The sequence below is a fragment of the Nocardia sp. NRRL WC-3656 genome (assembly GCF_000720265.1).
Classification (GTDB): Bacteria; Actinomycetota; Actinomycetes; order Mycobacteriales; family Mycobacteriaceae; genus Nocardia; species Nocardia nova.
Window position 1 is genome coordinate 1 of sequence record NZ_JOJF01000030.1, and the last position, 55904, is coordinate 55904.

55 protein-coding genes and 1 pseudogene (1 of these 56 running past the window's edge) are annotated in these 55904 nt (G+C 67.3%); 23 read left to right on the forward strand and 33 right to left on the reverse strand.

The annotated features are described in order from the left end of the window. Positions 1 to 94: 94 nt before the first annotated feature. The 5 genes from IG65_RS38060 to IG65_RS0128295 form a co-directional block, all read right to left on the reverse strand. Positions 95 to 235, reverse strand: a complete 141-nt coding sequence (locus tag IG65_RS38060; RefSeq protein ID WP_156055821.1) for a hypothetical protein — start codon at positions 233 to 235, stop codon at positions 95 to 97. Between the two features lie 18 nt (positions 236 to 253). Continuing rightward, positions 254 to 799: a DUF5994 family protein gene (locus IG65_RS0128280; protein ID WP_051757054.1), complete on the reverse strand. Its 546-nt coding sequence runs from the start codon at positions 797 to 799 to the stop codon at positions 254 to 256. A gap of 516 nt (positions 800 to 1315) precedes the next feature. Next, positions 1316 to 1519: a cold-shock protein gene (locus IG65_RS0128285; RefSeq protein WP_030517997.1), complete on the reverse strand. Its 204-nt coding sequence runs from the start codon at positions 1517 to 1519 to the stop codon at positions 1316 to 1318. Between the two features lie 219 nt (positions 1520 to 1738). After that, the gene (locus tag IG65_RS0128290) at positions 1739 to 1963 is read right to left on the reverse strand and encodes a hypothetical protein (protein WP_030517998.1); all 225 of its coding nucleotides are present in this window, start codon (positions 1961 to 1963) and stop codon (positions 1739 to 1741) included. Beyond that, on the reverse strand, positions 1960 to 2325 hold the full coding sequence (locus IG65_RS0128295) for a MerR family transcriptional regulator (protein ID WP_030517999.1): 366 nt from the start codon (positions 2323 to 2325) through the stop codon (positions 1960 to 1962). Before IG65_RS0128295 ends, IG65_RS0128290 begins: the two co-directional genes overlap by 4 nt. Positions 2326 to 3602: 1277 nt before the next feature. On the opposite strand from IG65_RS0128295, the gene IG65_RS0128305 reads away from it, so the two are divergent. Further along, positions 3603 to 5780, forward strand: coding sequence for an acyltransferase (locus tag IG65_RS0128305; protein WP_030518000.1), 2178 nt, complete (start codon positions 3603 to 3605; stop codon positions 5778 to 5780). Positions 5781 to 5822: 42 nt separating this feature from the next. Here IG65_RS0128305 and IG65_RS0128310 read toward each other — a convergent pair whose 3' ends face one another. Together IG65_RS0128310 and IG65_RS0128315 are read right to left on the reverse strand one after the other, a co-directional pair. Next, positions 5823 to 6746: a PHB depolymerase family esterase gene (locus IG65_RS0128310; protein ID WP_051757057.1), complete on the reverse strand. Its 924-nt coding sequence runs from the start codon at positions 6744 to 6746 to the stop codon at positions 5823 to 5825. Positions 6747 to 7159: 413 nt separating this feature from the next. Next, positions 7160 to 7759, reverse strand: a complete 600-nt coding sequence (locus tag IG65_RS0128315; protein ID WP_231509482.1) for a TetR/AcrR family transcriptional regulator — start codon at positions 7757 to 7759, stop codon at positions 7160 to 7162. 6 nt (positions 7760 to 7765) lie between these two features. On the opposite strand from IG65_RS0128315, the gene IG65_RS39380 reads away from it, so the two are divergent. Further along, entirely contained in the window at positions 7766 to 8254 is a 489-nt protein-coding gene (locus IG65_RS39380; RefSeq protein WP_231509484.1) for an SRPBCC family protein, read from the forward strand. 396 nt (positions 8255 to 8650) lie between these two features. Here the strand turns inward: IG65_RS39380 and IG65_RS0128330 are convergent, their stop codons facing one another. Next, positions 8651 to 9175 carry a hypothetical protein gene (locus IG65_RS0128330; protein ID WP_051757061.1) on the reverse strand — a complete coding sequence of 175 codons (525 nt, stop codon included), beginning with the start codon at positions 9173 to 9175 and terminating at the stop codon, positions 8651 to 8653. A 507-nt stretch (positions 9176 to 9682) separates the two neighbouring features. Then, positions 9683 to 10363, reverse strand: coding sequence for a TetR/AcrR family transcriptional regulator (locus IG65_RS0128335; protein WP_051757064.1), 681 nt, complete (start codon positions 10361 to 10363; stop codon positions 9683 to 9685). Positions 10364 to 10444: 81 nt separating this feature from the next. Between IG65_RS0128335 and IG65_RS0128340 the strand changes: the two genes are divergently transcribed. Both IG65_RS0128340 and IG65_RS0128345 read left to right on the forward strand, forming a co-directional pair. Further along, positions 10445 to 11854 carry an amidase gene (locus tag IG65_RS0128340; RefSeq protein WP_030518006.1) on the forward strand — a complete coding sequence of 470 codons (1410 nt, stop codon included), beginning with the start codon at positions 10445 to 10447 and terminating at the stop codon, positions 11852 to 11854. A gap of 30 nt (positions 11855 to 11884) precedes the next feature. Beyond that, complete coding sequence (locus IG65_RS0128345; protein WP_156055824.1) at positions 11885 to 12835, forward strand: nucleoside hydrolase; 951 nt, start codon at positions 11885 to 11887, stop codon at positions 12833 to 12835. A gap of 120 nt (positions 12836 to 12955) precedes the next feature. Here the strand turns inward: IG65_RS0128345 and IG65_RS0128350 are convergent, their stop codons facing one another. Further along, positions 12956 to 13885 (reverse strand): AraC family transcriptional regulator, encoded by a 930-nt coding sequence (locus tag IG65_RS0128350; RefSeq protein WP_030518008.1) that lies wholly within the window; start codon positions 13883 to 13885, stop codon positions 12956 to 12958. 101 nt (positions 13886 to 13986) lie between these two features. Between IG65_RS0128350 and IG65_RS0128355 the strand changes: the two genes are divergently transcribed. The 4 genes from IG65_RS0128355 to IG65_RS0128370 all read left to right on the forward strand — a co-directional run bounded on the left by IG65_RS0128355 (position 13987) and on the right by IG65_RS0128370 (position 18762). Next, positions 13987 to 14901 (forward strand): MBL fold metallo-hydrolase, encoded by a 915-nt coding sequence (locus tag IG65_RS0128355; protein WP_030518009.1) that lies wholly within the window; start codon positions 13987 to 13989, stop codon positions 14899 to 14901. 235 nt (positions 14902 to 15136) lie between these two features. After that, complete coding sequence (locus tag IG65_RS0128360; RefSeq protein WP_030518010.1) at positions 15137 to 16084, forward strand: DUF1214 domain-containing protein; 948 nt, start codon at positions 15137 to 15139, stop codon at positions 16082 to 16084. Positions 16085 to 16251: 167 nt separating this feature from the next. Then, positions 16252 to 17340 carry a terpene synthase family protein gene (locus tag IG65_RS0128365; RefSeq protein WP_081879835.1) on the forward strand — a complete coding sequence of 363 codons (1089 nt, stop codon included), beginning with the start codon at positions 16252 to 16254 and terminating at the stop codon, positions 17338 to 17340. Between the two features lie 135 nt (positions 17341 to 17475). Next, on the forward strand, positions 17476 to 18762 hold the full coding sequence (locus IG65_RS0128370; RefSeq protein ID WP_030518012.1) for a sensor domain-containing diguanylate cyclase: 1287 nt from the start codon (positions 17476 to 17478) through the stop codon (positions 18760 to 18762). A gap of 22 nt (positions 18763 to 18784) precedes the next feature. Here IG65_RS0128370 and IG65_RS0128375 read toward each other — a convergent pair whose 3' ends face one another. After that, complete coding sequence (locus IG65_RS0128375) at positions 18785 to 19330, reverse strand: dihydrofolate reductase family protein (RefSeq protein ID WP_197039954.1); 546 nt, start codon at positions 19328 to 19330, stop codon at positions 18785 to 18787. Positions 19331 to 19404: 74 nt separating this feature from the next. Beyond that, a complete protein-coding gene (locus IG65_RS0128380) occupies positions 19405 to 20646 on the reverse strand; it encodes a cytochrome P450 (RefSeq protein ID WP_030518014.1) in 1242 nt (413 codons plus the stop codon). Positions 20647 to 21212: 566 nt separating this feature from the next. On the opposite strand from IG65_RS0128380, the gene IG65_RS0128385 reads away from it, so the two are divergent. Then, positions 21213 to 21980, forward strand: coding sequence for an alpha/beta fold hydrolase (locus IG65_RS0128385; RefSeq protein ID WP_227462826.1), 768 nt, complete (start codon positions 21213 to 21215; stop codon positions 21978 to 21980). An 82-nt stretch (positions 21981 to 22062) separates the two neighbouring features. Further along, a complete protein-coding gene (locus IG65_RS0128390; RefSeq protein WP_030518016.1) occupies positions 22063 to 22725 on the forward strand; it encodes a TetR/AcrR family transcriptional regulator in 663 nt (220 codons plus the stop codon). Positions 22726 to 22749: 24 nt separating this feature from the next. Here the strand turns inward: IG65_RS0128390 and IG65_RS0128395 are convergent, their stop codons facing one another. The 4 genes from IG65_RS0128395 to IG65_RS0128410 all read right to left on the reverse strand — a co-directional run bounded on the left by IG65_RS0128395 (position 22750) and on the right by IG65_RS0128410 (position 28328). Continuing rightward, positions 22750 to 24273: a bifunctional 3-(3-hydroxy-phenyl)propionate/3-hydroxycinnamic acid hydroxylase gene (locus tag IG65_RS0128395; protein WP_030518017.1), complete on the reverse strand. Its 1524-nt coding sequence runs from the start codon at positions 24271 to 24273 to the stop codon at positions 22750 to 22752. 73 nt (positions 24274 to 24346) lie between these two features. Beyond that, positions 24347 to 26263 (reverse strand): acyl-CoA synthetase, encoded by a 1917-nt coding sequence (locus tag IG65_RS0128400; protein WP_030518018.1) that lies wholly within the window; start codon positions 26261 to 26263, stop codon positions 24347 to 24349. Continuing rightward, positions 26260 to 27198, reverse strand: coding sequence for a fumarylacetoacetate hydrolase family protein (locus IG65_RS0128405; protein WP_030518019.1), 939 nt, complete (start codon positions 27196 to 27198; stop codon positions 26260 to 26262). Before IG65_RS0128405 ends, IG65_RS0128400 begins: the two co-directional genes overlap by 4 nt. Continuing rightward, positions 27195 to 28328 carry a VOC family protein gene (locus IG65_RS0128410; RefSeq protein ID WP_030518020.1) on the reverse strand — a complete coding sequence of 378 codons (1134 nt, stop codon included), beginning with the start codon at positions 28326 to 28328 and terminating at the stop codon, positions 27195 to 27197. Before IG65_RS0128410 ends, IG65_RS0128405 begins: the two co-directional genes overlap by 4 nt. A 135-nt stretch (positions 28329 to 28463) precedes the next feature. Between IG65_RS0128410 and IG65_RS0128415 the strand changes: the two genes are divergently transcribed. Continuing rightward, positions 28464 to 29135 (forward strand): TetR/AcrR family transcriptional regulator, encoded by a 672-nt coding sequence (locus IG65_RS0128415; protein ID WP_030518021.1) that lies wholly within the window; start codon positions 28464 to 28466, stop codon positions 29133 to 29135. A gap of 59 nt (positions 29136 to 29194) precedes the next feature. Here IG65_RS0128415 and IG65_RS0128420 read toward each other — a convergent pair whose 3' ends face one another. The 3 genes from IG65_RS0128420 to IG65_RS0128430 are packed head-to-tail and all read right to left on the reverse strand — an operon-like array spanning position 29195 to position 32387. Further along, complete coding sequence (locus IG65_RS0128420) at positions 29195 to 30505, reverse strand: bifunctional 3-(3-hydroxy-phenyl)propionate/3-hydroxycinnamic acid hydroxylase (RefSeq protein WP_081879828.1); 1311 nt, start codon at positions 30503 to 30505, stop codon at positions 29195 to 29197. Next, positions 30502 to 31530, reverse strand: coding sequence for a VOC family protein (locus IG65_RS0128425; RefSeq protein ID WP_030518023.1), 1029 nt, complete (start codon positions 31528 to 31530; stop codon positions 30502 to 30504). The genes IG65_RS0128420 and IG65_RS0128425 overlap by 4 nt, the downstream gene beginning before the upstream one ends. Then, positions 31527 to 32387: an alpha/beta fold hydrolase gene (locus IG65_RS0128430; RefSeq protein ID WP_036525976.1), complete on the reverse strand. Its 861-nt coding sequence runs from the start codon at positions 32385 to 32387 to the stop codon at positions 31527 to 31529. The genes IG65_RS0128425 and IG65_RS0128430 overlap by 4 nt, the downstream gene beginning before the upstream one ends. 154 nt (positions 32388 to 32541) lie before the next feature. Between IG65_RS0128430 and IG65_RS0128435 the strand changes: the two genes are divergently transcribed. Continuing rightward, the gene (locus tag IG65_RS0128435) at positions 32542 to 33408 is read left to right on the forward strand and encodes an alpha/beta fold hydrolase (RefSeq protein WP_051757067.1); all 867 of its coding nucleotides are present in this window, start codon (positions 32542 to 32544) and stop codon (positions 33406 to 33408) included. Positions 33409 to 33448: 40 nt separating this feature from the next. Here IG65_RS0128435 and IG65_RS0128440 read toward each other — a convergent pair whose 3' ends face one another. Then, entirely contained in the window at positions 33449 to 34084 is a 636-nt protein-coding gene (locus IG65_RS0128440) for a TetR/AcrR family transcriptional regulator (RefSeq protein WP_030518026.1), read from the reverse strand. Between the two features lie 107 nt (positions 34085 to 34191). On the opposite strand from IG65_RS0128440, the gene IG65_RS0128445 reads away from it, so the two are divergent. Continuing rightward, positions 34192 to 34974: an IclR family transcriptional regulator gene (locus IG65_RS0128445; protein WP_030518027.1), complete on the forward strand. Its 783-nt coding sequence runs from the start codon at positions 34192 to 34194 to the stop codon at positions 34972 to 34974. 124 nt (positions 34975 to 35098) lie between these two features. Here IG65_RS0128445 and IG65_RS0128450 read toward each other — a convergent pair whose 3' ends face one another. The 4 genes from IG65_RS0128450 to IG65_RS0128465 are packed head-to-tail and all read right to left on the reverse strand — an operon-like array spanning position 35099 to position 38650. Next, positions 35099 to 35329 (reverse strand): hypothetical protein, encoded by a 231-nt coding sequence (locus IG65_RS0128450; protein ID WP_051757086.1) that lies wholly within the window; start codon positions 35327 to 35329, stop codon positions 35099 to 35101. Positions 35330 to 35361: 32 nt separating this feature from the next. Next, the gene (locus IG65_RS0128455; RefSeq protein ID WP_030518029.1) at positions 35362 to 36498 is read right to left on the reverse strand and encodes a Rieske 2Fe-2S domain-containing protein; all 1137 of its coding nucleotides are present in this window, start codon (positions 36496 to 36498) and stop codon (positions 35362 to 35364) included. Positions 36499 to 36511: 13 nt separating this feature from the next. Next, a complete protein-coding gene (locus IG65_RS0128460; protein WP_030518030.1) occupies positions 36512 to 37417 on the reverse strand; it encodes a VOC family protein in 906 nt (301 codons plus the stop codon). 48 nt (positions 37418 to 37465) lie between these two features. Further along, positions 37466 to 38650: an acyl-CoA dehydrogenase family protein gene (locus tag IG65_RS0128465; protein WP_030518031.1), complete on the reverse strand. Its 1185-nt coding sequence runs from the start codon at positions 38648 to 38650 to the stop codon at positions 37466 to 37468. A gap of 126 nt (positions 38651 to 38776) precedes the next feature. On the opposite strand from IG65_RS0128465, the pseudogene IG65_RS35225 reads away from it, so the two are divergent. After that, positions 38777 to 39551, forward strand: a pseudogene (locus IG65_RS35225) (TIGR03857 family LLM class F420-dependent oxidoreductase). Between the two features lie 25 nt (positions 39552 to 39576). Here the strand turns inward: IG65_RS35225 and IG65_RS0128475 are convergent. From IG65_RS0128475 to IG65_RS36205, 6 genes are all read right to left on the reverse strand, one after another. Next, positions 39577 to 39810 (reverse strand): methyltransferase domain-containing protein, encoded by a 234-nt coding sequence (locus tag IG65_RS0128475; protein ID WP_197039955.1) that lies wholly within the window; start codon positions 39808 to 39810, stop codon positions 39577 to 39579. A 46-nt stretch (positions 39811 to 39856) separates the two neighbouring features. Next, a complete protein-coding gene (locus tag IG65_RS0128480; protein WP_030518033.1) occupies positions 39857 to 40591 on the reverse strand; it encodes an SDR family oxidoreductase in 735 nt (244 codons plus the stop codon). A 235-nt stretch (positions 40592 to 40826) separates the two neighbouring features. Next, a complete protein-coding gene (locus tag IG65_RS0128485) occupies positions 40827 to 41453 on the reverse strand; it encodes a TetR/AcrR family transcriptional regulator (protein WP_030518034.1) in 627 nt (208 codons plus the stop codon). After that, positions 41450 to 41836, reverse strand: coding sequence for a hypothetical protein (locus IG65_RS0128490; protein WP_030518035.1), 387 nt, complete (start codon positions 41834 to 41836; stop codon positions 41450 to 41452). The genes IG65_RS0128485 and IG65_RS0128490 overlap by 4 nt, the downstream gene beginning before the upstream one ends. A gap of 47 nt (positions 41837 to 41883) precedes the next feature. After that, the gene (locus IG65_RS0128495; protein WP_030518036.1) at positions 41884 to 42804 is read right to left on the reverse strand and encodes an NADP-dependent oxidoreductase; all 921 of its coding nucleotides are present in this window, start codon (positions 42802 to 42804) and stop codon (positions 41884 to 41886) included. Between the two features lie 280 nt (positions 42805 to 43084). Continuing rightward, positions 43085 to 43816, reverse strand: a complete 732-nt coding sequence (locus tag IG65_RS36205) for a hypothetical protein (RefSeq protein WP_051757069.1) — start codon at positions 43814 to 43816, stop codon at positions 43085 to 43087. Between the two features lie 525 nt (positions 43817 to 44341). On the opposite strand from IG65_RS36205, the gene IG65_RS38685 reads away from it, so the two are divergent. Together IG65_RS38685 and IG65_RS0128520 are read left to right on the forward strand one after the other, a co-directional pair. Further along, positions 44342 to 44509 carry a hypothetical protein gene (locus IG65_RS38685; RefSeq protein ID WP_197039956.1) on the forward strand — a complete coding sequence of 56 codons (168 nt, stop codon included), beginning with the start codon at positions 44342 to 44344 and terminating at the stop codon, positions 44507 to 44509. 164 nt (positions 44510 to 44673) lie between these two features. Beyond that, positions 44674 to 45339, forward strand: a complete 666-nt coding sequence (locus IG65_RS0128520) for a maleylpyruvate isomerase family mycothiol-dependent enzyme (RefSeq protein WP_030518038.1) — start codon at positions 44674 to 44676, stop codon at positions 45337 to 45339. A 72-nt stretch (positions 45340 to 45411) separates the two neighbouring features. On the opposite strand, the gene IG65_RS36210 is transcribed toward IG65_RS0128520, so the two are convergent. Beyond that, complete coding sequence (locus IG65_RS36210) at positions 45412 to 45846, reverse strand: hypothetical protein (RefSeq protein WP_051757071.1); 435 nt, start codon at positions 45844 to 45846, stop codon at positions 45412 to 45414. A gap of 356 nt (positions 45847 to 46202) precedes the next feature. Between IG65_RS36210 and IG65_RS0128530 the strand changes: the two genes are divergently transcribed. Genes IG65_RS0128530 through IG65_RS0128550 form a run of 5 tightly spaced genes read left to right on the forward strand, consistent with a single transcriptional unit; the run spans position 46203 to position 52336 of the window. Continuing rightward, entirely contained in the window at positions 46203 to 47024 is an 822-nt protein-coding gene (locus IG65_RS0128530) for an FAD binding domain-containing protein (protein WP_030518040.1), read from the forward strand. Then, complete coding sequence (locus tag IG65_RS0128535; protein WP_030518041.1) at positions 47021 to 49738, forward strand: molybdopterin-dependent oxidoreductase; 2718 nt, start codon at positions 47021 to 47023, stop codon at positions 49736 to 49738. Before IG65_RS0128530 ends, IG65_RS0128535 begins: the two co-directional genes overlap by 4 nt. 14 nt (positions 49739 to 49752) lie before the next feature. After that, positions 49753 to 50721 (forward strand): antibiotic biosynthesis monooxygenase, encoded by a 969-nt coding sequence (locus IG65_RS0128540; protein ID WP_030518042.1) that lies wholly within the window; start codon positions 49753 to 49755, stop codon positions 50719 to 50721. 35 nt (positions 50722 to 50756) lie between these two features. Beyond that, positions 50757 to 51836: a hypothetical protein gene (locus IG65_RS0128545; protein ID WP_051757073.1), complete on the forward strand. Its 1080-nt coding sequence runs from the start codon at positions 50757 to 50759 to the stop codon at positions 51834 to 51836. After that, the gene (locus IG65_RS0128550) at positions 51806 to 52336 is read left to right on the forward strand and encodes a nucleoside deaminase (RefSeq protein ID WP_231509486.1); all 531 of its coding nucleotides are present in this window, start codon (positions 51806 to 51808) and stop codon (positions 52334 to 52336) included. The genes IG65_RS0128545 and IG65_RS0128550 overlap by 31 nt, the downstream gene beginning before the upstream one ends. A gap of 19 nt (positions 52337 to 52355) precedes the next feature. Here IG65_RS0128550 and IG65_RS0128555 read toward each other — a convergent pair whose 3' ends face one another. After that, complete coding sequence (locus IG65_RS0128555) at positions 52356 to 53483, reverse strand: XdhC family protein (RefSeq protein WP_030518045.1); 1128 nt, start codon at positions 53481 to 53483, stop codon at positions 52356 to 52358. A 153-nt stretch (positions 53484 to 53636) separates the two neighbouring features. After that, positions 53637 to 53918: a Sec-independent protein translocase subunit TatA gene (tatA, locus tag IG65_RS0128560; RefSeq protein WP_030518046.1), complete on the reverse strand. Its 282-nt coding sequence runs from the start codon at positions 53916 to 53918 to the stop codon at positions 53637 to 53639. 298 nt (positions 53919 to 54216) lie between these two features. Here tatA and IG65_RS0128565 point away from each other — a divergent pair, with 298 nt between their 5' ends. Then, positions 54217 to 55404 carry a CdaR family transcriptional regulator gene (locus IG65_RS0128565; RefSeq protein ID WP_051757074.1) on the forward strand — a complete coding sequence of 396 codons (1188 nt, stop codon included), beginning with the start codon at positions 54217 to 54219 and terminating at the stop codon, positions 55402 to 55404. Between the two features lie 218 nt (positions 55405 to 55622). Further along, on the forward strand, positions 55623 to 55904 hold the 5' end (the start) of the coding sequence (locus tag IG65_RS0128570) for an HAD family hydrolase (RefSeq protein WP_030518048.1). It continues 594 nt past the right edge of the window; the window shows 282 of its 876 coding nt (coding positions 1-282); it begins with the start codon at positions 55623 to 55625; its stop codon lies off the right edge, out of view.

Genomic DNA, 55904 nt, shown 5'->3' on the forward strand with positions numbered 1-55904 from the left:
CTCGCCCATATGCCAACGCGGACAGCATGTTCCGAGACGAGTTGAGGGTGGCACCGCTACGCGGTGCCACCCTCAACTCACTTCGACACAGAACCTAGTCGTCGTGTTGCCGGTCTTCGTGCGCGGAAAGGAATTTCGGTCGCAGGTCGGTGTCGATTGCACTGGCGGGAGTGCTGTCCGGTGCGGTGTATTCGTGGCTGAACAGCTGAGGTCCGGCGGATGCTCTGTCGCTCATGGTGAGTTCTCTCTGTCGTTATCGGATAGGTAGCTGATGTGCGCTGCCGGATGTGTCGACCCGGCGGATGGTTCCGCTGCTGCGCCACTGTCGTAGGGCTGCGGCTCTGCCGGTGCGTCCGGGAAGCTGGGCCAGCAGTTGGTCGATCGTGGATTCGTCGTCGACGCGGCAGGCCATCGCCATCACGGCGGCGGCCCTGTGGGGATCGGTGTGTGGCGGGATGATCAGAAGGATCTGCCGCCGGTCGCGGGCGCCGAGGATTTCGATCGTATGCGCGGTGCCGTGCCGGTTCCCGTCGAGGCGGACACTGCGTCCGGCGTGGGCAAGTTGGTGTGGGGTGAGAGTCCATTCACCGGGCTGGTAAACCACGCGGTGGATCGAGTCGAGCCGTCCCGCGATCGCGGTGATCAGGTGGGGCAGTTCGGTGGCGAGATCGGTGCTGTGTGGCCACCAAGCACCGTCGACATACCCCGTTTTCGTCTCGGCTGTTTTGAGTTGCACGCGTGCGCCATGCTCGCGGTCCAGGTGTGCGGTATCGGGGATGGGGCGGGTCGGGCAGTTCATGCCGACGCTCCTGACTCGGCCGCGGATCGGCCGCATTGAGGGAAGCCGGCGACGTGACGATCATGAGATCGCTCGGGATGTCGCCGAGCCGAACGGTTCGCTCCGCTCTGGCGTCGCCGGCGCTGGGCCCGTTCGCGGGCCGTGGCGGTCCTGTGGTGAGCGGATGGAGAACACACCCCGAGCAAGCGAATCATGCAGGCGCTGGTTGCGAAGAGTGATCCAGCGGCGTTCGACCGCTCGTGGTTTGCCGATCCGATAGTCGATCGTCAGGACCGTGATCCCGTCTCCGGATCAGAAGCGCCGAGCGGACCCTGTGGTCCACCGTCCGCTGCTACGAGACCGGGTGTCTACCTCGACGCTACGGGAATCTGCCGCCCGTGTCCACGTGGGCCCACGCCATCCGCATACTGCCCATGCCCGGCCGGATGCCGGCGAACGCTCTGCCGCCCGGGTCGGCAACCCTCCGAAAAGCACGAAACCCGCGCCACAGGCGCGGGTTTCGGGAAGGCTCGGTCCCTAGATGGCGCGAACGCTCTGGGCCTGCGGGCCCTTCTGGCCCTGGCCGATCTCGAATTCGACGCGCTGTCCCTCATCCAGGGACTTGAAGCCGGAGCCGGAAATCTCGGAGTAGTGGACGAAAACGTCGGGGCCTCCCCCGTCCTGAGCGATGAAGCCGAAGCCCTTTTCGCCGTTGAACCACTTCACACTGCCCTGCGACATACTGATGTACAACTTCCTGTTGCGAGCCGAGCGATCATGTCAACAACCCGTGCTCGCCAACCAGCATGTCACATGGACGCTGACCGGCCCGCGCCCGGCCCAGCCGAACGAACCTCGCCGATGTCTCTGGCGGGCAGGGCACCGGGTGGATATGCCGATGAGGAGTCGGCACAACGCGACGCCGCTGAACCCGACCTCTGGGATTGGTCAGTGGTTGTGTCACTCCTGCTGCGGGAAACCACCGGTGGTGTAGGACACCGGCCAGCGGGTGACCCCCGGCGAGTTTGACTGGCCGGTGCCGTGCTCGATGGTGGCGGCCGATTCGCCGGTGCGGGCCAGGGCCGAAGTGACATGGAGGCGGATCACCGCGTCGAGGACGGCGACAGCGAGCGCCTGGGGAAGGAAGACATCCATCTGGCCGGTGCGCGCGTCGGGCACGTTCACGTCGTCTCGGTCGGGTTGCTGCGCTGGTCGAGAGTGTGCTGCAGTTCGGTGTTGAGACGCTGCGCCTCGGCGAGCTGGTCTTCGAGGATCACGATGCGGCACGCGGCGTCGAGGGCGTTGCCGGCGTCGACGAGTTCACGCACGCGTGCGGCGATACGCAGCTGGTAGCGCGAGTAGCGGCGGTGCCCGCCGGGGGATCGTTGCGGGGTCAGCAGTTGCGCGGCGTCGAGGCCGCGCAAGAACGCTTGGGTGACACCGAGGATTTCCGCGGCGCGTCCCATCGAATAGGCGGGGTAATCGTCGTCGTCGAGTTTGTCGGCGGCACTGGGACCGTCGGCGGGGTGGGGGTTGGGTAGTTGCACAGGGCCTCTCGGGGTCAACGCCGACAGGCCCCGGCACGGTTGCGCCGGGGCCTGGAATCTACGGAAGGGGGAATGATGTCATTACTGTTCACCAGCCCGTGAGGGCCGCTTTCACACACCGCATCCGCTGCTTTCCCGGATGCGGAACTGATGATCGTCTGTTCAGTGACCACCTCCTGGATCGCCGATATTGCTGCGGTGCTTGGACATTCGATTGTTCGGTGATGCTTCGCCCCCTTCCGGCGGGTCCGGCCGACTGCTCCGGGTCTATCTGTCATCCGCCGGAAGGGGACGGTGGAACCTACTACTTCCGGGCAGTTCACCTGCCCGGCCACTCGGACTCATTAATTCGAACAGCAGCGACTCTACAACGGCATCCAGCGAATGTCTACACCCGACACGACAGATTTTCGGCTGCCGAGGGGAGTGCTTATATCACATGCGTGGGCCGGGTTTCGCGGGCGTGGGGACCGGGTAGGCCGGAAGTACCCGAGCGGACGGAGGGCGCGAGGCGAACGGGTACGGCTTCACCCGGGCGCGGGTTCCAGGTCGTGGATCGGCGAAGCGCAGCACAAGACCGCTGTTTCATCCGTTCAGGCCCGCGAGCGGTCCCGACGGCCCTCGCGGTTGAGCGTCGGCGAGTGCGCACAGCGTCAGCAAGGGACACACTCGAAGTGGTAGCGTGGCCTGCGATTTCCCGGCTGGACACGGTGCCGGCGTGAGATGACCAGTGGCAGGGCTCCCTCGCCGGCACCGGGCCTTCCGGTCCCTCGATTCCCCGGCTCAATGAGGAAGTCAAGGGCACAACAAGCCGGCTTGGGCAAACCGGCCCGCGGAAACCCGTGGCACACACCAAAACATCGGCGAAAGCGCCGCCCCGACAGCGTGTGATGTTGTGGCGCTTCACAACCTAGCGCATCCTCCCGGGCAAGCAAACCCGCATCCGGCAACTTCGCAGACACGAAATCGACAGCTCCGCTGCCTGTTTCGCTCGCGCGACCGCTCACCGTCTTCTACGGTGAGGTCGAGGGCCCCGGCGGACCGAGCCGCCGGGGCCCTCGTCTCGCTCGGGCGTGAAGGCGCCGACGGCGACTTCGAGCGCAGACGACGACCGGACCGGTTTGGGCACAAGCGGTTACATTCCGATCCCGGATTCGTTCAATTCGGCGACGCGAAAACCGCTTAATTCGACCATAAGTAGCACACCGGGCAGCGCGAATTTCTTCAGGCCACGAAACCGGCACGTCGTCGCGTCACGACCGGGTCGATCCACCACAATGCTGCACATGACGGACACGGCCGTAAGCGGGTTGGCAAATCGGCAGGCAGACCGGGTTCACCAGGCATCGCAGCCACGGGAGGGATTTCGGCCCGATATCGAGGGGTTGCGAGCAGTCGCGGTCGTGGCGGTTGTGTTGTTCCATGCCGGAATTCCGGGGATCAGCGGTGGATTTGTCGGTGTGGACATCTTTTTCGTGATTTCCGGATTTCTGATCACCGGAATACTGTGCCGGGAGGTGAGCGCCGGCGGCACCGTCGCGCTGGCCCGTTTCTACGGCGCACGTGCTCGCCGGCTGCTGCCCGCGGCGGGCATCGTGGTGGTCGCCACCGCGATCGGCGCGGCGGTGCTGTTGCCGCCGCTGCAGGCGCGCCAGGTCCTCGGCGACGGAATCGCCAGTGCGTTGTATGTCGGGAACAATCGGCTCGCCCTGCGCAGCACCGACTACCTCGCGGCGAGCGAGCCCCCTTCGCCGTTCGAGCACTTCTGGTCACTCGGCGTGGAGGAACAGTTCTATCTGGTGTGGCCGCTGCTCATCGTCGCGGTGGCGTGGCTCGTGCGGCGCCGCCGGACCGGATCGGCCACCGCACTCCCCTACCTGATCATTCTGACGGTGGTCGCCGCTCTCTCGTTCGCGATCTCACTGATCTGGACCGGCACGCTGCCGCCGTGGGCGTTCTTTTCGCTGCCCGCCCGGGCGTGGGAATTGGCCGCCGGCGGCCTGATCGCGCTCTCGGTTGCCGTGTGGTCCCGGTTGCCGCACTCGGTGGCCGCGCCGGCCGGATGGATGGGCCTGGTTCTGGTCGTGGTGGCCTGCACCCAGTTGAACGGCAGGACACCGTATCCCGGCAGCGCGGCCCTGCTTCCCGTCGCCGGCACCGCTCTGATGATTGTATCCGGCTGCGCCGGAGCACGTTTCGGGGTCGGCTCACTGCTGACCCGCCGTCCGATACGGGCGATCGGCGGCTTGTCCTACGCCTGGTACCTGTGGCATTGGCCGGTGTTGCTGCTGGCACCGCATATGCTGGGCCACCCGCTCGGGCGAGTCGGCGCATTCGGTGCGCTCGTGATGGCCGGCGGGCTTGCCATGCTCACCCAGTGGACGATCGAGAATCCGGTTCGCTTCGCGGCGCCGTTGCGGAACTCGGCCGTGCGCAGTCTCGCCTGCGGGGGCGCCTGCACCGCGCTCGCCGCGAGTGTGGCATTCGCGCTGCTCGTGCTCGTCCCCGCCCCGGTCGGGCACGGTGTGGCGGCACCTTCCCTCGTACTCACCACGCCCCGGGACTCGGCCGCACCCGCCGCAGACCCCCGCGACGAGGCGGTCCGGCAGCTGATGACACAGGCCCAAACCGCGGTCGCCGCCTCGGCCGAAATCCGTGCTGTCCCATCGAATCTCACCCCGTCGCTGGACAGCGCACCCGGCGACAAGGCCGATGTGTTCACCAATGGCTGTGTCCGGTCGTGGCGTGAGGTCGGCCAGGCCGAGTGCGCCTCGGGTGATCCGGAATCGCCCCCCACGGTGGCCTTGGTGGGCGATTCCCATGCGGCGATGTGGAATCCGGCGCTGGAGCCGATCGCCGAGGCGCGGCACTGGCGGCTGGAAACGATGGCCAAGGTCACCTGCCCCCTGCTGGACCTGCCCATCACCAGCCCGTACCTGGACCGGGAGTACACCGAATGCGAGCAATGGCGCGGCCAGGTGCTGAACCGGCTGCGAAACGAACACCCGCGGTTGATCGTCCTGGACATGTCCCGGCGCTACGGCGGCGATTTCGGCTTCGTCTCCTACGATCGAGCCTGGGTCGAGAGCCTGGGCCGCCTGGTTGCCCAACTCCGCGCGATCGGTTCGGCCGTTCTCGTTCTCGGGCCGATCCCCGATCCCCACACCACGGTGCCGACCTGCCTGTCCGAACACCTCGACGATGCCACCGCATGCGCACCCGCACGCCCGGCCGGGGTGAACGACGCCGGCGTTGCGGCCGAGCAGGCGGCAACGACGGCAGGCGGGGGCCAGTACGCCGATCTCACCTCCTTGTTCTGCACCGCCGCCCGCTGTCCCGTCATCGTCGGCAATACCTTGGTGTTCCGCGACGACAACCACCTGACGGTCAGCTACGCCCAGATCCTCGGACCCGCGATCGGCGCCCTCACCGACCGCGCCCTCGCCCATGAATGACGAGCATCGGGCGGCGGCAACGACGCACTGCCAGCTCGGCTCCTACGGCAGAGTGGTGGCGGACATGAAGTTCCACAGTCGATCTCGCAGGTCGTCGCCGGCTGCACCGGACGGCCACTGATGCAACTGCCCGTTCTCTACCCGGTACTGCACGGAGGTCCCGCTCCGGCACGGTCCGTAGCCTGCCGTCGTGCCGAATGCGTCGCTGGACTTGGCCGGCGGGACGGGGCAGCCATCGCGATCTACCCATGCGTCGACGTTGGCCACACCGGCTAGCGGATCGGAGATCGGATCGAGCTGCCCCTGGGCGATGCCGACGGAGATCGGCCGAGCGGGTTTGCAGGGCGATCCGGGACTGGGAACCAGCAGGGTTGGGTTCGGGAGGGTGGGATCCCCGCCCTCCCAAGAGGTTACGTCCGCGAAGACGTCGGGGGCATCGCACGCCATCCGCTGCGACATGATGCCGCCGTCGGACCACCCGCTGCTGTAGACGCGTGCGGCGTCGACGCACCATGTCGCCTCGATGTCGGCGACGACCGAGCGCAGGAACTGGACATCGATCGAGCCCTGCTGAAACTCCCAATCGTTGCCCACCAGACCGTTACCGGGATCCAGCGGCAGATTGTTCGCGTTGCCCTGCGGGTAGGCGACGATGAAGTGTTGCGCGGCGGCATAAGGAGTCCAGCCCGAGACCTGCTCGAAATCTGCCGCATTGCTGGCATTTCCATGCTCGGCGAGCAGCAGCGGCACCGAGGGTCCGGTCAGGCCGGCAGGAACGTCGAGCCGATAGATCCTGGTACCGATCGTCCGTACGACGGTGCCCGCTGTCGGTGCGAGGCTGCACTGCGCCGCGGCGGGGCGGATTCCGCTCCGATCACTGTGTGCCACATGCGCACCCTGGAACGACGTGACGACTGCTGCGAGGGCGGCCACGGCCGCGGCGAGTCGAATTGCGATAGCGCGCATACTTTCCCATCGTCGAGCCGGCGACCGTCAGCAGCCTACTGCGGCTGCGATTCTCACCGGTGGTAAACGGCCGAATCGGCATCGATGCGCGGTCGCCCCAGCAACACGCGGCTGCGGGTAGCGGCGGCTATGCGGCCGACGGTCGCAACCGGCCGCTGAGGACCGGGCGTTGGAAGAGGTCCTCCTGAGGGATGCCCCTGCTGGTGTGGCGTTCTCGGCCCCTGCGAGATACGTACGCGTCGCGAAACCATCGCACACGGTGATCAGAATGCCAGGCGCCGTAGCAGCTGAAGCAGTCATAGCGGCAGATAGTGTCATGAAGCACCGACATTTCGGCGACGACCTCGCTCGCGAACCGCACCCACCGGCCTGGTTCGACCTGCTGTTCGGCGTCCGAGGAGACGCCGGACCGCTCAGCTCATACGCTCGAAATGTGCTGTCACATCGCCCATTTCGCCGAGCGCGTCACGGACGATCCGGTCGACGGCCTCGGCGGTGTCGGTCGGATCGGCGCCGGGGTTGCGTGCGCCGCGCCGCACGGCCGCATGGGGCAACTCGATGATCAGCAGAGCCAATCGTTCGCGATCGGCCCGGCTGCGACAGCCCAGCCGGTCGCCGAGTTCTCTTATCCCGTCGTCGATTCGAGCCTGCTGCGCCGCGGCCACATCGCGAGATTCGGCACTCCACTGCGTGGACCCGAAAGCTTGCGGACCCGCGAGCAATACCGCCGCGTCCGTCGGGTGTCCTCGCGCCCAGTCGGTCACATGATGGGCGGCCTGTACGGCCGCCAGCCGCGGCGGATCCAGACGCAAGGCCTCGAGAAATCCGCGCTGGAATCGTTCCACGGTTCGCAGCCACAACCCCGCCAGCAGCGCCGCCCGGTCGGGAAATCGGTAGTAGACCGAGCCGCTCGGCGCACCCACGGCGGCCGCGACCGCGCTCATGGTCACCGCGGCGGGGCCGTGCGACGCCGCCAGGTCGGCAGCGGCGTCCAGCAGCGAGTCCAGATCCACAGTCGAGTGATCGCGGCCGACGCACAGGCGGTGGGTCGGCTGCTCGACACGCTGGGAAGCGGCGACGACCGGCTCTGGCCGACTCGGCAGTGGCCGGCCATGCGTTTCGATCGACCGTTGGGAGTCGACGCCACCGGCGGCCACGGCCCGATTCGATACACCTGCGTCGAGTACGTCCCTGGGCGCGAAGTGAAGTTCCGCTTCCATCGCCCGGCCGGCTTCGACGGAACTCACGGATTCGTCGTCGAGGAACTCGATGCCACCCATACCCGTCTGACACACGAGCTGATCATGCGAACCCACGGAAAGGACCGGCTCATTTGGCCTCTCGCGTGGCGCCGGCTGCACGACGCACTGATGGAGGACTCGCTCGACCTCGCCGAGACCACACTGGTTCCCGGATCGGCGCCCAGGAACCACCACAATCGATACGTTCGCTTCCTGCGTGGACGGATCCACCGCGATCAGGTCCGCAAGAGCAGGATCCGACCGTAAAGCGTGCCCGGATCCTCTGCGTCGCACTCGAAGCCGCGCCCACGAAGCCGGCATCGTCACCCTCGACCGAGTCTTCGCCACCACCCTCGGCCGAGGTAGCCTGCCATTGCCTGACGGTGACGCGGAGGGAAACGACGATTGAATACTTCGCTCAGCAGGCAATTTCCGCTCGATACTCGAGCGCTGAAGGTTTGCTAGCGATCGCGGAGTGGGTAACAGAACAGTAAGGCCGGCGTCCTGCCCGGCGTCGGCCTGCGCGTAAGCCGGAAGGCATGACGGGTTACGCGAAGTCGTTGCGGTGCCGCCGGGCCTATCGCCACCCCGGCGGCATCGCTACGTTCGGTGAGACGGCAACGTTCGCCGACAACAGGCTGGGTCGCCGAACGCCGGCTGTGGTCAGGGCGTCGGCGGCAGCATCGGGGACGGGGGCTCGTGAACCGTGACGAGAACGACGACGTCGCCGTAGGGGGCGCTTCCCCGTGCCAGCCGGTGGCCGAACTTCGCCAGGGGAATCTGCCACCGGTACTTGGCCTCGATCTCGGCCTGAACGAACGGCACCAGCGTGCCTGCGGTCACCACCTGCGCGTGCCCCTGGCGCTGGTGGGACCCCAGCGCCGGATGTCCGCGCCAATCGCCGGCCTGGACGAGCACACGGCCGTCGCGCAGCAGATCGTCGACTTCCGGAGCTCGGGAGGAGACGTGAAATGCCAACTGGCCGAGTCCGATAGGGACAACCAGCCGTGGCACGGTCACCAACTGCTTCGGCCCGGCGACCCGGGTGACGAGCACCGTTTTGGCCTGCTGCCACTCGCGCGCGACCCCGGTCGCCGGAACCCGGTTTCGCGGCGTCGCTCGCGCCACCGGGACCGGGCGTGCGAGCCGAAGGGGTGCGGTGGGAATATCGGTCAGGGTGTCTGTCATCGCATTCGCTCCTCTCCGCGACGAATTCGGTTGCCTGCGATCGCCGCCAAGGCGTACCGGAGACCGGGGTGGACCACCGCCACGCCCGGGCCGGCACGCACCGTTCACGAAGGAGAGTGCCCAGTCCTCGAGGAATTGCACGGATCCGGCAGCTCGGGCTCGATCGGCCCCCGCACGAGCATCCTTGATCGGCCGACTTCGATAGTGCACGCACGTCGGCGCCTCGGCAACGACCCTGATCACAGCGGGCACGCGGCGGCGAGCAAGTCGGGCTCAGCGACGTGCACTCGATCGCCGTCGATTCCGAGTTGCGGCTGCCATGCGGACGCAGGCACTACGCCGCCGCTGATCTACTCGACCGAGTTCCACACGCTAGCCGCGCCTTTGGTGTGCGGACCGGTGTGAACAACTGGACCGCGCATACGACCAGTCCGCCCAGCACCGCCGCAGGGGTGCGCACGTCGGGATTCGTGCCCAGTAGGCGCACGCGCGACGCGAATGACGTTGTCACGCATCGGATTCGGCGGGCGACGGCTCGCCCTCGGATACCTGATCGTCCGCCGCGGCACGGCGCCGCAGTCGCAGAGCCAGCTCCACATGACCGTTGTCGAGCAGGAATCCCAGAAACAGCGCGCGAAACGCCGCATGCACCGAATCCGGCGGCAGCGTGCCCGGCACCGCCATTTCGTGCAGTGCCAACCCGTGCGCCAGGGCCGTGAACGCCGGTGCGGCCGCGTCGGGTTCCGGGGCCCCGGCCGCGCGCACACCCGCGGCGGCTGCCCGGCGTGCGGCATCGAGCGCCCGCGCGGCGGCATCGCGGAACTCCGGGTGCCGCGCGGCGTGCAGATAGGCCTCGAACAACGCCGGCGTCTCCGGTGAGCGCGGGGTCGCGGCCGACGACAGCGCGGCGGCGATCTCGTCGGGTGTGCTGTGCGCCTCGGCCAACGCCTCGGCGAGCGCGACCTGGGTATCGGCGTCGGCGTCGGTGTAGACCCGCAGCGCTTCCTCGGTCAGCGCGTCGATCGAGTCGAAGAAGTAGCCGACCGTGGTCAGCGGTAGTCCGGCTCTTTCGGTGACCGCGCGATGAGTCACCCCGGCCACACCCACGGTCGCGGCGACCTCGACAGCGGCCGCGAGCAGGGCTTCGCGTCGGGCCAGGGCACTGGGACGGTGGCGGCGCGCGGTCACGATGCAACCCTAGGCCATCTCTGTAACTTCTTACAGTTTTCCTCTGGGCAGAGTCTGTACATTCTTCTAGACTCAGCCGCCATGACGTCCCTTCACGCATTTCGCGACGATGCGCTCGCCGAGCACGACGCGGTCGCCCTCGCCGAACTGGTCCGCAACGGTTCGGTGAGCCCGCAGGAACTCGCCGCCGCCGCCATCGAGCGAGCACGTGCGGTCGACCCGCGACTGGACGCCGTCGCCTGCGCGATCTACGACGCCCCGCGCTATCACTCGAAGTCCGATTCCGCCCTCTACGGCGTGCCGACGTTCGTCAAGGACAACACCGACCTGGCGGGACTGCCGACCAACCACGGCAGCGAGGCGTTCCGGGCGCGGCCGGCCGCGAAGAACGGCGCCTATGCCGAGCAGTTCCTCGGCACCGGACTGACGGTGCTCGGCAAATCGCGACTGCCGGAGTTCGGCTTCAATGCCACCACCGAATTCATGACCGAACCTCCGACGCGCAACCCGTGGGATCTGGATCGCTCGATCGGCGCCTCGTCGGGCGGTTCGGCCGCACTCGTCGCCGCGGGCGTGGTCCCGATCGCCCACGCCAACGACGGCGGCGGATCCATCCGCATCCCGGCCGCATGCGGCGGGCTCGTCGGGCTCAAGCCGAGCCGCGGCCGCCACATCGACGGCGAACAGGCGCGGCATGTGCCGATCCACATGATCTCCGAGGGCGTGCTCACCCGCACCGTGCGCGACACCGCGGCCTTCGTCGCCGCTGCCGAAAACGTCTGGCGCAACCCGAAACTCGCTCCCATCGGCGAGGTCCGCGGCCCGGCACAACGACGGCTGCGCGTCGGGCTGCTCATGCACAGCGTCACCGGAGCCGAGGTCGACGCGCCCACCCGCGCCGCGGTCGAGCACACCGCCACACTGCTGGAGAAGGCCGGGCACGTCGTCGAACCGATCGCCCTCCCGGTCACCGAGCAGTTCGCGGTGGATTTCGTCCAATACTGGGCGCTACTGGCCGATCTCGCGGTGAGCACGGGCAAGCTCATCCTGGACCGGTCGTTCGACGCGGCCGCCACCGACGGACTCACTCGTGGACTGCGCGCCCATCACCGCCGCAATCTGCACCGCACGCCGGCGGCGCTGCGCCGGCTGCGGCGCATCCCGGCCGCGTATGCGCGAATGTTCGCTCGGCTGGAAGTCGTTGTGTCGCCGGTACTCTCACACACCACACCGCCGCTGGGCCACATCGCCCCGACCGTCGCCTTCCCGGAACTGATCGACCGGCTCACCCGCTACGTCAGCTACACGCCACTGAACAACATCGCCGGCACCCCGGCGATCTCCCTGCCGATGGGCCGCACCACCGAAGGCCTGCCGGTCGGCGTGCAACTATCGGCCGCCCACGGCGACGAACGCACCCTGATCGAACTGGCCTACCTCCTCGAAGCCGAACAACCCTTTCCCCGCATCCAGGAGCACACGAACCCCTGACACCACGGTGCGGCGAGAGGGTGTGGCTACGTGCGTGCTGTATGGATGGATTGCGACAGCGGGTTCGACGATGCGCTCGCATTGATGGTGCTCGCGCGCGCACCTCACATCGAGCTCGTCGGAATCTCTACCGTGGTGGGAAATACCAGTCTGGCCAACACCACCGCCAACACTCTGGCCGTAGCCGAGTTCTGCGGACTGAACACACCGATCTACCGCGGGGCCGCCAAACCGCTGGCGCAGGAGCCGCAAACCATCGAACGGCTCCTCGGCGCCGGCGCCATGGGCACCCTGGGGCGCCGTTTCCCCACCGCCGGTCGCACCGCCGAGCCCGTCGATGCGGTTCACGCGTTGGCAGCAACGCTGCGCTCGGCGGCACCGAGGTCGATCACTATCCTGGCGACGGGGCCGCTGACCAACATCGCCGTGGTGTTGCTGCTACACCCCGAGCTGGTCGACGCCATCGACTCGATCGTATGGATGGGCGGCTCGACGGCCGGCGGGAACCACACCGCCGCCGCGGAATTCAACGCCTACGCCGACCCCGAAGCTCTCGACGGGGTACTGCGCTCCGGCGCCGCGGTCCGGATGTTCGGCCTCAACCTCACCCACCAAGTCCTCATCACTCCCGAGCACGAGCAACAGGTGCGGGCCATCGGCACCGAACGTGCCGCCATCGTCGCCGACCACGTCGGCTTCTACCTGCGCATGAGCGACCCCGCAACACCCCGGGCCACAGCCCTGCACGACCCCTCCGCCGCCGCCTACCTTCTCTGGCCGGATCTGTTCGAACTCGCGCCCGCCCGCGTCGATGTCGAACTCGGCCGAACCATCGGCCGCGGCGCGACCATCTGCGAGTTCCGGGTCCCCCGCAAAGCCGACCCGAACGCCCTCGTTGCCACTACCGCACAAGGCGACGAAGTCGTGACCCGAATCATGGCCGCGATATGCGCGCACCTCAGCCGAGTCGGCCTCAGCTGAGTCCGTGCACCCCGGGAGCCGGAAGTATTCGAATACGAAATCAGCTGCGGAACTGCATCATTCGTCACTTACCAGGGCTCGGTCCGCTCTCCTCGGTAATAGAAGGGACCGGGACGACGCTCACCGGTCGACAGCGGCTGATCCGCGGTCGTTGCGGTAGCGGCCGGGGGATGTGCCGAATTGCTTCTTGAACGCGTGGGAGAAGGCGTAGGGGTTGGCGTATCCGACCTGTTCGGCGATGGTGGGCAACGGGTCGGTGGTGTCGCGGAGCAGTGCGGCGGCTCGCGTCAGGCGCCACCAGGTCAGATATCCCATCGGCGGCCGGCCGACGAGGCCGGCGAATCGGCGGGTCAGAGTGGCGCGCGAGACTCCGGTTTCCGCGGCGAGGCTGTCGGTGGTCCAGGGCGCGGCCGGTGCGGTGTGCAGTGCCCGCAGGGCGGTGGCCGTGACCGGGTCGGTGAGCGCGGCCGACCAGATACCGGCATCGTTCTCGTTCATCCACGCGCGGATCATGTAGACCAGCAGCAGATCGAGCAGGCTCGGAACGGCGATGCAGGAGCCGGGGCTGCGCTGGTCGGCTTCCAATGCCAGCAGGTCGATGGCGGCGCGCAGTTCGCGATGATCGCCGATCCGATCCGGAAGGTGGATGATTGTCGGCAACTCCGCAACGAGGGGATGCTGCCCTCGGCGGTCGAGCCGATACGTCCCGCACAACACCTCGAAACCGCCTGCGCCCGAGTCTGTTTCATTCGGCTGCGCGGCCCGCCATTGCTCGAACGGGATCGCCCGTGTCGTAGCCGGCGCGTCGGTGGCCCGGTCGGCGAGCAGATGCCCGGTCCCGTGGGGCAGCAGAACCGCGTCGCCGGTGCCGAGGGTCACCGGATCGCCCTGGTCGGGAAGCAATCGGCAGCTGCCCCGCAACACGATGTGGAAGCCGGCGCCGGAGTAGGGCGCGAGCCGGGTGCACCAGTCACGCTCGCGGGTGAACAGCCGGCTCGACGACGGCTGCCCCAGGCGCACGGCCGCGATCGCATCGCTCAGCACATCCATAGAACAATCCTACGGAGAGCGCTCACGGTTGATCCGTTTGCGTATTCAAGTGAGCATCCTGAGCATTGATCGGCTCGGTTGCGGTCCATACCGTCGCGAGTATGGAAAGTTCGCAGAGCATCGTGCTGGGTGATGTCGAAATCTTCCGCGTGATCGAATGGCAGGGCACCCTGATGCCAGGCCCCGACCTGCTGCCGGACACGACCGATCGGACCTGGCGCGACAACGAGGACTGGCTCGCACCCGATCATTGGGATCCCGCTACCGAGCTGGCGGTCGCGGCAATCCAAACCTGGGTAGTGCGCAGCGCCGGGCGCACGATCCTGATCGACACAGGCGTCGGCAACGGGCGCGAACGGCCCGCCCGCGCGTTGTTCCACCACCGTTACGGTGATTTCCTCGACCGTCTGGCTCGTGCCGGGGTGCACCCGGACGATGTGGATCTCGTGATCAACACTCATGTGCACGGCGATCACGTCGGCTGGAACACTCATGACGTCGACGGGCAATGGGTGCCGACATTTCCCAACGCCCGGTACCTGATTCCGGCCGCCGACGACGCCTACTTCGGGCCCGACGGCGGCTACGCGGGCGGGCGCCGCCCCGACGACCGGCTGCTATACGACGACAGCATCGCACCGATCCACCGTGCCGGTCGGGCAGTCCTCTGGGACGACAGCTACCGGATCGACGAGAACCTGATCCTGGAATCCGCACCCGGCCACACCCCGGGTTCCGCGGTACTGCAGGTGAACTCCGGCAGCGACCGCGCCGTCTTCGTCGGCGATATGGTCCACAGCCCACTGCAACTGCTCGAACCCTCGCACAGCAGCTGCCTCTGCCTCGACCCACACCGGGCCGCCACCACCCGGCGCCGAATTCTCGAACGCGCCGCCGACCGACGGCAACTGGTGATCCCCGCCCACCTCGCCGGGCCCGGAGCAGTCGAAATACACCGCACGGGAACACATTTCACACTCGGCGAGTGGGCCGTGGCCGCAGCGGCGCCACGCTGACATCGGCAACCCCGGCCACTCTCGCATCGCCGACCCGACCCGTTGGACACCCAGAGCCACGCAGGGCCGCACGTGCGGTCGGCAGTGCGATGACCAGCGCCGGCACAGCCCGGTGCCGTGCCCATGGTCTCGAGACACGACTCGGGTAGAGATGCGCCGAAGCGGCCCGGAACGGTCCGCGTGGACCACAATAGGGACCGTATCGGGCTTGTCGGCAACAGTGAGGAGTACAGCGATGGCGGTGCATGTCAATGTCGACAATTTCGTGCGGGCCGAGACGGATCGGATGTTCGCCGATCTGCAGCGCGACGCCGGCGGGATCAACACCTTTCTGCACAATCGGGAACCGGCCTCGATCGATCGTCAGACCGTGATCCGCCTCAACCGCGACACCCTCTACAGCTTCGCCGTCGTCGACCTCGCCGCGGGCGCGACCGTGACGCTGCCCGAACACGGCGACCGCTACCTGTCGGCCATGGTCGTCAGCGAGGACCACTACGTCGAGAAGGTCTTTCACGATGCCGGGTCCTATGAACTGCGGTCCGACGACTGCGGCACCGACTACGCCCTGGTGGCGGTGCGGATCCTCGCCGACCCGAATTCCGCCGAGGACCTCGCGGCGGTTGCGGCCCTGCAAGACGGACTCTCGCTCACCGCCGGCTCGGCGCGCGAGTTCGTCCCACCCCACTACGACACCGCCGGGCTGGACGCCACCCGCACGGCGCTGCTGACCCTGGCCGCGGGCATGAACGGTTTCGACGCGACGTTCGGCCGCCGCGATCAGGTCGACCCGGTGCGTCATCTGATCGGTACGGCGGCCGGCTGGGGCGGGCTGCCCAGCGAGGAAGCCTCCTACGTCGGCGTGGCCCCCGACCTGCCGCCCGGCAACTACGAGTTCACCCTGCGCGCGGTGCCCGTCGACGGGTTCTGGTCGGTCTCGGTCTACAACGCGGCCGGCTATTTCGAGAAGAATGCGCGAAACAGCTACAGCGTCAACAACATCACCGGAGTGCCGAACGCGGACGGATCGGTCACGGTCCGGTTCGGCGACTTCCCCGACAGCGTCCCCAACGCGATCCCCACCCCCGAGGGCTGGAACGTCGTGGTCCGGTTGTACCGGCCCCGCGCCGAGATCCTCACCGGCGCATGGACGCTGCCGGAGCTGGTGCCGGCACGCGAGTGACCGCTCCACGACCCGCCGTTCGTGCCGGTTTCCGAAATGCGTTCGCTTCGCATACCCACTCCCCACAGCTGCCCCGGTGAAATACTGGTACCCGGTATCACCAACTGCCGGCGACAGTTTCGAGCCGGCGGATGCCGCTCACGGATTGGGAGACGTTTGTGCAGTACATGCCCCAGATCGCATCGGATATCGCCGCAATGCACGCCCAGTACCAGGAACTTCTTCATGGGGATCGATGGTCGCTGCGCGCTCTGTTCAGTACCGACGACTGCGATATCGCGCAATATTGCAGCAGTTTCAGGCCCAACCGGTTCGGCGCCCAAGCCTGCGCGGAGGTCGAGGCGTTCTGCCGCAGGCACCGGATCTGGCTGGAAAGGGGTGGTGCCGCCTACAACTCGATGACGCCCTACCTGCATCCGCGGACGATCAGCCTCGCGCGGATGACGACGATCGGTATCTACAACGCAATCCTGTTCGCGCTCAACGACACCGTGGGCCGCGAGAAGTTCAGCCATCTGTCCGAGGCCGAGCGAGCGCAGGCACAACTCGAGGTCGACCGGCTGTGTCGATTATTCGAGTCCGGCCGGATCCGGCCGGACAACTCCACGCCCATTGTCGAGGCGACCGTCGAATTCTTGACGACCCTCACCGATCAAGCCGAGCCGGTGTGGCTGGAGCGATTCCGCGCATCGACGATCGACCATTTGCGCTCGGCGATCCGCGATCAGAATGTCGGCGCGCGCGGTGACCTGCTCAGCGTCGACGACTACATAGCCCTGCGTAACGAGGTCTCGGGGATGTACCCCGCGATCCAGCTGTGCGAGTTCGCGCGCGACACCACACTGCCCTGGGACCGGCTCGCGGCCGCGGGCCTCGCCGAGGATCTGCGCACGCTGGAACGTCTCACCGCCGAAGTCGGAGCGCTGATGAACGATGTCTTCTCCTTCGAGAAGGAGGTCATCGTGGACCGCTCGGATTTCAACCTCATCTCGATTCTGCTGCTCAATACGCCCGGCGCGACGCTGGCCGACGCCGTGCTCGGCGCCGCGCGGATCGTGCGCGAGCGATTCACCGACTTCCGCGGGCTGCGGCAGGATCTGCTCGACCGCTGCCCCGCACTCAGCCCACCGCTGGCCACCGCCGTCACCGCCTACGCCGACGACCTCGATCAATGCGTCCAAGCGAGCTGGGTTTGGCAATGCGCCACCTCCCGCTACAAGGGCCGGTCGATATTCGCCGAGGCTCACCACCGGTGAGCAGTCCACCGATGACGTGACGAATCGGGCATGCAGTACCTTTGTCTGCAGCGTCACGATCAGCAGTACCAGCCGGGGGAAGTTTCGCCGGGCACCGAAGTAGCAGCAGAAGCGCATCGGACATGGGGAGTTGGAGTGGACGATCTGAGCACGGCACTCGCCCAGCAATGGGAGCGCGCGCTGGCGACGATTACCGCTCACCCTTCCTACGCCACCGTAGAAATTTCGTTTCTGCGCGATCTTCTGGAAGAACTCCACGCCAGTCTCACCGCGGAGACCTTCGACGCGGCCGCCGGCTCCCGAGTGGGAGCGGCGCTGGCGGGTGCCCGGCTCACCGATCCCGCGGTGCCGGTCGTATCCGCGCCGGTATTGCACCGACTCACCGAATTCAGCGATCACCCCGAGACCGGCCCGCGTATGGCCGCCCTGCTCGTCGCGTTCGGCCACGGCCACCACTTCCTCGCCGAAGCGATCAGGGCCGACGATGTCGAGGAAGGCCAGCGCCGGTTCCGGCTCGTGTTCGACCACGCGTCCATCGCCATCGCGATCGGTGACACCAATGGTGTTCTGCTGGAAGCCAATCCCCATCTGGCCGACATGATCGGGGTACCGGTCGAGTCGCTGCGCGGCATCAGCGTCTACGACTTCGCCCACCCCGACGATCAGGCCGCGATCCGCGCGATGGTCTACGACGACCTCGTGCCGGCCAGGGCGGGCACGGCGAAGATCGAACGGCGCCTGCAACGCGCGGACGGCAGCACCGGATGGGCCACATTCGCGATCACCTATGTCCGGAGCGCCTTCGGGCCGGACTATCTGCTCGCCATCGGCGAAGACGTCACCGAACGCCACCAACTGCAGGAGCAGCTCCACTATCAGGCGCGCCACGACGCGCTCACCGAGCTGCCCAACCGCCGCCATCTCCTCGACACCCTCAAATCGGTGATCTCCGCGGCCGGCGAGAACGATCTGATGGGACTGTGCTTCACCGACCTGGACCACTTCAAAGAGGTCAACGACCGATACGGTCACGGCGTCGGCGACCAGGTGCTGGCCACCGTCGCCCGCCGCCTGCACGACAGCCTGCAAGACGACGGATGCCTGGTCGCGCGAATCGGCGGCGACGAATTCGTCACCCTCATCCCGCCCCCGGCCGACACCCGTAGAGTCGCGGCGGTCGCGGACCGCCTGCGCGGCGCCCTCTCGCATCCCCTCATCGTCGGCGGCCACCGGCTCCACATCTCCGCCAGCATCGGAGCCGTCGTCACACCGGTCGCCGGCAAGGACCCGGAATGGCTGCTCGACGCGGCCGACACCTCGCTGTACGACGCCAAATCCGGCGCCCGCGGCAACTGGATCCTGCACACCGTCCATGCGGCCGAGGGTGCCGACGACAGCTCCGCCCGATGCGGAAACGCTTGAGGCGCAGCGGGTTCGACGGCCGCTATGCGCGGGTAGGCAACACTCGATAGACGATCTCCACACCGCCACCGTCCAACGGCCGCGAACTCTCGAATGCCAGATCGGTCTGCGGATTCAGCGAATCGGTCAGGCGCATGCCGCTGCCGACGAAGAACGGCAGGATGACGAGTTCGAGTTTGTCGAGAACGCCGAGGGCGCGATAGGTCTCGATCGTGCCGGGCCCACCGATGAGATGGACATCGCCGCCACGGTTGGCAGCACGCACCTTCTCCAGCAACCGGAGCGGATCGTCGTCGACGATCACATCGTCGGGCGTGCCCTCGGGCCGATGCGAACCCAGGACGAAGACCTCCAGGTTTGGCCACGGCCAGCGATCGGCGGTCAACGCCGGTTCGAACGTGGTACGGCCCATCAGGGCGGCCTCGCAGGTACGCAGGAATTCGGCGATGCCGTGGCTGCCCGGACCGTGCACTGGATCGACGACCTGAGGCGGCCAACCGTCCGGAGTCGTCACATAGCCGTCGGCGGTCATGCACAGGCGAGCCAGGATCTGCATCGGTTCATCCATTCTGTCGAGTACGCAGAAGAGACGATGCCCGCGGCCGAAAATCATCGACGGCTCGCGGCGGTGGAGACGGTCCTTCACTCGCCCCGGTAGCGCACCTGGAATTCCTTGATCCCGTTCAACCAGCCCGACCGCAATCGGCGTGGGTCTCCCAGTTTGCGAATGTCGGGAAGGTGGTCGGCGACAGCGTTGAAGATCAGGTCTATCTCCAGTCGGGCCAGGTTGGCGCCGATGCAGAAGTGCGCGCCCGTACCGCCGAATGCCAAGTGCGGGTTGGGATCACGAGTGATGTCGAAGGTAAACGGGGCGTCGAAGACCTCTTCGTCGAAATTCGCGGATCGGTAGACGATCAGGACCCGCTGACCCTTCCGGATCCGCACGCCACCGAGTTCGGTGTCCTCCAGCGCGGTGCGCTGGAACGTACTCACCGGCGTCGCCCAGCGGACGATCTCGTCGACGGCGGTCTTGGGCCGCTGCGACTTGAAAAGCTCCCATTGATCCGGGTTTTCGAGAAACGCGATCATGCCGTGCGTGATCGCGTTGCGGGTGGTCTCGTTGCCCGCGACGGCCAGGAGGATGACGAAGAAGCCGAACTCCTCGGAGGTCAGTGCTTCCCCGTCGACGTCGGCGTGGACCAGTTCGGTCACGATGTCGTCGGCCGGCTGCGACTTTCGCGCCTCGGCCATCTGCCAGGCGTAGGCCAGGAGTTCGGCGGAGGCGGCCAGGGGGTCGACGCCGGCGTACTCGGGGTCGTCGTATCCGATCATCTCGTTGGACCACCGGAAGATCTTCATCCGGTCCTCCTGCGGCACGCCGATCAGTTCCGCGATCGCCTGCAACGGCAATTCACACGCCACCTGCGTGACGAAGTCACCGGCGCCCGCCTCGGCGGCCGCGGTGACGATGGCCTCGGCGCGGGCGGACAACTCCGCGCGCAGCCCGTTGACCGCCCGCGGCGTGAACCCTTTCGAGATCAGCTTGCGCATCCTGGTGTGTTGCGGCGCATCCTGATTGAGCAGAACGAGCCGCTGCATTTCCATCCGCTCGGGGGTGAGTTCGACGCCGTATCGCGGCAGCGCGGTGTTCTCGGCATTGGAGAACACGTCGCTGCGCCGCGACACCTCCTTGACGTCGGTGTGTTTGGTCACGACCCAGAATCCGTCGTCCGGAAAACCGTCGGAACCGGGCGACTTGGCATTCCACCAGATCGGAGCCGCACGGCGCAGTTCCGCCAGCTCTTCGACCGGCACCCGCCGGGCCCACATATCCGGATCCGTGACATCGAAATCTCGCGGAATATCGGGACGCGTCGCACGCATATCAACCACCGGGCCGTCATCGCTGACTGAAACAGGTTCTAGAGGTATTCAAGCACAATCAGCGGCCGCTCATACCCGTCTCCAGCGACCTCGATGGTCGTGGCAACCGGCCGCGACGGTGGAATCCGGGGCATCCGGCGGCCGAAAGTCCTCCCGGCCGTAGACCAGTGACCCGACCATGCCGGACGTTGCACCCTTCCACCCGAACAGCGCTCTCGACGAGTCTGGATCCGACGCGGCTTCTTTTTCGTCCGAGGGTTTGCCGCATCCCGCGACGATGGGTGACCGGGTTGCGCAGCACCAACGGCGAGGCCGCCGAGACGACGTCAGGAGTTCCGATGCCCCACTGGCGAGGCCCGCTGCGACCCGACCGTCCGACCGAGGATGCTCTCACCCCGGCGGTTGCCGATGCGACTCTCGATCGAATCGCCGACGCCCCCGCCGCATCGGCGCCGCCGACCGGGTCAGAGCCACGACAACATCACCGTTCTGCGCGGCTGCGATCACGATCGGTTGTCGTCGAGGGCCGTATCGCCCGTTATTCGGTCGGCGGACACGGTCCCCGCGTGCTCTTCCTGCACGGTTGGGGACTGGGGCGATACGCCTATACCCGCCCGCTCGAGGAACTCGTTCGAATGGGAGTGCACGTCTTCGCCCCCGCGCTTCCCGGCTTCGGGGGCACCGCAGGATTGCCGATCGAGGATCGGTCTCTCGCCGGCTACGCCCGGTGGGTCGGAGATTTCATCGAGGCGATCGACCTGCCGCTGCCGGTCACCGTGGTCGGGCACTCCTTCGGGGGCGGCGTAGCGATCCAGGCCGCGCACGATCTACCGGAGCTCGCCGAGCGGCTCGTGCTCGTGAACTCCATCGGCGGCTCGGCATGGACCGACGGTCGCGGGGTGGCACGCGCACTCCGTGAGCGTCCGCTGTGGGACTGGGGCCTGCACTTGCCGGCAGACCTGCTGCCCGGTCGCCAACTGACCCGGGTCCTGCCGGTGATCATGCGTGACGCGGTGCCCAACGTCCTGCGGAACCCGACAGCGGTGTGGGAAGTCGCGCACCTGGCCCGGACCGCCAACCTCACCTCCGAGCTCAACGAACTCGCCGAGCGCCGGCTGCCCGTCTTCGTGGTGTGGAGCAAGCGAGACACGATCATCCCGGAATCCACGTCGATGTCGCTGCGGACCGCCCTGGGCGACCCCCGCACGATCACGGTGCCCGGCGGGCACGGCTGGCTCCTCGACGACCCGCACGCCTTCGGGGAAATCATCACCAACGTCGTCCGGGAACCGGATTCCGGCTTCGAGCCCGATACCCGGCCGACGGCACAGTAGCGATCGTCACCGGCGAAGAACACCCCGCCCTCGAGCTTCGGGCAGCACCGGTCTGATGTTTTCCTCAGATACGATTTCGGTGATGATTCCGACGCAGGAGGGCCTGATGACCACCGAATCCGTCCCGCGCAACCGTGTCGATCGGCGCCGCGAGCGCACCCGCAACGCCCTGCTCGGTGCTGCCCGGAAGTTCCTGTCCGAGGGGCGAACCGCGGTGAGCATTCAGGAGATCACCGACGCCGCCGACGTCGGATTCGGCTCCTTCTACAACCATTTCGAGTCGAAGGATCAACTCTTCGACGCGGCGGTGCGCTCGGCGTTGCAGGTCTACAGCGAGATGCGCGACGCCATCGTCGCGCTCTACGACGACCCGGCCGAAGTGTTCGCGGTGAGTTTCCGCATGACCGGGCGTTTGCAGCGGCAGGTGCCCGAGATGGTCCGGGTGATCCTGAACTCCGGGATGTCGGTATTGCTGCGCGAGGAAGGTCTGGCCCCACGCGCCCGTCACGACATCATCGCCGCGCAGGAGGCGGGCCGCTTCGACCCGATGGACCCGGATATGGCGGTGATGGCCGCGGGTGGGGCCCTACTGGGTCTCCTGCAACTGCTCGACGCGCAACCCGGCGCCGACGTCGAGACGCGGACCGACGACATGGCGTTCCACGTCTTGCGCATGTTCGGCATGAACAAGCGATCGGCGCACAAGCTCGCCACCAGCCCACTGCCACCACAGCCCCAGCTCTGAACACCGCCGGCCGACGCCGGCGCATCACCGCCGAACGCTCGGCGCGAAGTCCGGAAGCGAGGCACACAGCGCGGACAAGCGTCCGCGACCCTCCTGCACGGTGCCGTCGGGCCGGACGACAAGCGTCGACGCGCGACCGCGGCGCATCCACCGAGACAGCTCCGAGTTCGGTGCCGGGCACACGAGGACACCGCCGCGTCGGCGGACCACAGCTCGGTCCCATGCCGTCGGATCTTCGAGGGTGATGACGGCGTATCGGCCGCCGATGACGTCGTCGACGCACTGCCCGTCCGGCATTCGATCGTTCGGAATCAAACGACCGGCGAGAAGACCGCGTATCCACCTCGCCGTCACCGGTGAGGAGTCGCGCAGTGGTGGGGATTCACCGCTGGTGACCATCCGGGCGAATCCCGGGATGTGCTGCAGGTACGGCGCGATCAGGCCACGCAACCGGTTGCCCAGTTCGCCGCCTTCGGTCATGGTCAGCCCGGTGAGCTTCGCCAGCCGAATCATCTTGCGCGCGTGAGGTTTCCTTTCCCTTTCGTAGGTGTCGAGCACAGCGGCCGGCAACTCGGCGCGCAGCACTCCGGCCAGCTTCCAACCGAGGTTCGCGGCATCGCGGATACCCGCGCCCATCCCCTGCCCGATGAACGGCGGGGTCAAATGGGCCGCATCCCCGAGCAGGAACACGCGCCCCTGTCGCCACCGATCCGCGAGTTGCGCGCGGAAGGTGTATTCGGCGACGCGCACCACTTCCATCTGCTCGTACTCGGTCTCGCCGAGCCACGGGCCCAGGAGCGGACGGAGGGCGGCCGAATCCCGGTAACCGTCGGCGTTTTCACCCGGATGCAGCCGAAATTCCCATCGGTACCGCGTCTTCCCGATGCGCATATAGGTAGCCGCGCGATCGGGATCGCAGACTTGGTGGACACCTTCCCAGTGCTGCAGCTCGGTCGTGGCGGCGATATCGACCACAAGCCATCGCTGCTGGAATCGCAGGTCTCGCATCCGTCCGCCAATTCGATTGCGCACCAGGCTGTTCGCCCCGTCACAGCCCAAGACATATTCCGCTCGTACGGCCTCGGCCCGCCCGCCTGATCGATCGGTGAATTCCACGCGCACGCGGTGGTTCTCTCGGACTACGGCGGTTACATCCGCATTGCCGCGCATTGTCACCTGCGGGTACCGAGCCAGGTTGCGACGAAGAATCGCTTCCAACTCCGGTTGGTCGAACAGGTTCGCCTCCGGATGTCCGTTGCGACCGCCCGTCGTATCCCGATCGAACTGCGCCAGCACGCGGTGATCCGGATCCGCCAATCGCAAACCCAGCGCCGGACGGGAGACGGCGTCGAATTCCGCACCGACACCCAGCCGTTCGAGGATCCGGCGGATTTCGCCGTCGAGGTGGACGGCGCGCGGCTGCGGGTAGACACCCTCCCACCGCTCGAGTACCAGCGATTCGATGCCGTACTGGGCGAGCAGCGTGGCCGCCGTCAACCCCGTCGGGCCCGCGCCGACGATCACGACCTGTACCACCGGCGAGGTCACGACAACACACCCCGCACCGTGGCGACAGACGCGATGGCAACGAGACCGCCGCCGAACGCGGTGGGTCCGATCGTCATCGACGCCTCTCCACTCTCCAGGTGACGGCGTAGCGGGCCAGAACAGCGTCGATCGCGGCGCGGTCGGCGGTGGAGTCGAGCACCACCGTCGCGACAACGGCGCCGTCTTCGACCGCCGCGACGATGTCGGCAACACCGGCCGCATTCGCCAGCGCGTCGACCAGTTCGCGTCGTGTCGCATCGGCGCGCAGGCCCAACTTGTACGGTTTGCCGACGTCGGTGACCGGCAGCGCGTCGAGGATCGTCACGGTCTTCGGTACGGCCGCGCGTTCGTGCATACGCTCGGCGGCCCAGCGCACCAGCTCGTCCTCGGTGACGTTCGCGTCCCCGGTGAGCGCGACGTAGGCGACCGGCACCTCACCGGAGTGCACGTCCGGGCGGCCGACGGCTCCCGCCGCGCCGACCCGGGGGTGGGACAGCAGGACGTCCTCGATGGTCGCGGGATCGATATTGTGACCGCCGCGAATGATGAGATCCTTTGCGCGACCGTGCAAATGGATGAAGCCCTCGGCGTCGATATGCGCCAGGTCGCCGGTGTTCAGCCAGCCGTCGATCACCGTGCCAAGTTTGTCGAGGCGGTGGCCGGCGTCGGTACGGCCGGTGACATAGCCCGCGAAGACAGTGGGTCCATCGACGACCAGCACGCCGATTTCCCCGGCAGGCAGATCTTCCCACGCCCCGTTGTCGGCCGCGCGGACGACCGCGACGCGCTGGTAGGGCATGCGCTGGCCGACCGCGCCGGGTCGGGGAACATCCGGAAAGCTGCGCGCGGTAGCGCACGTGGCCTCGGTGAGGCCGTACCCTTCGACGAGGGTCACGCCGGTATGTTTCTGAAAATCCTCGCGCACTGCCGCCGGCAGCGGCGAGGCTCCGACCATCGCGTAACGCAAGCTGGAGATATCCGCCTGGACCGGGCACCGGGCCAGCACCGCGTAGACGGTCGGCACGGCGCTCATCGCCGCAATCCGATAGTGCGCCACGATGTTCCAGAACTCCGCGTACAGGGCGAGATCGCGGTATCCCAGCGGACCCGCCCACACGACCGACTGGCCGCGGAACAGCGGCGCGAGCAAGGTGACGACGAGCGCGTTGACGTGAAACAACGGCAGTGCCGCGAACCCCACCGCTTCGTCGTCGAGCAGCGAGTTGGCGGCGATCATCCACGCGTTGGCGACCTCACCGAAATGACGGTGAGCGGCCAGCTTCGGCACACCGGTCGTTCCGCCGGTATGGAACAGCGCCGCCAGATCCGATCCCGTAGGCGGCTGCCCCGCGAATTCGGTCGAAACCTGTTCTGCGGCAAGTAGTTCGAGATAGCCGACCACGACGCCGTCGATGACCGGCAGTGCCGGCCGAGGCTGCCCGGCGGCCGTCGGACGTAAGACGAGCAGCGCGGCGAGCAGACCTCGCTCGGCCAGCTCGCGCGCGGTGTCCCAGGTATCGGGCGCCAGCTCCGGACCCGCGGCGATCAGTGTCCTGGCGCCGGAACGGCGCAACAGTTCCGCGATGTGATCGCCGGACAGCCCACCGTTGATGGGAGCGGCGATGCCGGCCAGCTGTGCGGCCAAGGTCGCCGGAATCAGCTCGGCACAGTTCGGGGCGATGAGCGCGACCGCATCGGAGCGGCCCACACCCAGCTCGTGCAGCAGATTCGCGTAGCGATGGACGTCGGCGAGCAGCTCGGAGTAACTGCGCTGCAAAGATTCTCGCCAGCGAGACGCATCGGGCAGCACAGCGAGTGCCCGTCGCTGCGGCCATCGCGTCGCGGCACGGACGAGCAGCGCGTACGTCGATTCCGGCAAGCCACGCGCCTCCAGCGGAATCGACTCGATCACCTCGAGGTCTGCCGGGCTCTCGTAGCGCGGCCACAACAGTTCCTCGGACGCGCCGACGAGGGACGCGGTGTCGGTCATCGGGCGTACCTCACGACCGTGCGCTGGCGGCCGAGATCGAGCACGCCGTCGTCGGTGCCGATCGCGGCCTCCACCACGTCGCCGTCCCGCAGATACTTCGGATTCCGGGCCTGGCGGGAGAAGAACAGCTTCCACTTCACCTTCGGCGGCAGCAGGGAGCCGATGATCTCCACAGGCTTGGGCGGGGCACTGATCGCGGTGCCGACCGGCGTTCCGGTCAGCAGCAGGTCACCGGGGTCCATCCGCTGGAAGCGGGTCAGTTCCCGCAGCGCCTCGACCGGCCGGTAGATCATGTCGGCAACCGTCATGTCCTGCCGTAGTCCGCCGTTGACCCACAGCCGCAGCCGGAGGTCGGTGAACCGCTTCAGCTCTTCGGCGTCCACCAGCACCAGCGCCGGCCCGACCGGCGTGAACGTCGGGTACGACTTCGCCTCGTAGAACTGCGTTTTCGGCAACTGGACGTCGCGAGCGGAGACGTCATTCGTGACGACCAGCCCTGCGACGTAGTCGGCGAGATTCTCGGCGGTGACCTCCGAGCCGACGGGCATCTCCCGGCCGAAGACGAGCCCGATCTCCACCTCGTAATCCAGCAGGGACACATGGGCGGGCCGGATCACATCGTCGTACGGGCCACTGATCGAACCCGATGCCTTGCGGAAGAACGTCAGCGGCACGGTCTCGGGGTCACCGCCGGAATCCTTCACGTGGGAGGCGAAGTTCGTCATCTGCGCGACCACGCGGCACGGCGCGGTCACCGGAGATATCAGCGAAAGGGTGTCCACCGCAACGGTTTCGGAGCTTCCGGATGCCGCGAGGACAGCGCCTCGATCCGCCAGTAGCTCCCGGGTGGTGGTCGCGGCGGTGTCGATCCGGGCGGCGCCCGCTGGTGTGTGCACCCACCAGCCGTCGACGGTGCGCAGTACGGAGATGGTCATGAGTTGGCTACTTTCAACAGGCCGCGCAGGCGGCGGAAATCGAATTCGTTGTCCTCGCGCAGCGCGGCGACGATCGCGCGTGCCTCACGCAACGACTCGGCTCCCGGCTTGATACCGAGGAAGTCCTTCGTCGCGGGTGGTCCCCACTGGGCCAAACCGGACGCGCTCATCGGAGCCCAGCCCGGCTCGACGGTGGCATCGAACATGTCTCCGTCGCTGAAGTGTTCGACCATGAACCCGTCGGGATCACGCCAATAGTCGAAGATCTGACTGCCCTGGATATGCCGGCCGATGCCCCAGGATCGGCGATAACCCTGCTCGCGCAGATACTCGCCCCCCGCGGCGAGCGCGTCGAGGTCCGCCACCTGATACGCCGAATGCACGTACCGGTTCGACGGGCCCAGGGTCAGCGCGAGCGTGTGATGGTCGGCCGGAGTGCCCGCTCGATCGCAACGGATGAAACTCATGACCGGCTCACGCTCCCGCTGGCCGGGGTAATAGAGGAAGTCGCTGACGATCAGTCCGAGATTGTCCAGGTACCAGTCGAGGGTCTCCCGGTATCTCGTGGTTTGCACGACGACGTGTCCCAGCCGCTGCACCCGCGCCGGGGCTCTGGCCGGTCGCTGGGTGGCGTTGACCCGCACAATGCCGTGCCCCGTGTTCAGCAGGTGCGGTTGCTGCGGGGCGAGAGCATCGAGTTCATGCGCGCCGGCGACGACCCGCACCCGGAGCCCACTCGGATCGGCAAGATCGACGGCCGCTCCCCCGAGTGACTCTGCCAGCGGCACGACCCGAGCGCCGCGCGCCTCGGACAGGCGCAGCAGGTCTGCGGAATCGGCGGCACGGAAGGCCGGGCCGACGAATCGGGATCGGGCGCCACGCCGGATCAGGACACACGGTGCGCCCGGGTCCGTGCCCCGCAGGTGCAGCTGGTCGGGCGTCCGCATCGCGGTCGTGAAGCCGAAAGCATGAGCGAAGGTCTCCGCCTTGTCGAGATCGGGCTTGTCGAACTCCAGCCACGCGAGGTCGAGCACCTTGACGACCGGGTTGCGTGAGCGCCCGGGGTGTTCTCCCGGCAACGCGCCGTGCTCGCTGTGCAGGCCGCTGTGCACATCGTGATGGCCGCTCATCGGCCGCTCCTTCCCGTAACTGACGATATCGTCACTCACGAAGATATCCACAGTCAAGAGTTGATGAGAATTTCGTCAGTATTGACAAGAGCGGCTACGATGACGGGCACGGAGGCGAGAAGAGGTGATGCAGCGATGACCGCACAGACCGGGGCCCGGCCGAACCGGCTCGAGCGCCGCAAGGCACGCACCCGCGCCGCACTCGTAACGGCCGCGCAATCGCTGATGGCGGACGGAAAAGTGAATGTCCCGATCGTCGAGATCACCCAAGCCGCCGACGTCGGCATGGGCTCGTTCTACAACCATTTCCAGAGCCGGGAGGAACTGTTCCGGGCAGCGGTCGAGGAGGCGCTCGACCGGCACGGCGCACTGCTCGACCTGCTCTGCGAAGACCTCGCCGACCCGGCGCAGGTGTTCGCTCAGAGCTTTCGGCTGACGGGCCGTATGCACCGGCGCAATCCGACCCTGAGCAAGGTCCTGATCAACAACGGGCTCGACCTGGCCGGCTCGACGAAGGGGCTGGCGCCCCGCGCTCGCCGCGATATCGAATCCGCCGTTCAGGCAGGCCGATTCGACGTGCGGGATCCGGAACTGGCCATGACGATCGTCGCGGGCGCCACGATCTGCCTCGGGCGACTGCTGCACGACCAACCCGACCGCGACGACGGCGAGGCCACCGATTCGGTGACCGAAGATCTGTTGCACATGTTGGGCCTCTCGCGCGAGGACGCTCGCGAGATAGTCCAGCGTCCACTGCCGTCGCTCGATACGTCCCCGCGCGATACGTCAGCGGCCGGCCTCGCCTAACCCGCCGCTCGCGGGGGACGTCGAATGGGCAAGGGAGACAGCGGAAACGGGTGATCGCCTCACGTCGACGCCGAGTTGCCTGGTGACAACGCCCCTTCCACGCCGCGCCACCCGAACCGCCGGCGGGGCAGCCCGAGGTATGCGTCCCGGCGGAACCGCGGACGCGGCTTCATCTTGGCGGCGCGGATCCAGCCACCGAGGCCGGGAGTGCTCAGCGAGGCCGTCATCGCGATGTCGCGGGCCGCCGCGATCAGTGGGTTGTCGACCGACACCAGCGATTTGTTGAAGACCGAGAAGTCGATCATCGCCTCGGCGTGCGGGCGGCGTTCGGTTTCGTAGCTGTTCAGAATGTCCTGGCCGGCACCGTGTTTCAGGATCGCGGTGAGCTTCCAGGCGAGGTTGTCCGCATCGCGCACGCCCGAGCCCATACCCTGCCCGACGAACTGCGGTGTCATGTGCGCGGCATCGCCGGCGAGCAGGATGCGCCCGACGCGCCAGCGATCGGCGACCACGGCGTTGAACGTGTAGACAAGCTTGCGCAGCACCTCGACCTCGTCCGGGTGCACGAAACGGGCGATATGCCGGCGGACTGTTTCCGGGTCCTCCATCTCCTGTTTCGTCTGCGATTCGGTGAGCATGAACTCGAATCGGTGATGTCCGTCCGGTTGGGGACACGACACGATCGGCAGATCGGGGTCACACACGAAATCGAAGTACGGCAGGTGCCGGAAGGCGTCCGCTCCGTCTTTCGCCTTCAGGTCCACCACCAGCCACCGTTCCGGAAAACTGGTACCGGTCATGTCGATTCCGAGCTTCGTGCGCACGACACTGCGCCCGCCGTCGCAGCCGATCAGGAACTCGGCCCGCACTCGCTCGGTGGTGCTCGGATCGGTTTCCGATTCGCGCTGACCGTAGCCGGTGCCACCGCATCCGACGTGCTCGACGACGACACCGTCGGCGCCCTGGTCGACATCGACAACCTCACGGCCCCGGCGCACCGTCACATGCGGGTATCTGCCGAGGGCGCGTTCGAGGCTGTTCTCGAGATAGGGCTGGTACAGGAAGTTGACCACCGGCCATCCCAGCGGGCGCTGGACCTGTTTGAACTGCACCAGCACACGTCCGTCGCGGCGCACCCATTGGACGGCGGAGTCGGTGTTCATATCCGCGGCGAGTTCGTCTGCGGTACCGGCGGTTTGGAAGATCCGCATACATTCGTCGTCGGTATAGACCGCGCGGGCGAGGCCGTAGAATTCCGGTTCGCGTTCGAGCACCAGCACGCTGATCCCGCGACGGCCGAGCAGATTGGCCAGGGTCAGGCCGGTCGGTCCCAGGCCGACGACCACGACGTCGTAGTCGGTGGAGCTCATCGTGACAATCCTTCTGCCAGTTCGGGAACGGTGATCTCCGGAGTTCCGATCGACTGCAGCGCCTGCCGGAACTGGGCAAATTTGCCCAGGACGGTCTCTCCCACCGGGGTGTGGCCCCAGATGCTGATGCCCTGATAGGTCGTCGGCTCCCAGGTGGATTCGAGTTCCGGGCCGACCACGATCGGGTTCCAGCCGACCTCCAGCTCGAAACCGGAGGGGGTCACGCAGTAGAACGACAACTCCCTGTCGTTGGTGTGCTGACCGACCGACCATTGCATCCGGAACCCGAGCGCGGTGACCCGCCCGAAAGCCGCGAGCATGTCGTCCAGCGTCGCGGATTGAATGTTGATGTGCTGCACCGAGGTTCGAATCGGATCGAGCTTCACACCGCGCACGTTGGCGATGGCGATCGAGTGGTGTCGCTCGTTGACCCGCAGGAATCGGATCTTCATCTTCAGCCCGGACACGGTCTCGTCGATGTAGTCCGACAACCGGGAATCGAAGACGGTCTGGTAATAGCCGCGCATCGCCTCCGGTTCGCGCGAGATCATCGCCACATGCCCGAGTCCGGCCTCACCCGTCACCCAGCCGGAGCTGATCATTCGCAGCGGCTCCGGGGTGGTGACCGGTGTTGTGAAGATTTCCTGTGCGATGCCTTTCGGGCCGGCGAAGCGCCACAACCGATCCACTCCCCGCAGTGCCGCGTCCTCGGGTGTCGCCTCGACGATCGGGACCCCGCGCTCGGTGACCCGCGCGACGATGCGGTCGAAGGTTTCGTGATCGTCGACCTGCCAGCCCACCGCGATGACGTCCTCGACCGAGCCCCGCCGGATCAGGAACCGGCAGGAGCGATCGTCGAGGCGAAAACGCACGGTATCGCTGTCGAGATCGTCGACGTGCAGACCGATCGCCTCGGCGCCGAAGCGCCGCCAGTCGGTCAGCCGATTCGATTGCACGACAACGTATCCCAGGTGCACCGCACCGAACACCGAAGCATCGGTGCGCGGGCGGAGGAACTCGCTCATCGGTCCGCCTCGAGAAAGGCGGTGGCCAGGGTGTTGAACAGGTCCGCACGTTCCCACTGCACCCAGTGGCCGGCATTCGCCGCCAGGTACAGATCACAGTTGGGCATGGCGTCGGCCAGCATGCGCGCACCGGCGGGCCGATTGACCTTGTCGTCGGTCCCCCACACGACCAGCGTGGGATGAGCGACCTTGCGCAGGCGCGAGTCACGCGTGAAGTCCATTCTCCACAGCGTGCGCAACGCCAGCGGTCCCGAGGGCCGGCGCAGCGGTGGGTCCGCCATCACTTCCGGGTCGAGGCTGGCCCGGTAGCGGGCCTCGATGAGCTCGTCCGGCACCGCGCTGCCGTCGTAGACCAGATACTCGCGAATGAACGTGGTGATCTTCTCCCGGCTGGGCCCGGAGCCGGTGTAGTAGCTCAACAATTCCCGCAGCCCCGCCGTGGGCAGGGCCCGCGTGGTGCCCACGCCACCGGGCCCCATCAGGATCAGCCTGTCGACCTTCTCGGGCCGATCCATCGCCAGCCGCAAGGCTGCCGCACCACCGTAGGAATTGCCGATCAGGTGCGCGGACGCGATGCCCAGTTCGTCCAGCAGCCCGCCGATCGCCCCGGCGAGGTCACCGAACGGATCGGACTGGTTCACCCGCTTGGACGACCGGCCGTAGCCCGGCATGTCCGGCACGATCACACGGAACTTTCGCGCCAGGGCGTCGATGTTGCGGGAGTAATTCGACAACCCGGTCGCGCCGGCGCCACCACCGTGCAACAGAACCACAGCCGGGCCGGATCCGACCTCACTGAAGAAGATCTCCCGATCGCCGACCCGCACGGTCCGCCCGGTTCCGACGCCCTCGTCGATGCTAGTCACGACACCTCCACACCTCTTTGTTGATGAAATCATCAACTGTGGAGCGCGGCCGCGTCAAGCCTTTCTGATGAAAATGTCAGAATTAGCCGACCGCTGAACGGGAAATATCGCCGGTGCCGCGCCTCGGCGATGGCAGGCTCGGCATATGAGTACCTCCGTCGATGCCCACGCCGTCCCCGAACTGCTGGAACTGCCCACCGAACACGGCGTCCTGCGCTACCGCGACAGCGGCGAGGGCCCGCCGCTGCTGATGCTGCACGGATCCGGACCCGGTGTCACCGGCTGGCGCAACTTCAGCGGTAACGTGCCGACATTCGCACAGCAGTACCGCACGCTCGTGCTCGAGTTCCCCGGATTCGGGGTCAGCGACGACTTCGGCGCGGCACATCCGATGATGTCGGCGCAGCAGGCGGTCACCGCGTTCCTGGACGGGCTCGGACTCGAGACCGTCCGGATCATCGGGAACTCGATGGGCGGTTTCGTGGCAACGGAATTCGCTCTCGCCGCGCCACAGCGAGTCGAGCGCCTGGTGACCATCGGCGGCATCGGCACCACGATCTTCAGTCCGCAGCCCGGCGAGGGAATCATCCGGCTCAGTGAGTTCGTCGAGAATCCGACCCGCGACAGCTTGGTCGCCTGGCTGCGCTCGATGGTCTACGACCAGAACATGCTCACCGAGGAGCTGATCGAACAGCGCTGGCAGCAGGCCACCGAACCCGGCGTCCTGGAGAATTCGCGGCGGATGTACGGACGTGCGGCGCTGGCGCGGATGGCGGAGGCGGCGCGTGCCGCCGATGTCACACCGGGCTGGGCGAACTTGCGCCGGATCTCCGTTCCGACGCTGATCACGTGGGGGCGTGACGACCGGGTGAGCCCGGTCGACATGTCGTTGATCGCGATGCGGACCCTGCCGCACGGCGAGGTGCACATCTTCCCGAATTGCGGGCACTGGGTGATGATCGAGCAGAAGCAGGCGTGGGAGGCGACCGTCTCGGCGTTCCTCGCCCGCTAGCCACAGTGCCGGCGCCGGTTCCGCCGCACGCGTTGTGCGGCTACGGGACCGGCGCCGAGGGCTGCCCCATCACCGCTCGCAGACCGACGAGCAGCATCTTCATGCCGCGCAGCTGCAAGGCCTCCACCTCGGAGAAATCGCCGCCGACCTCCTGGTCGACCCACTGGATGTAGGCCTGGCGGCTGGTGTGCACGATCAGTTCCGCCGGAAGTCGGCGCAGAAACGGATCGTCGCCGAGTTCGACTCTCGCCGAAAGGAATTCCGTGATCGGCTCGCAGAGCTGCTCGCCCCATTCGAGCCAGCGCAAACGGTACTGCGGCGTATGGATCATCAACGTCATGAATTTGCGGTCGGACTCGGGCGTCCGGCGCTTGTAGACCTCGGTGGTGAACGCGCGCGCCAGCGTTTCGGCGACGTCGGCGTCGGCCGGCGCATTCTTCAGGAAGTCGATGATGATCGCCTGGCTGCGCCGGAACAACGGCCCCATGACGTCTTCCTTCACCGGGAAGTGGCGATGGAAAGTCCTCGGCGCGATGCCGACCGTCTCGCAGATGCGCTCCACGGTCGCGGAGGTGTCACCGTCGGCGACGAACATATCGCGCGCGGTGTTCGCGATGGCCAGACGCAGTTCCTCCGCGCGGCGTTCGGTCAGCGTCGGCCTGGACGACTTGCTCACGACCTCTGTCCTCCTTGATCGCAGTCCACGGTAACGCTTACACTCAAGCCTGTCAGAATCTGACATATAGTCATATTCTGCCGTTGTGTGGCGGTTGGAGGCAACAGATGGCAACGGTGCAGCTCGAACAAACCCCCAACGCGATGATCGATCGCGTGGCGTCGCTGCTGGAAGCATTCGTCGGGCAGCGGCCCATGACGCTGGCCGACATCACACGGCGGTCCCAACTGCCTCGCTCGTCCGCGCATCGAATCCTGCAGCGGCTCGTGGAACTCGGCTGGGTGGAACGCCACGGCTTCGAATATGTCCTGGGCATAAGGATGTTCGAGTTCGGGTCGCAGGTGGTGCGCCAGCGCAGCCTCAACGACGTGGCGACGGCCGTCATGACCGGATTGCACCGGCGCACGGGTCTGACCGCGCATCTGAGCCTGCTGTCGGGCGCGGAAATCCTGCATCTCCATCGAGTCGGAGCCTGGCCGATGCCGGGGCGGCAGTGGGCGGTCGGCGCACGCCAGCCCGTCGAACTCACCGCGGCCGGTCATGCACTGCTCGCGGCGATGGATCCGGAGCAGTGGCCCGAGCTGCCGTTCACCGTCGCCCCCACCTGCTACAGCGTGCGGACTCGCCGGCAACTGGAACGCGAGTTGGAGAAGGTCCGCGCTCGCAGCGGGGTCGCCGTGGACTCGCAGGGCTGCGCACTGGGAGTCACGGTGGTAGCGGCCGCGCTGGACATCGACGTGGACCGCGGTCGCATGGCGGTGTCCCTGTGCGGTCCGACGCGCTCGATCAAAACCACGGCGCTCGTATCGGAAGTGCGCCTGGCGGCGAACGAGATCCGGCGCGCGGCCTTGGCCTCGCGCGGGATCGAGCCGCGGGCGGTGCGCGTCTGACGGTCGCTGCGCCGCTGGCGCGATGCGTCCTCCCGGGGGATCGCAGAGCATCGCACCCTTCGGATACGCGCAGCAGAACGGGCCCCTGCCGTCGGATGACGGCAGGGGCCCGTTGCCTCCGCGCTCAGCTCACCGCGCTGTCGAGTACGCGCAGTTCCCCGGATTCCGCGGCAGCCCGGATGGATTCGCGAAGTTGCGAGCAGCGCCGCATCGCCTCGCCCGAGAGTGCGTCCGCGGCATGACGTTCCACGCACGCCGCACTCGACTCCGCGTCCCATTGAATGCTCGTCTGCGCCCAACTGCTTTTCCGGGCGAGCACGCGCGCACCGCACTGCCGGCACTCGACCGGCGCCATCGGCACCTCCCGAACGCGTTCGTCGATCGGCGTCACGAAGTCGCCTCCGCCGCTTTGCGGGCGATGTTCTCGCGGACCTGCTCCTCCCAGCCCGCCAGCGGTCGCGTGGTGTCGAGTTCGAATTCGAACCTGTCGACCATTTCGGGAGCGACATCGGCGACATCGACGTAGAACTGCTGATACCAGCGGCGCAGCTGATATACCGGGCCGTCTTCCTCGCAGAGCAGCGGATTGTCGATGCGCGCCTTGCTCTTCCAGATCGCGACGTCCTGCTCGAAGCCGAGCTTGACCCAGTCGCCGAGCGCGACGGCAGTGGCCATCGCCTGATCCTCGGGCAGCGTGTCGGACTTTTCCACGATGATGCCGTACTGCAGGACGAACGAATTCTCGTCGATCGGATAGTGGCAGTTGAGCAACACGGTTTTGTAGTCGCCGTGTTCGTAGTGATAGACGAGGTCGTCGATCATGAACGACGGCCCATAGTAGGAGGCCACCGACGAGGTGCCGAGCAGTTGCGGCTGGCCCACCGGTCCGGGTAGGTCGGCGCGAGCGCCGCTTTCGAAGTACTGGGTCGCCACCGGTCCCTCGAAGACATTCTTGAAGAAGGTCGGCAGGGAGCCGTGGATGTAGAAGAAATGCGCCATATCCACGACGTTGTCGATGATTTCGCGGCAATTCGTGTCGACCACCGTGGTGTACCAGTGCCAGTCGGTCCAGTTGTCGGCGCCCGCACCCGCGATCCGCGGGATGGTGACGTCCTCCGGCGGCGGATTGCCCTCCGGATCGTTCCAGACGAACAACATGCCGTCCTGCTCGAGCGTCGTCCAGGCCCTGGTGCGCGCCAGTGGCGGCACCCGGCGGGCGTACGGGATCTGCTTGCAGCGCCCGTTGCCGCCCCAGCGCCAGTCGTGGAAGGGGCAGGCGATCTCGTTGCCCTTGACCTCGCCGTCGGACAGGTCGCCGCCCATATGCCGGCAGAACGCGTCGAGCACGTTGACCCGGCCGTCCTCACCGCGGAACACCACCAGCTTGGTGCCGAAGGCCCGGATCGAATGCGGCCGTCCGTCGGCGAAGTCTCTGATCAGCCCGAGACAATGCCAGCCGCGGGCGAATCGCGTGGGCACTGCCCCTGCCTCGATCCGGCGTACCTCGTCATGCGTCGTTGTCATGTCCACCGTCCTTTCACGCCTGTTTCATCTGCTTGGCCCACAGCCATTCATGTCCCCAATAGCTGTCGGCGGTGATCTCCTCGGCGGTGTAATAGGACTCGTCGACCAATTCGCCCGCGGTGCCGTATTCGATATCCCAGCCGCCGGGCACCCCGACGTAGAAGGACACCATTTTGTCGTTGGTGTGGCGGCCGAGTGTCGACGACACCGGGAAATCCCGTGCCATCACCTGGTCGAGGGCCTGCCCGACGGCATCGAGCGAATCGACCTCGACCATCACGTGAATCAACCCGGGATCACGGCCTTCCAGCGCGGGCATGATCGCCAGGCTGTGATGGCGCTGATTCACTCCCAGGAACCTGATCCGCAGCGGTCCGGCACCGGGAGGTGAGGGCATCCGGAACGCCCCGCGCGACAGAAAGCCCAGCGTCTCGGTGTAGAAGGTGTAGGACTCCTCGAAGTTGGCGGTCGGCATCACCACGTGCCCGAGTCCCTGTGCGCCGGTGACGAATCGCTGCGCGTATTTGGTGACCACCGGACTGTGCTCGAGTGCCGGACCGTGGAAGAACTCCAGCGGCGTGCCACCGGGGTCGGTCATGCAGATACCGGCTTCGACCTTGCGGCGGTCGGCCAATTCCTGTGACATGGCGGTGTATTCGTATCCGGCGTCCCGCAATGTCGCTTCCAGCCGGCGCAACGCCGGCCCGTCACGCAATTCCCAGCCGACCGCGCTCACCCGGTCGACATCGGAACGTTCGACGGTGATCCGCGACGGGCGCTCGTCCATCCGGAAATGCAGCGCGTCCTTTTCGTCCCCGAATCCCGGTGCGAAGCCGAGCACATCGAAGCCCAGCTCCCGCCAGCGATCCATATCCGTGGCGAGCACTCGGACATAGCCGAGCCCCTTGATTTCACTCATGGACAACCGCTTTCACTCATGAAGACAACTCGCATTCGGTTCGCTCGGTCAGATCATCACGCGCAGGGGACCCTGCGGCACTTCCACACCGAGCGAGGCCATGGCCGACGCGTGATAGGTCGTGCTGGTGACGTGGATGGCGTGGTGCAGCCCCGCGTGAGCATCGCGCCAGAACCGTTGCAGCGCATTGTCCATGCGCAGCGCGTTGCCGCCGGCGCGGTCGAAGATGTCGTCGGCGGCCCGGACCGCCCGCCATGCCGACCGGATCTGATCCCGCCGCACTGCGGCGCGCATCGCGAAATCGATCTCCTTTCCCGCGTCGACCAGGTCCCAGATGCGGTCGACGTTGGCGAGCAGCTGCTGACGGGCGGCATCGATCTCCGATGCGGATTCGCCGAGCGCGTGCAGGACGTAGGGGTCGTCCTTGACCAGAGTTCCGGTGGCTCCCACCCGATTTCGCTGATAGTCGATGCCGGCGGCCAGCACGCCCTCACAGATGCCGATCGTCGCCGAGGTGATGCCCAGCGGGAACATGGTCGACCACGGCATCTTGTACAGGGTCTCGGTGACGCCGTATTCCACGGCGGCACTGCCGTCGATGACCTTGCCCTGGTCCATCACCCGGTAATCGGGGATGAACGCGTCTCGCACCACGATGTCTTTGCTGCCGGTGCCCCGCAGCCCGACCACATCCCAGGAGTCCGCCACGATTTCGTAGTCCGAGCGGGGCAGGATCACATGCAGCGGCTGCGGCGGCATGATCGGTTTGCCGTCCGCGTCGCCGACCAAGGCGCCCAGGAAGATCCAGTCACAGTGATCGGTGCCGGAGGAGAACTGCCAGCGCCCGCTCATGACGTATCCGCCGTCGGCAGGAACCGCGACACCACCGGGCATATACGGTGATGCCATCCAGGTGTCGGTGTCCGCGCCGAGAACTTCCTCCTGCACCTTGGGATCGGCCAAGGCGAGCTGCCACGGGTGCACGCCGACGATGCCGGCCACCCAGCCCGCCGAACCGTAGAGGCTCGCGGTCTTCATCACCGTCTCGGCGAACTCGCGCGGGTGCGCCTCGTAGCCGTTGTACTTCTTGCGCTGCAGCATCCGGATGACGCCCGCGTCCTTCAGCCCTTTGGCCATGTCGTCGGGCAGCCGGCCGAGCGAGTCCCCCTCGTCGGCCCCGTTGCGGATCTCCTCGGCGATTCTGTCGATATTGCCGATCACTGTGTTGGACATACAGCTCAGCTTGGCCGCTGAACCCGCATTTGTGACGTGAGTCTCCTACTCATCGGAACACCGGATCATCGCCCGGGACCGGTCGCGGACCCAGCCGGGTTCATCACCGGCTCGTGGGCGACCACCATGCATCGCCTGTCGGGAGGCCGCTTCACCCTCGGCATCGGCCGCGGCATCGGCGCGCTCTATGCCGGCTTCGGCATTCCCGCGGTGACGACCGCGCAACTGGAGGATTTCGCCGGCGTGATGAGACGGCTGTGGCGGGGTGAGGCCGTGATCGGCCACGATCGGGAAATACCCGGTTCTGTTCCTGGACAGCGATTTTCGCGAACACATCCCGCTCGGACCGGTCGCCTTCGGACCGCGCACACTCGAACTCGCCGGCCGCGTCTTCGACGACGTCATCCTGCATACCTACTTCACGCCACAGACCCTGCAGCGCTGCGTCACCACGGTCGAAACGGCTGCCGAACGAGCCGGACGGGACCCCGCCACCGTGAGAGTGTGGTCCTGCCTGGCCACCGTCGGCGACCGCCTGCCCGAGGAACTGCGTCTGAAGAAGACCGTCGCACGCCTCGCGACCTATCTCCAGGGCTACGGCGACCTCCTGGTTCGCGCCAATGACTGGGATCCCGCTGTGCTGCAACGCTTTCGCGCCGACCCGATCGCGCAATCGGTCGCCGGCGGAATCGACAGCAAGGCCGGCGCCACCCAGATCGAACACATCGCCGGCCTGATTCCGGACGAGTGGCTCGCAGCCGCCGCCACCGGAAGCCCCGAACAATGCGCCCGCCGCATCCGCGACGAATTCGGTTACGGCGCAGACCGAGTCATCTTGCACGGCGCCACGCCGGACGAACTGGCGCCCATCCTCGACGCCTACCGCACCGGCCGGACGTGAGGGCAGCCCGGTCGCCGCACCGACCCTAGGTCCGGCCTTCGCCTTGCAGCACCCGGTCGGTGTGTGCGCGGTCGGCGACGGCATCGGGAAGGTCGAGACCGTGGATGTCGCCGTGGACGAGTTCGATCGGTTCCCCCGCCCGGATGTCCGACTGGGCCTCGGTGAGGGCGGCAGCGTCGCTGTCGACGCCGACGACCCGGCCGCCCGGACCGGTCGCCGCGGCGAAGCCACGCAGGTCCGCCCCGGGCCCGGCATTCACCATGTCGAAGGTACCGATGCCCTGCGCAACCGGCAGGCGCGTCCGGTCAGTGCGAGCGCAGCCAGTCGCGGTAGTGGGTGCTGGCCAGGCGGGCGTCCGGGGGCGCTGTCAGCTCATCGCCTTCGACCGCGGCGAACAGGCCCGCGGTGTTGTCGGTGACGACGTGGCGGTGGTCGCCGGTGGCTTCCAGTGTGATGCGGCCGAGTTCGTCGAGAGCGAAGACATCCGGACCCGCGATATTGCGAATGCCCCGCAGTGGTGCGCCGGCGGCCACCTCCGCGACCTCGGCGGCGACCTCCGCGGAGCTGATGGGCTGGATCGGGGTGGCGGGCAGGTGCACAGCGTCGCCGTCGGTGGTCGCGTCCATCGTCGGTGCGACGAACTCCATGAACTGGGTGGCACGCACGATCGAGTACGGAATCGGCCCCGCCTCGACCAGGCTCTCCTGCAGGGTTTTCGCCCGGTAGTAGGCCAGGGCCGGCACACGGTCGACACCGACGATGGACAGCGTCACGAGGTGCCCGACACCGGCCGCCTCCGCGGCGGCCAGCAGATTGGTCACCGTGGTGCGGAAGAAGTCGATGGACGCCTCGTCGAAGGTCGGTGAATTGGTCACGTTCACGACGACCTCGGCGCCGCTGAGCGCGTCGTCGAGGCCCTGCCCGGTGAGCAGGTCGAGGCCGGTCGAGCGAGCGTGCCCGGATGCCTCGTGTCCCGCGGCGGTGAGGCGCTGGATCACCTGGGAGCCGATCAGTCCGGTGCCGATAGCGGAGACTTTCATGCTGCTCCTACGGTTGGGTTCGAACTCGGAGGCCCCGGATTGCCCGGGGCGACAGGTTTTTCCGCGTGTTGCCGGCATCGGTGGACGGGGCGCGATCACCGTGGCGGCGTCGTAGTCGAGCGCGGCAATACTATCGACGCGCGGTCGTCGGCCGGGGGCCTCCGAGGGGACGGTTTCGACGCCGCCGCCGAGTTGCGACCATCTCGTGATCCGACGAGGACGCGGCCGCCACGGATCATCGTTTTCCGGGCGGCGTGATTCCGGCGAGGAGGACATCGGCGACATGGTCGGCATAGGTCAGGGGGTCGACATCCGGATTGGTGTCGAGATAGTCGAGCATGCTGTCGACCATCCCCTGATACGTCACCGCCAACAGCTGCGGATCGAGGTCCGCGCGCAGCTGTCCATGGTCCTGACCGCGCCGTAGGAGTGCGGCTTGCCGGGCATACAAGGCGCTGTACTCCCGGTCGCGCAGGGCGGCACCGCCGCCGAACGCACCCAGATTCAGCACGATCTGGCGGATTGTCCGCAGCTCGGCACCGTGTGTGGCGGGCAGCTGCGCCGCGCGCCGGATCGCCGCGCGCAGCAGGTCATCGACATCGGCGTCGAGGTCGATGTCGGCCGCGACGACCGCTTCGAGTGCGGTGAACGCGCGCCGGGCAGCGTGTGCCATCAAGTCGTCGAAGTCGGTGAAGTAGTGCCAGAGCAAGCCTTTCGACACTCCGGCGGTGCGGGCGATCTCGTCGGCGGTCGCCGCGGCGAGCCCCTCGCGCCCGACGATCTCGATGGCCGCGGTCTCCAACTGGAGGCGGCGGGCCTCGGCGCTGAGCCGTTGCCTGGCGCGCTGATTCGGGCCCGTCATATCCGCTCGCGCACGACCAGAAGGATCATCAGCGCCATCAGCACCGCGATGCCCAGCATCTCCACGCGCATCCATCCGGGGAGGAAATGCGGCAGCAGCGCTTCGACGACGTTCACCAGGAACAGCGCCGCAGCGATCAGGCCGACGGCGCGCAGCGCGGCGACGCTGCCGCGACGTGCCGACCGGAAGCGCAGCGGTAGGACCACCGCGAACACCGCCACGATCACCGCATGCCCCCACGCCTCGCGCGGCGCCTCGTGCGGGGCGACCGCGGACAGAACCGCAAGGGCGGCAACGGTTGCCAGAGCTGTCCCCACATAGACCCGCACCAGCACGCCGAGACGCTCGAGCTCGATCGACCTGGCGGGTGACTTATTGACCACGTAGTCAACACTAATGACCGGCCAGTCAATACGTCAATCCTGTCCCGCTACTCGTCTGCGACCCGGATGATCGTCCGGCCCGGTGTGCGGTGGCGGCGAGCGAATGCGGACGCCGTTTCGGCGAGCGGTCGCACGGAGCCGACGATGGGCTCGAGCCGCCCCGACCGCACCCGCTGGGCGAGATCGGCCAGCCGCGCGCGGTCGGGTTCGACGACGAAGAAGACGGCGCGCCCGTCCCTGGGCTGCGTCGTCGGCGGCATGGCGATGGTGACGAGAGTGCCTCCGGGACGGACCAGTTCGGTCGAGCGCTCGAGGATCGCGCCGCCGATGACGTCGAAGACGACATCCACCGCACCGGCGTCCCGGAGGTCGTCGCTGTCCAGATCGAGGAATGCCTGTGCGCCGAGTCCGAGGACGAGGTCACGGTCGCCGGCTCGGCCGGTGCCGATCACGTGCGCGCCCACCTCGCGCGCGAGTTGCACCGCGATCGAGCCCACACCGCCTGCGGCGCCGTGAATCAGGACCGTCCGGCCGGTCGTCAGGTGGGCGTGGTCGAACAACCCCTGCCATGCGGTCAGGCCGGAAATGGGCAGCGCGGCGGCCACGATGTAGTCGATATCGGCCGCGAGCGGGGCGAGGTTGCGGGCCTCCACCGCGATGTATTCGGCCAGCGATCCGTTGCGCGCCCAGTCGGTCGGCCCGAATACCCGCTGGCCGACGGTGAGACCGGTGGTTCCGTAGCCGAGTTCGACGACGACACCGGCCAGCTCGTGTCCGGGGATGGTGGGTGTCCGGTCGCGGCCGGCACGATCGGACCAGGTTGTCGGCCAGTCGAGTTCGCCGGGCGTGAAGCCGGCGGCGTGCACCCGCACGACGACGTCGTTCTCCGCGGCGTGCGGGTAGGGCATATCGGCCGAGGTGAGCCCGGCGATACCGGAATCACGGTCGCGCACGGTCATCGCTCGCATGCTGGAGTCCTTCCCGGGACATCCCCGTCGGCAGCAGCAGATTGTCGGGCCGGCTCGGCCAGGGCGAGCCGAGAATGCTCTCGACCGTCGTCGGACGCCGGAAGCCGGGGGCGAAATGCGCGAGCACATCGGAATTCATTGTGCGGTCGATACTTTCGGGCCGGTTCCGCAGTCCGACGATGACCTCTGGCCTGACGTGCGGCCTTCCGGCTGACGACATCCCTATCCCCTCGCAGTCGAGAAGGCCGCGAGGGGACAGGGACGTCGCGGTGACCGTGCGCTATGTCGCCGCGGGGCCGGAGGCATCGGCGGGGATGGGCGCATCGGTGGGAGTGGCTTTCGGCGGGAGCGGCGCGGTGACCCCGACGATCGCGCCGACCGCCGCACCGAGCGCCCCACCGAGCGCGGCAGCGGGTGCGGCGACGACCGCGGCGCCGACGGCGGCGCCGATCAGCGGGCCGGCCACCAGACCGGTCGGCAGGAACGGGATACCGACGACGAATCCGGCCGCCGCACCGAGCGCCGCGGCGGGGATCGCGAGGGGCGCGGACACCGCCGCGCCGATGCCGGCGCCGATGGCGGCACCGACCCCGGCATCGACCACCGTGGCGGCACAGCGATCGGGATCGGCGGGAACCTGTTCACAGAACGTCTCGATCGGATGCTGGTCCTCGATGGGCAACGCATCCGCGATCGGGGCCGGCGACGCGGCCGTCGTGTCGACGGGCGCCGGGGCCGTGACGGCAGCAGCCGCGGTGGCGACGGACGGGACGTCTGCCGTCGCCGCCCGGGTCGATCCGTCGTCGCCGGGTGCGTTCTGCGGGGCGACGGCCGAATTGTCCTGGACGACAGGAGCGTCGGCGGGCGGCAGGGGCAGCGGCACCGGGAAGGGAATCAACCCCTGCACATCGTGCGCCAGTGTTTGCCAGTCCACTGCCAGCGGCGGCACAGCGGGCGCCTGCACGGCGTCGGCCGGGGTGAGAACGAGATCGCCGGGAGATGCCGTGGCCACTCCCGTGCCTAAAAAGACCGCAAGCGGCAACATGCTCGCAATCAACAATGGACGTGACATGCGCCGATGACCAGTCTCCGGCATTTCACACCTCCCGGGTGTTTATCTTCGAGTTTTTCCCGACCCTCTCGCATGGTTGTGCACGTTGCGGCTGAGGTAGTTTAAGCTCCAACCCGGACCGGGCAGTGGAGAAACGGCGAATTCACGTGCGTCGATCGAATGACGATTTCGCCGCCCGAAACAGTGAATCCCAGCGTGCGGCGCAGTCGACTACGAATTATCGGCAAATTCGTGGCAGAGTCCGATCCGAACGCGAACCGCAACGCTTCCGCGCTCTCCGGGACCGGTTTCGCCGCGCAGGCCTCCGATTAGCTGTCAGGCTGCCGTCGATCGCGAGCGGGTTCACCGCGACGGGCTACGCTCACGACCCGAGCACGGGACCGACGGCCGAGCAGACGGGTCGGATCGTGGGCCGCCTTGCTCGAAATCCTCTTCCACGGCGGCTACTCGGCGTAGAAAGAGGTCATGGGAAGACAGGCGACCGTCGTTGTCTACGTGCTCGCACTGGTGGCCGTCGTGGTCGGCGTGGACGTGCTGTTCTTCAGACACCATTTCTGGGCACGGCTGCTGGTGAATGTCGGGATCGTGCTGGTGTTCGCCGCGTTCTACCTCAGGTTCGTGCAGCGTTCGTGACGCGCCGGAGACGAGATGGTCGACGGTTCGGGCGCACATCGCCGATGTCGCAACCGCCGAGCCGATGAATTCGCCTCCGCCCCTTCGTCTGTAGTGGGAACGCTCGTCCGCCCTGCGGGCACACCGTTGATCAGCGGCGCGGGCACCCGGACTGGAGGTCGTGGATGTCGAACAGGATCGCTCGCGAGGATATCTGGGCTATGGTCCGGGCCGAACGGGCAGCGCTGGCCGAAGAGCTCGCCGGCTTGGACGAGCAGCAATGGGACCGGCCGACATTGTGCGGGGAGTGGACGGTGGAGGAGGTCGTCGCCCACCTCACCGCGACGGCCACCATCGGCCGGTTTCGCTGGCTCCGGAGTGTGCTCGGCGCCCGGTTCGACTTCGACGAGCACAACAATCGGCGACTCGCCGAGCATCGGGGCGCGACTCCCGCCGAAACTCTGGCACGGTTTCGAGCCGCCGCCACCAACACGGTCGCGCCGTCGGGACATACCGCGGCCTGGCTCGGTGAGGTGGTGGTCCACGCGCAGGACATCCGCCGCCCCCTCGGACTGTCCGGCACGCCCTCCGTGGACGCCGCCGCCGTGGTCGCCCGCTTCTACGCCGGACGCAATTTCACCGTGTCCAGCCGCAGCCGGATCGAGGGGCTGCGGCTGGAGGCGACCGACGGCCCCTTCACAGCCGGGACCGGTTCACCGGTCGCCGGCAGCACGATCGCACTGACCATGGCGATGGCCGGCCGAATCACCTACTGCGACGACCTCTCCGGTTCCGGAGCGGCCATTCTGCGCGATCGGCTGAGCACGGCCACCGATCACACCATCGCATGAGTGCGGACAGGGATGTGGCCCGGAATACGCTGCAGCTCAGTGTATTCCGGGCCTCATCACGCGGTGCGATGATCAGGGTTGAGGTTGCGCGCTGCGCGACATCCCGGTTCCGCGCCGGGTGAAGGGATTGCGCAGCCGCGGCTTCGGCGTGGCCGCCGATTCCGCGGGCGCGGTCTTCGCGACGACCGGCTGCGCCGGCGGGGTCTTCGCGAGATCCTGACGAGTGGCGGTCATTTCGCGGCGCGACTGCCGCAGTTCGCGGCGTATCTCCGCATGCCGGCGCGCGGAGGAGAACGCCCCGCTCAGGGCGATGCCCAGGCCGAGCATGCCGACGGCACCGACCGCGGCACCGGCGGCGAACAGTTCGTTCTGAGTAGGGGTGAAATGGGCTCCGAACACGGTGAATTCGCTCGCCAGCACGTGCGTGTCGCCGGAATTGGCCAACGCTGCGGCGATTCCGACGACCAGCGCGGCGAACAGAATGATCAACCCGATGAATACGATCATGGCTACTACCGATTCTCAACATCGATGGACTGGTGTAGTTGGGAAATAACCCGCTTCCGGATCGTCAAACAGCGGTCTCGGCAAGCGCTTCGGATGCACGGCGGTGCCCCGGCCTCCGGAACCGATCCCGCCCAACGCCTTCGGGCGGGTCTCCACCCCTACGCGCCGTGGAACTCCTGGACGCCGGCGCGACCTCTTCCGGCACTCCATCGCGAACACACAGCCGATCGAATATTCGAGAAAATCACGAGCAATTCATCGGCAAATACGAAATATTGCGAAACTCCTCGGGTATAGACATAAAATCCTACAGTCGATATGTCCAGCAGAGCCGGTCGCGAGTCTTGGAGGCTCGTATGGATCTGAACACCGTCGAGGACGTCATTCGCCGGCCCTCGACCCGACCGGGTCCGGATTGGCGCGCCGGAGACGCGTGGCTGGCCGGAGGAACATGGTTGTTCTCCGAACCACAGCCCGCGGTCCGCCGGTTGGTCGACCTCGTGGCGCTCGGCTGGCCGAGCCTGGTTCCTACCGCCCAGGGCCTGGAAATCGGCGCGACGTGCACGATCAGGGAGTTGTACGAGTTCGAGCCGCCGGGCGACTGGCCCGCCGCCGGCCTGCTGCGTGCCGGCTGCGAGGCGTTCCTGGCGTCGTTCAAGATATGGAACGCCGCGACGGTGGGCGGCAACATCTGCATGTCGCTGCCCGCCGGTCCGATGATCACCGTGACGGTGGCCCTCGAGGCCACGTATCGATTGTGGGCGGCGGACGGAACGGAAAGAACCGTCGCGGCGAAAGATTTCCTCGTCGGCAATCACCGGAATGTGCTGCGGCCGGGTGAAATTCTGCGAAGTATCCACATTCCGATCGACGCGTTGCGAAAAGCGCACGCGCAGCGCCGATTCACGCTGACCGCACTCGGGCGCTCCACGATATACATGGTCGCCACCCGGACACCGGGCGCCGACGATCTGACGCTGGTACTCACTGCGGCAACCTCCTATCCGGTTGTGCTGCACTTCGATACCGCACCCGAGGCGCACACACTGCACGACCACATCGACGCGATTCCGGCGCACGTATGGTTCGCCGACCCCAACGGCACTCCGGAGCATCGCGAACATCTCGCGAAGCACTACGCCGAACAACTGCGGACCGAACTCGCGAGCCCGAGATGACCTACACCGTCAACGGCAAGACGTTCTCGCAGCAACCGAACCCCGGTCAGTGCCTGCGGACGTTTCTGCGCCACCTGGGCTGGTTCGGGGTGAAGAAGGGGTGTGACGCCGGAGACTGCGGCGCGTGTACGGTCTGGCTCGACGGCCGGCCCGTGCACAGCTGCATCACCCCGGCATTCCGCGCCGAGGGGCACGCGGTGACGACGATCGAGGGCCTGGGTTCGCCGGAAGCTCCGCACCCGATGCAGCGGCAGTTCCGCGACGCCCCCGGATTCCAGTGCGGCTTCTGCACCCCGGGCATGATCATGACGGCGTCCGCGCTGACCGACGAGCAGAAACAGGACCTTCCGCACGCGTTGAAGGGAAATCTGTGCCGGTGCACCGGTTATCGGGCCATCGAGGATGCGATCGCCGGGGTGACCGCGGTCGAGACGGCGGCGCCCGGCCGGGCCGTCGGCACGAGTGTCGGCGCGCCCGCGGGGACCGACGTGGTCACCGGGCGCGCCGAATACACGATGGACACCGCACCGGAAGGAATGCTGCATCTGAAGGTGCTGCATTCGCCCCACGCGCATGCGCGCATCGTCTCCGTCGACAAATCCGCGGCGCTGGCAGTGCCGGGGGTGCACCGCGTCTACACCTGGGAGGATGTACCACGCAAACTGTTCACCACCGCGATCCACACCGACCATCTCGTCGACCCCGACGACACCTACATCCTCGACAATGTGGTGCGCTTCGCCGGGCAGCGGGTGGTGGCGGTGCTGGCCGATTCGGTCGCCGCCGCGGAAGAGGGCTGTCGCCGGGTCGTCGTCGAGTACGAGGTGCTGCCCGCGGTCTTCGATCCCGAGCAGGCGATGCAGTTCGGCGCGCCGCAGCTGCACGGATCCGACGACCCGTTCGTACAGGATCCCTCGCACAACGTCCTGATCGAACTGCACGGCGAGATCGGCTATGTGGCACAGGGTTTCGCCGATGCCGACGTCATTCACGAGGGCACGTACCTCACACCGCGCGTGCAGCACGCGCATCTGGAGACGCACGGGTCGATCGCCTGGATGGAACAGGACCGGCTGCACGTGCGCACCAGCTCGCAGTCGCCGTGGATCGCGAAGGGCAAGCTGGCCCACCTGTTCGATCTGCGGCCCGACCAGATCCGTGTGTTCTGCAAGCGGGTCGGCGGCGGCTTCGGCGGTAAGCAGGAAGTGATCAGCGAAGACCTCGTGGCGCTGGCGACGTTGGACACGGGCCGCCCGACCTGCCTCGAATACACCCGGGAAGAGGAATTCACCACCGCCTCCCCCAGGCATCCGATGAAGATCACGGTCAAACTCGGCGCCCGCTCCGACGGCACCCTGACGGCGCTGCAGTTCCGCAACATCTCCAACACCGGCGCCTACGGCAACCACGGTGGCGAAACCCTGTTCGCCGGGGGCTCGGCCGTCGCGATGTACCGCTGCCCCAACAAGAAATTCGACGGCTACTCGGTCTACACCAACACCGTGCCCAGCGGCGCGCTGCGCGGTTACGGCATGACGCAACCGGTCTTCGCGATCGAGTCGGCGATGCACGAACTGGCCGTCGCGCTCGGCATGGATCCGCTGGAATTGCGCCGCCGCAACATCGTTCGCCCCGGCGACGCGCTGCTGGCGATACACGACGAGGCCGACGACGTGGCCTTCACCGAGGACACGCTGTCCGCGTGTATCGACCGGGTCGACGCCGCGCTGCGCGCCCATCCCGACGGGCAGGCCCTCGACGAGAACTGGCTGATCGGCACCGGAGCAGCCGGTTCGATACACGAGACCGCCCCGCCGACCGAACACATATCCGTCGGGCTGGCCACCCTCGGCGACGACGGGATCTACGACATCGCCATCGGCACCGTGGAATTCGGCGAGGGCACCTCGACAGCGCACGTTCAGATCGCCGCGTCCGAACTGGGCACCACTCCGGCCCGCATCCGCCTCGTGCAATCCGATACCGACCGCACCGGTTTCGACACCGGAGCCTTCGCCAGCGCCGGACTGTTCGTCGCGGGCAACGCCGTTCAGCGCACGGCGGCCGCGCTGCGCGAACGCATCCTGCGCTTCGCCGCCGCGGATTCCGGCGTCGGCCTGACCTCGTGCACTCTCGACGACGACGCCGTACGCTGCGGCGAGCACCGCATCCCGCTGACCGAATTGGCGGCCACCGCACGGGCTCGCGGGGTGCGGCTCACCGAATCACGCAAGGCCTACGGCTCACCCCGCAGCCTGTCCTGCAACGCACACGGCTTCCGGGTGGCCGTGCACCGCGTCACCGGCGAGATCCGCATTCTCTACAGCGTGCAGGCCGCCGACGCCGGTGTCGTCATCAATCCCGCGCAGGTGCGCGGACAGATCGAAGGTGGCGTGGTCCAAGGCATCGGCTTCGTCCTGACCGAACGCCATCTCGTCGACGAGAACGGCGTCATGACCAATCCGACGCTGCGCAACTACCGCATCCCCACCTGTGCCGATGCTCCGCGCACCGAGGTACTCCTGGTGGAGTCGGCCGATTCGGCGGGTCCGGTCCGCTCCAAGGGCGTCGCCGAATCCTGTATCAATCCGGTCGCACCGGCACTGGCCAACGCCGTGTACGACGCGACGGGTGTGCGCTACCGCGAACTGCCGCTGACGCCCGACCGGATCTTCCGGGCCCTGCGACCGACCCGGCTGACCCCGACCGGCTGAGCCGGGAGACCACCATGCCCCGCGAAACGCCGGCCGGTCACGCCGCCACCGTCATCATCGGTGAGAAGGTTCGTCCCGGCTGCGAGGAGGCGTTCCTGGCGTGGCAGCACGGGCTCAACAGCATGGCCTCGCGGTATCCGGGATTCATTGCCGCGGAGATCGATCCGCCCGCGCATCCGCGGGCGCACTGGTCGCTGATCTACCGCTTCGACTCGATTCCGAATCTGCGCGCGTGGATCAACAGCGCCACCCGCCAGGACAGCCTCGCGGAGGGGCGGCGCTATCTCGACGGTCCGCCCACGCAGCAGATCGTCACCGGCGCGGCGGCGCCGACCGACACCCTTGTCACCGCGGTGGTCACCCATCGGGTCCTTCCCGACCAGATCGACGAGTTCCTGGCCTGGCAGGAACGACTTCGCTGCGCGGAGAACAGGTTTCCCGGATTCCGCGGCTCGGAGATCTTCCGGCCGATCGAGGGCGTGCAGGACGAGTGGACGATGCTCTACCGCTACGACAGCGCCGCCGACCTGGACCGCTGGCTGACCTCCACCGAGCGACAGCGACTACTCGACGAGGGAAAACGCTTCAGCGACTTCCACTTACGCACGATCGACAACTCGTTCGGCAGCTGGTTCGCCTTCGAGGACGGCGACCCCGCACACCCACCCTCGCAGACGAAGACGTCGATCGCGGTGTGGGTCGGGTTGTATCCGACGGTCGTGCTGCTCTCGCTGGCCATGGCGCCGGCGGGGCTGCCGCTGTGGCTGGGCATGCTGATCGGAAATCTGTTGTCCAGCTTCGTCATGACGTTCGTGACGATGCCGCGCTATGTGAATCCGTTGCTCGAACGCTGGCTGCAGCCGGCCCCGGGTTCGGCGCGGAAGGCGATCGAGATTCGCGGCGCCGTGCTCATCGCCGCGGTGATGACGTTCTGGACGGTGCTGTTCTGGCTGGTGACAACCGTGTTCTGGCATCTGCCGTGAGACCGGCCCACATTCGAGAAGGAGAAGTGACGACAATGACGGAAACCGACGGCAGCGCGATCCCTGCCTTCATGCGCCCGGTGATCGCCGACGAACCGCCCGCGAGCGCCCGCACCGTCGCCGAACAGGCGGTCCTGGCGCTGAACGCGTCCATGATGCAGCTGTACGAAACCTCGCTGGAGAAATTCAAACAGAACATGCTCGACCAGGTGCCGATCATCCTGGCGCTGTTCACCGGCGCGGGCGGGCAGATGATCCTGTACCGCCCCGGCCGGGAACCGGAAGTGGCGCCGCCGGTGCCGATCGTCTACCAGTTGGCGAAGTCGGTGGGCCACAGCACCATGGCGATCTATGAGATCCTCGCCCCGTACCTCTCCGACGCGTATGCCAATCAGCTGTGGCGTCCCCCGTTGGAGATGTACCGGGCTCAGCACCGCACGGCGTTCGACAGCCTCGACGCGCTGGACATCTCGGACGAGGACCGCGCGATCCTGCATGCGATCCTGCAGCGCAATCTGACCTTCATGGACGAATGCCTGGCCCGGGGCGGCTACCGCTACGACGACGTCGAGACGTACATCCGCGACACCGAGCCCTACTCGGCCCGGTCCATCGGCATCGGCTCGGGAGCTCAGGTCGGCCACTGGATGTCGGTCCTCGACGACTGGAAAGCGAGCCTCGGCGAGGATTGGGAGCGCACCTACGCGGTGAGCAACTCGCTGTACGTCGCGCGGCAGAACAACATCCTCTACAGCGTTCTCGTCCAGTTCATGGGCACCGAGACCATGGGTGACCGGTTGCTGCTGGTCGAGACGACGGAATTCGAGACCACACCCGAGAAGTTGCTCGACGCACTCGGCCGTATCGTCGCCGACCGCTCGCTGGGCATGGTGTTCTTCCGCGACTACTACCTCATGGACGCCGAACTGCTCGGTGGTGGCGGGCGCGCGGCCATCGCCCGCGAAATGGCCGCGCGGGGACGGGAAGCGGTGCTGCCGTCCCTGGCGCCGTTCCGTTCCGACGACTGGCCGTGGAAGACCGATCCCACCAAGGGAACCGGCCCGGCACGGCTGGAGGACGTCGGATGCCCGGTCCGGCCGGAGCCGGTCGGCTGATGCCGGAGGCGATGGGTTCCGCGGATTTCGCACAGCGTGCCGTCGACATCGCTCGCGCCAGTGTCGCCGCGGGCGGACTGCCGTTCGGGACCGTCGTCGTCAAGGACGGCGCGATCCTCGCCGAGGGCAGCAATTGTGTTCGCACCACTCATGATCCGACCGACCATGCCGAGATTCGCGCCATCCGCGCGGCGTGCCGGACGTTGGGCACCGAATATCTGACCGGCTGCACGGTCTACGCCATCGCTCACCCGTGCCCGATGTGCCTGGCGGCGCTGTACCACTGCGCGCCCGATGAGGTCGTCTTCCTGGCCACGCGCGAGGATTGCGCGCCGTACCTGGCGGGCGGGAACGACAAGTATTTCGAGCCCGGCACCTTCTACGCCGAGTTCGCCAAAGCCTGGGATGAGCGGCGGCTGCCGATGCGCTATCTGCCGCGCTCCGACGCCGTGGAGGTGTACCGGATGTTCGGGGAGCGCAACCACGGTGAAACGTTGTGACAGAACGATATTCGCCACGTCAGGCCGTGTGGTCGTGGTGGATTCGTCCTGCGAGTTCGGTCAGCGGGTTACCGGCGCCGCCGCGAGTGCGCATGATGATCTCCGCGGCGATCGACACCGCCGTTTCCTGTGGAGTGCGAGCGCCGAGGTCGAGGCCGAGGGGGCCGGCGAGGCGGCGCAGTTCGGCGTCGGTCAGTCCCGCCGCGCGCAATCGGCGCAGCCGATCGTCGTGCGTGCGCCGCGATCCCATGGCGCCGACGTAGCCGAATGCGGGAAGCCGCAGCGCCACCCGCAGGAGCGGGACATCGAATTTCGGGTCGTGGGTGAGCACGCACACGACGGTCCGGCCTTCGAGGGTTTTCCGCCGCGCCTGGGCGGTGAGGTAGCGATCCGGCCAGTCCACGACGACCTCGTCGGCGGCCGGGAACCGGCCGGCGGTCGCGAATCTCGGGCGGGCGTCGCAGACCGTCACCCGGTAGCCGAGCAGAGCGCCCTGCTGTGCCAGCGCGGCGGCGAAGTCGATCGCGCCGAAGATCAGCATCCGTGGGCGGGGCGCGAACGGGTTCACGAAGACGTCCATGCCGGACTCGAGCGGGCGGCCGTCCGGCCCGCAGCCGATCACACCGGCACGCCCGGCGGCGAGTAGTTCGCGGGCGCGTTCGGCCACGGTGACGTCGGCTCGTCCGGAGCCGAGCGATCCGTGGATCGAATCCGGGGTGACGATCAGTCGCCGGCCCAGTCGCGTGGATTCCGGGTGCGCGACAACGGTGGCGATCGCGGCCGGGCGGTCGGCGGCGACATCGGCGAGAACCACCGGCAGGTGCGGGAATGTCTGCCGCGATATCGGCTCGGCGAAGATATCGATCTCACCGCCACAGGTGAGCCCGATACCGAACAGCTCATCGGTGTCGACCCCGTAGCTCTGCAGCCGGGGCCGCCCGATTCGCACCACGTCGGTGGCAAGCTCGTAGACGGCCGCGTCCACGCAGCCACCGGAGACCGATCCGGCCACGGCGCCGTCGGGAGCCACGACCATCGCCGCACCCGCCGGGCGCGGTGCCGAGCCCCTGGTGCGCACCACCGTGGCGACACCGGCGGTGCCACCGGATCGCCAGATCGCGGTCAGTGCCGCCAGGACGTCGCGCACGGCCGCACGCGCCTCTCTGTCGTGGCCGCAGCATTCGACTGCTGTAACCGCATCTTTGAATGATGCGCGCCGCGGGGCGGTCGCGCGGCGACAATGGGCCCTCGGGAACGTGTCGTCGAGCATGCGGGCTTCTTGCCGCGGCGGACGATCCGGTCAGCTCGGGTGACGATCCTCCACGGCGGACGACGACGGAGTCGCCGGTTGCGCGGGCGGCAGCGGTGCCGCGGGCGCCGGCCGGTGACCCGCACCCGAGGCGCTCGGGGATGCGGTGGCCGGCGGGCCGGAGTCGCCGGACTGCATTTCGCTCATTTCGCTCTTGAAGATGCGCAACGAGCGGCCGAGACCGCGGGCGGCGTCGGGCAGGCGTTTGGCACCGAACAACACCACGATCACCAGTGCGATGATCAGCCAGTGGGTCGGACTCAACGAACCCATCGAAACCTCCGTTCGTGCGCCGCGGTCGCTCGGACGACGACCACCGGCTCGGCGGATTCCGCCGACGAGATCGCTCGCTCCGGCGTCATGATTGAACGAGTTCATGATAACTTGCCGAGCTAGAATTCACAGCAATTTGCTCTCTTACCTGCTTGGATCGGTTTTCCCAAAAACGCCAGAGCAAGTGAATGTGGAGTAACATACTCGCGTTGCCGACATGGTTGCCCCCAGGTCGGCACGGACAGAGTCGAAGAACCGGCCGCGGTTGACGTGCGCCGGACCGCAGCTGGAGGTTGCCATGGGTGTCGAGATCGCCGCGGCCCCGTCGTCCGTCGAGCAGCTGCCCGTCGAGTGGGCCGAACACGATGGGGAACGAACCGCCCGGGCACCGAGCCCACACCTGCCGCCCGCCGCACCGGCCGACGAGATCACCGGCCTCTGCCACGAAGTCTTGCGCGAATTGTCCTCCGGTGGACGCTGTTCGAGCGCGGCCGCACGACTGGCCGAGGCCGCGGACCGCTGGGCCCGGCGCGGCTCGAGCCTGGAGACCGTTCATCACACGGTGTTCGAGACATTCCGGCTGCACCTGGAGTCGCTGCGGACTTCCGGCGACAACCTCGACACGATCATGACGTCGGTCGGCCGTGTGCTGGACGCCCTCGAAATCGTGACCATCGGTGTCGCGGACGCCTATTCGGCGACGGTCCCCGATCCGCCCGAGGACTACCGGCCGAGCAGCGACGCGGTGACCTCCGCGTTGCTCGGCGGCCGGTCCGCCGCAGCGGCGGCGAGGGAATGCGGAGTGGAACTCGCCGACCACTATCACGTGCTGGCGATCTCGTTGCCGGCCGAATCCGCCGGCCACGGCCCGGCGGCCGATGTGTCCGTTCAGGCGCGACTGGCGATGCGCCGCGCCCGGGCCGTCCTGGAACGAATGGGCAACGGCGCGGTGCTGTTCCAGCTGTCCCCGAGCGGCGGCACCGTCTTGCTGCCCTACCCGTTCGTCGGTTCCGACCGCTGTCTCGATCACGTCGTCCACACGCTGGCCGCGGCGACTCGGACACCGATCACCGCCACGGCGGTTCATTCCGCTCGTGCGGCTGTCCCCGCGGCGGCCACCCAAGCCCACGAACTGCTGGACACCGTGCACGCGTTGCGATGCAGGCCCGGGCTCTACCGCATGCGCGACCTGGCCCTCGAATACCAACTCACGCGGCCCGGACCGGCGCTGGAAATCCTCGGCACCCTCCTCGACCCGCTCGACGACCATCCGGAACTGACCGAAACGCTGGTGCGGCACTGCGGTAACGAACTGAATCGGCAACGCACCGCACACGAGATGCGGGTCCACACCAATACGATCGACTACCGGCTCAAACGCATCGGCCGGCTGATCGGAGTGGACCCCACCTCCCCGTCCGGGCTGCTCCAGGTCCGCGCCGCGCTCGTCGCCCGCGCCTATCGTGCGCACACACCGGCCCGCTGAGAATCCGACGGGCCGGACGCGGCCGAGGTGGAGCGCGGCGCCGCGGCTCAATGCGCGGCACGGGCCCGCGGCCGGGGGCATCGCACCGCCGCACCGGACGGCGTACATACTGGCCACGGAGAGACCAGACACGACGACCTCGCACAACGCTGTGGCGCGTTCCGGGCGGCGAGGTCGACGACGAAAGTGGGCAGGTGCGTAGCGGATCGGTGGATGACATGCCGGAAGACAGTGGCCCCCTGGGCCGTTCGACGGCCCCAGCACCACCGCCGTGGTCCTCGATCCCACCCGGTGACCAGGATGTGCGACTGGTCGTCTGCGATATGGACGGCACTCTGCTCACGGATTCCGGTGCCGTGCCCGACACGTTCTGGCCGCTGCTCGACGTGATGCGTGCGCGGGGAGTGACCTTCGTGCCGGCCAGCGGGCGGCAATACGCGACGCTCGCCGCCCTGTTCGAGCAGGCCCCGGACGGGGTGTCCTACATTGCCGAGAACGGT

What these genes read in the sequence shown, in the direction of transcription:
- IG65_RS0128390 (WP_030518016.1), top strand. Translation starts at nt 22,063, where the DNA reads ATGATTCCGACGCAGGAGGGCCTGATGACCACCGAATCCGTCCCGCGC.
- IG65_RS0128405 (WP_030518019.1), bottom strand. Translation starts at nt 27,198, where the DNA reads ATGACCATCTCCGTACTGCGCACCGTCGACGGCTGGTGGGTGCACACA.
- IG65_RS0128480 (WP_030518033.1), bottom strand. Translation starts at nt 40,591, where the DNA reads ATGAAAGTCTCCGCTATCGGCACCGGACTGATCGGCTCCCAGGTGATC.
- IG65_RS0128550 (WP_231509486.1), top strand. Translation starts at nt 51,806, where the DNA reads ATGCCCGGTCCGGCCGGAGCCGGTCGGCTGATGCCGGAGGCGATGGGT.
- IG65_RS0128540 (WP_030518042.1), top strand. Translation starts at nt 49,753, where the DNA reads ATGCCCCGCGAAACGCCGGCCGGTCACGCCGCCACCGTCATCATCGGT.
- tatA (WP_030518046.1), bottom strand. Translation starts at nt 53,918, where the DNA reads ATGGGTTCGTTGAGTCCGACCCACTGGCTGATCATCGCACTGGTGATC.
- IG65_RS0128380 (WP_030518014.1), bottom strand. Translation starts at nt 20,646, where the DNA reads ATGCGTGCGACGCGTCCCGATATTCCGCGAGATTTCGATGTCACGGAT.
- IG65_RS0128535 (WP_030518041.1), top strand. Translation starts at nt 47,021, where the DNA reads ATGACCTACACCGTCAACGGCAAGACGTTCTCGCAGCAACCGAACCCC.
- IG65_RS0128420 (WP_081879828.1), bottom strand. Translation starts at nt 30,505, where the DNA reads ATGAGCTCCACCGACTACGACGTCGTGGTCGTCGGCCTGGGACCGACC.
- IG65_RS38685 (WP_197039956.1), top strand. Translation starts at nt 44,342, where the DNA reads ATGGGAAGACAGGCGACCGTCGTTGTCTACGTGCTCGCACTGGTGGCC.
- IG65_RS0128450 (WP_051757086.1), bottom strand. Translation starts at nt 35,329, where the DNA reads ATGGCGCCGGTCGAGTGCCGGCAGTGCGGTGCGCGCGTGCTCGCCCGG.
- IG65_RS0128495 (WP_030518036.1), bottom strand. Translation starts at nt 42,804, where the DNA reads ATGCGAGCGATGACCGTGCGCGACCGTGATTCCGGTATCGCCGGGCTC.
- IG65_RS0128310 (WP_051757057.1), bottom strand. Translation starts at nt 6,746, where the DNA reads ATGCGCGCTATCGCAATTCGACTCGCCGCGGCCGTGGCCGCCCTCGCA.
- IG65_RS0128340 (WP_030518006.1), top strand. Translation starts at nt 10,445, where the DNA reads ATGACGTCCCTTCACGCATTTCGCGACGATGCGCTCGCCGAGCACGAC.
- IG65_RS38060 (WP_156055821.1), bottom strand. Translation starts at nt 235, where the DNA reads ATGAGCGACAGAGCATCCGCCGGACCTCAGCTGTTCAGCCACGAATAC.
- IG65_RS0128460 (WP_030518030.1), bottom strand. Translation starts at nt 37,417, where the DNA reads ATGAGTGAAATCAAGGGGCTCGGCTATGTCCGAGTGCTCGCCACGGAT.
- IG65_RS0128455 (WP_030518029.1), bottom strand. Translation starts at nt 36,498, where the DNA reads ATGACAACGACGCATGACGAGGTACGCCGGATCGAGGCAGGGGCAGTG.
- IG65_RS36210 (WP_051757071.1), bottom strand. Translation starts at nt 45,846, where the DNA reads ATGATCGTATTCATCGGGTTGATCATTCTGTTCGCCGCGCTGGTCGTC.
- IG65_RS0128425 (WP_030518023.1), bottom strand. Translation starts at nt 31,530, where the DNA reads ATGAGCGAGTTCCTCCGCCCGCGCACCGATGCTTCGGTGTTCGGTGCG.
- IG65_RS0128305 (WP_030518000.1), top strand. Translation starts at nt 3,603, where the DNA reads ATGCTGCACATGACGGACACGGCCGTAAGCGGGTTGGCAAATCGGCAG.
- IG65_RS0128400 (WP_030518018.1), bottom strand. Translation starts at nt 26,263, where the DNA reads ATGACCGACACCGCGTCCCTCGTCGGCGCGTCCGAGGAACTGTTGTGG.
- IG65_RS0128285 (WP_030517997.1), bottom strand. Translation starts at nt 1,519, where the DNA reads ATGTCGCAGGGCAGTGTGAAGTGGTTCAACGGCGAAAAGGGCTTCGGC.
- IG65_RS0128530 (WP_030518040.1), top strand. Translation starts at nt 46,203, where the DNA reads ATGGATCTGAACACCGTCGAGGACGTCATTCGCCGGCCCTCGACCCGA.
- IG65_RS0128565 (WP_051757074.1), top strand. Translation starts at nt 54,217, where the DNA reads ATGGGTGTCGAGATCGCCGCGGCCCCGTCGTCCGTCGAGCAGCTGCCC.
- IG65_RS0128410 (WP_030518020.1), bottom strand. Translation starts at nt 28,328, where the DNA reads ATGAGCGGCCATCACGATGTGCACAGCGGCCTGCACAGCGAGCACGGC.
- IG65_RS0128485 (WP_030518034.1), bottom strand. Translation starts at nt 41,453, where the DNA reads ATGACGGGCCCGAATCAGCGCGCCAGGCAACGGCTCAGCGCCGAGGCC.
- IG65_RS0128330 (WP_051757061.1), bottom strand. Translation starts at nt 9,175, where the DNA reads ATGACAGACACCCTGACCGATATTCCCACCGCACCCCTTCGGCTCGCA.
- IG65_RS0128520 (WP_030518038.1), top strand. Translation starts at nt 44,674, where the DNA reads ATGTCGAACAGGATCGCTCGCGAGGATATCTGGGCTATGGTCCGGGCC.
- IG65_RS0128435 (WP_051757067.1), top strand. Translation starts at nt 32,542, where the DNA reads ATGAGTACCTCCGTCGATGCCCACGCCGTCCCCGAACTGCTGGAACTG.
- IG65_RS0128375 (WP_197039954.1), bottom strand. Translation starts at nt 19,330, where the DNA reads ATGGATGAACCGATGCAGATCCTGGCTCGCCTGTGCATGACCGCCGAC.
- IG65_RS0128445 (WP_030518027.1), top strand. Translation starts at nt 34,192, where the DNA reads ATGGCAACGGTGCAGCTCGAACAAACCCCCAACGCGATGATCGATCGC.
- IG65_RS0128280 (WP_051757054.1), bottom strand. Translation starts at nt 799, where the DNA reads ATGAACTGCCCGACCCGCCCCATCCCCGATACCGCACACCTGGACCGC.
- IG65_RS0128465 (WP_030518031.1), bottom strand. Translation starts at nt 38,650, where the DNA reads ATGTCCAACACAGTGATCGGCAATATCGACAGAATCGCCGAGGAGATC.
- IG65_RS0128360 (WP_030518010.1), top strand. Translation starts at nt 15,137, where the DNA reads ATGGCGGTGCATGTCAATGTCGACAATTTCGTGCGGGCCGAGACGGAT.
- IG65_RS0128545 (WP_051757073.1), top strand. Translation starts at nt 50,757, where the DNA reads ATGACGGAAACCGACGGCAGCGCGATCCCTGCCTTCATGCGCCCGGTG.
- IG65_RS0128355 (WP_030518009.1), top strand. Translation starts at nt 13,987, where the DNA reads ATGGAAAGTTCGCAGAGCATCGTGCTGGGTGATGTCGAAATCTTCCGC.
- IG65_RS0128350 (WP_030518008.1), bottom strand. Translation starts at nt 13,885, where the DNA reads ATGGATGTGCTGAGCGATGCGATCGCGGCCGTGCGCCTGGGGCAGCCG.
- IG65_RS0128365 (WP_081879835.1), top strand. Translation starts at nt 16,252, where the DNA reads ATGCCCCAGATCGCATCGGATATCGCCGCAATGCACGCCCAGTACCAG.
- IG65_RS0128415 (WP_030518021.1), top strand. Translation starts at nt 28,464, where the DNA reads ATGACCGCACAGACCGGGGCCCGGCCGAACCGGCTCGAGCGCCGCAAG.